We start from the raw sequence: 57,671 nt of genomic DNA, 5'->3' as shown, positions 1-57,671 counted from the left end.
GCAGGCACGCTTTGCCAGCGTAAAACTGAGCCTGCAACACTTTCAGCAACTCAGCAGCCTTGCAGGACAGCCCCATAACTGGCCACTGCCGGACTTCATCGACGATATAGAAGATGATTACCTTACCCTCTACAGCAACCGGTTTGGCAGCCGCTGGCAGCGCTCTCTTGTGCTCGCCACGGCAACACTCAATCAGGGTGCAATTCTGATAGAACGGCGCCTAAAATCCAGACCATTCTGTTTCAGCGGCCACCGCAACCAAAAAGCCGAGATATTAATGAATGTCTTTCAGAAGTATTACGCCGGCCAGCTTCAACCCTATCTGGCCAACATCCATCAACAAGGTGAAGTCTGGCTTGCAGCCCACGAAGCGATTCTGACACCACTACAGAACACTTTGCCCGACGCCATGCGCGAGTACCGCAAAGACTACCTCGACCGGTCCAACGAAAAAGGACAATGGCAACAATACCGCCAGGCGTTACGGCGTCACACCGCTGCCTGGCAGGATATTCTGGGCCAATGCGATATGATGCCGGACGGCACCCGCTGAATCCTAACATCCTCATTTTGGGTAAAACCGGCGGAACACTGGCCGTAACCCCAAGTCATAAAACTCTGTAAAACAATCAGTTAAATACTATTACCCATTATGCAGAGCATAACTGCTACACCTGATGATTAGCAGAAATGATTACTCTAAAATCAGTAGCTCAAATTAATGACCGTTACAGTCTCACACCCTAGTGGATCAGTCAGGGTGTCGTCAGGAGCAGGGATGACCGCACGACCCGTTGCAGCAAATAAACATCAGTCTGGCAAAATGACCAGCCCGGTTATTGCTGTCTATGCGCTGCTGCTAACGCTGACTCTGGCACTTACATCCATGGCTGCGGTTGAAATGGATGTGCGCATGAGCCAGGCTCAAATCGAAAAACTGGGACGCCAGTATGGCGAACAGGCCAAAAAACGCTTACTTGCCTGGCAAAGACTGATCGATGAAATCGGTACCGACCCCGAAGATATCAAACTGCGCAAAGTAAATAAGTTCTTCAACCAGGTTCGCTTTATTGATGATATTAAGCACTGGGGCAAAAAAGACTACTGGGCGACACCCGTTGAATTTCTGATTTCCAACGGTGGTGACTGTGAAGACTTCACCATTGCCAAATATTACACCCTCCGCCAGGTTGGCGTGCCGGTGGAAAAGCTGAGCCTCGCATATGTTAAAGCCCTGGAACTGAACCAGGCACATATGGTGCTCACCTACTATGAAAAACCTTCATCAACCCCGCTGATTCTTGATAACCTGATTTCACGGATTAAACCGGCAAACCGCCGGCCGGACCTGCTGCACGTATACAGTTTCAATGCCGACAATTTATGGCTGACAAAGAAAGGCCGCCGCAGCACACTTGTTGGAACATCAGATCAGCTGAAACCCTGGGTAAAACTGAAATCAAGAATTCAGAACCTGGATAAAGACATTAACGTACAATAAGCGGATGTAGAGAAAAGGAAGAGTCATGTCTATCGTAAACCAGTTAATGGCTGCAGTTTTAGCCGTCCTGCTAGGCCTGGTATCCGGATCTGTCTATCTGATGTCGGATAGCTCCAAAGCAATGTTACTCAACCAGCTTGAGTCCCATGGCCAGGACACCGCTACCCACCTGGGGCTTTACCTTGCGCCTTACATGCTGCAGGAAGACGAAGCCACCATTGAAACCACGGTCAACGCGATTTTTGACAGCGGCTTTTACCAGCAAATAAAGGTAGTTAACAACCAGGGACAGGAACTGTTTTCTAAAAGCACACCGCCACAGATAAGTGAACAGGTGCCACAATGGTTCGTGGACATTGTTAAAATTGATCCGCCGGAAATGACCCGTGAAGTCACCTCCGCCTGGAATAAAGCCGGCTCGATATTTGTGCAGAGCCGCGCAGGCTATGCTTATGAGCAGCTATGGCGCGGAACCAAACAAACCTTCCTTTGGTTTGTAGTGCTGTCACTGCTCAGCATTGTCTTTATCCATTTCTTACTGCGCTACATTCTAAATCCGTTAAAAGGTGTGGAAGATCAGGCCGTCGCCCTGTCTGAACGCCGCTACGTAGAACAGGAAAACATTCCGAAAAGCCGGGAATTACGCCGGGTAGTTATCGCCATGAACATGATGGTGCAGCGTGTAAAAGCGATGTTCGATGCTCAGGCAAAACAAATCGAAGAAATCCGCCGCACTGCATATCAGGACGAACTGACCGGGCTGGCGAACTATCGCTCTACACAATCACAACTGGTCGAAAGACTGGATTACCGTAAAGACTTCGGTAACGGCACGATGATCTACCTGCACATTGCCGACCTGCAGGGGTTAAACCAGAAACTTGGTGTCGAGAAATCAAACAATTTCATTAAAGCCACCGCCGGACAGATGGAAAAAGTTGCTGCCTGCTGCGAACAGTCCGTGATCGGACGTCTCACAGGCTCAGATTTTGTTCTGCTTGCAGACCTGACCAACCCTGATCACCTGCAGCGTGAACTCAATACCCTGATCAGCAGCCTGCATGACTATTACCGTCAGCTGCAACACGACAGCAGAGATGCACAGGCCCCAATCTATATCGGTACCACTCCATTCAGGGAAGACAGCAATGCCAGCCAGTTAATCGCTAACGCCCGGATTGCCAGCGAGCAGGCAGTTGCCGATAACAACCACGTTCACTGCATACAGGCAGAAGAACAGGAACAGCAGCAACAGAACAGCTGGCACCAGCATGTTTCTGACAAAGTCAGCCGCGGCGATATCTTCCTGCAGAGCCAGCCGGTATATGCCGTGGGCAATACAGAGAAGCACCTGCAGCAGGAACTGTTCGCACGGATACTTAACCAGGAAAACGAGCCCTGCATGGCCGGTGAATTTATCAGCGTCATCAAACAACTCGACCTGATGACAGAACTGGATAAAACCGTCATCAAAAAAGCAATCGAACGGTTACAGAAAGGCGACCAGAACACCTTCTGTATCAACCTCAGCAATGACTCATTACGGGAAGACAGCTTCTACAACTGGTTTGCTGACGCTGTACGCGGCCTGAATGTGCCACAACAACTTCAGATCGAAATCAACGAATCATCCGTGCTGAACAACATGGAACGGGTTGTGCGCTTCCGCCAGCAACTTAAGGATTCACGCATTGGCTTCGGTGTAGATAACTTTGGCGTACATCCTGCGGGCTTCGCTTACCTTTATAGCCTGCATCCTGATTATATTAAGATTGACGGCTCACTGATCCGTGAAATTGATAATAACGCTGAAGACCGCTTCTTCGTACGCAGCCTGTCAACCGTCGCTCACAGCCTGGATATTCAGGCATACGCTGAGCACGTAGAGCGTAACGAACAACTGAATGTTCTCGCCGAGCTGGAAATTAATGGTAGCCAGGGCTGGGTACATGGACGTCCGGTGGTATTAGACTAATCCGCCACACCTTTTCCCAGACACAAAAAAACGCCGCTGAAAAGCGGCGTTTTTTTAAAAGCGCAAACCTTAACGGTGCTTGGTAACCAGCTGTTCCAGCTTGTTGCTGATGCGGTCTTCACGGGCCTGGGCACGCTGCGCCTGCTGGTTTTGCTGACGACGCTTATTGGCTTCTTTCAACTGCCCTTTTGCATGCTCTGCTTCTGATGCAGTAACAGTACCCGCTGATTCACCGGACAGATCAATACGGTCGGCACCTTCCTGCAGACTGCGGAAGTAATGCGGCGAGCGAACATAGGACGCCAGCGCACGCTTGATCTTATTCTTAGCCAGTTTTTCATCAGCAATCAGATCTTCCTGAATACCAATTTTCAGAGGGCGAACATTTTTACGGTTAAACACCTGAGGGTACAACTCGCAAATTAATTGCAGAGCGGCCTGGTTCGCGGCACGGTTCTTGTTCTTAGACTTCGACGGTGCTGCAGATGTTGCTGCTGTATCAGTAGCTGTCACAATGAGTTCTCTCGTTACTTACCGGGCTGTTGCCGGACTAAAACTTGGTATTACCATACAGAGAGCTGATATTACGTACATCAGCGAAGCTGTACAGTTAAATTTTAAATAAAGTCGTTATTCGCCTTTGCGAATATAATAAAAAAATCGTTCGTCATCCGCGTCCTGCGCAATAAGCTCATGCCCCAGAAAGGTACAGAACTTAGGAATATCCCGCTGCGTCGAAGGATCTGTTGCCAGTACCTGCAACACCTCACCGGAGATCATCTCACGTACTTTATTGTGCAACAGCATCACGGGCTCCGGGCAATATAAGCCACAGGCATCCATGACGTGGTCTGCTTTCACTTCAACCATTCTATGTACAACCTCATATTAACAGGTCGCTATTGTCGCAAATAATTTGTTCCAGCAAAACCCATTCAGGTCACGGAAAATGTTACGCTTATAGTCAGGACTATAAAAAAGGAGCCTAACATGATCCGCGTTATCATCGAACGTCACATTGCCGATGACTTAGAAGAACATTATGAACAAGCAGCCCGTAGCACGCTGGCCCAGGCTATGCAGGCCCACGGCTTTGTCTCCGGCGAATCTCTGCGTAATGCATTTGATCACAATCACCGTATCGTACTGGCGAATTACCGCTCAGTGCAGGACTGGCAGCGCTGGTATTCCTCGTCTGAACGCCAGAGCATGATGGCAACCATCTCACCGATGCTTCAGCGGGAAGAGAAAATCACCGTCCTGGAACAGTAAATCCCTGCACACCGGGAAGAATTAAAGAATCCTGATGTGACAGGTAATTTCTTCCCGGTCATGATAAAGATGCTTGGCCGCCATACGATACTTAAAGCCAGCCTCCTCCAACGCCGTCTCAATCATTGCCAGACAGCTGCGCACCTCTGTATAACGCTGTTTCATCGGCAATTTAAGATTAAAAACGGTTTCCCGACACCAGCCATTCACCAGCCACCGGATCATCAGATCTGTCACGCGGGCGGGCTTATCCACAATATCGCACACCATCCAGTCCAAATTCTTAGCCGGCTGAAAGGTAAAAGCATCTTCAGGCTTATGGGTCACCTGACCACTTTCCATCAATGACTCAGCCATCGGACCATTATCCACAGCCGTCACAAACATATTTTGTTTAACCAACTGCCAGGTCCAGCCTCCCGGGGCAGCTCCTAAATCAGCCGCTTTCAGACCACCACTGATGTAATGCTGCCATTCATGGGGCGGTACAAACCAGTGCCAGGCTTCCTCTAACTTCAGAGTAGAACGGCTCGGTGCCGCATTCGGAAACTTAAGCCGCATGATCCCCATTGGCCAGGGGGCAGAATTTTCAACCGGGGCAACCCCCAGATAGAAACATGTGCCGGTCAGCGCAAAAATATGCAACCGATACGGGTTAGCATCCGCCAGTAACTTACTGCGGCGCAGTTTTTGACTGAACGCAGAACTGAAGCTGTTACAGAAACGCTGCATTTCACGTCCGTCAGTTGTATCTGCAGGCTCAACCATTACTGACTGACAAGGCGGCAGCTCTGCAACCTTTTCAAGCAACGGAGAGATACGGTCATCTGCAGAAATCTCATCAACCACAGGTAAACAGGCAACCCACTGACGGGCAAAAATCAGTTTGCTGAAATCAGCTTCATCAACCAGGCGCAGTGCGGCACCCGACTCGTGGGTGACATACAGTACATAACCACTGTTATCTTCCAGCTTACAATATCCGTAGATACCTTCTGCCTCAGCAACATCCCGTATTTCAGCCGCGCACTCTTTCTCAAAACCCGGGCGGCAATAAAGTAATAAATGATTCATAAAAGTCCTGACTGATTTCAGAGTGATGTTGAGAGGCAAATCTGCTGACACTGTGCAACCGCGTATTCGAGATGTTGCTGCTGGGTCAGACCACTGGCTTTACGGGGCTTGAGATCATGATCGCCGTCCTCCAGCCAATAGACGTTGATTCCGTCAGCCAGCGTGTAATCACTGACGACTTCCTGCTTGCCCATCGGATCACGGGTACCCTGAAAGATACTGACAGAGCCTGTTGTGGTCTCTAAATGTTCAGTCCTCAGCTTATCCTGCTTCCCGGGAGCATAAAACGGATAGCCAAAAACAAAGCAACCGGATACTTCCGGAAGATCTGCCAGCATCGTCGCCATTCGCCCGCCCATAGATTTACCGGCCAGATATAACGGGACGTTATCCTGTGAATACGTCGCGATCAGCTGCTGGAAATGCTCAAGCAATTTAGGCTGCCGGTCCGGCGGACGGCGTTTACCGTCTTCACGGCGCTTCTGCATATAGGGAAACTCAAAACGAATCACTTCAATATCATCGCTTGCCAGACGGTGGGCCACATCTGCCATAAAGTCGCTGTCCATCGGTGCCCCGGCACCATGGGCGAACAAAATACGCGCCCGCCCCGCTTTTCCATCAGTTAACATCAAACTGCCTGTCACAAAAAAGCGGCGATTATAGCCTGATTTCCCGTACCTATATAGCAATAGTCCGGTTACACGCGAGAAAGCACTGTAAGCATCTGAAAACTCGAACTATAGACTTTGGGCTAATACTTAATCTCATATGATGTACTTGATCTACATCAAGAAAGCCCCCGTTAAGTATAAAAGGTACCCCAGCAAGCCTATTGCCAATCCTGCAAACACACCAGTTCGCCCATCGCCCAAGACCAAAAAATATCATTTAAAATCAAACAGATAAAAAACAAAAAAGTTGTTTACCAAATGCTCAATCTAAGTAAAAGACGACATATTTAATGTGACAAACTGTCGCAACTAATCCTGTAAACGCATTGAAATACTAGGGCTATTTCATGATAATAGCCCCCGGAAATTTTACTTTCTAAACCTTATTAATAGCTTGTTGATGAGAGCCTGATATGAGCACTGCAGCTGAACACCCAACCTACAATTACAAGGTGGTGCGTCAATTCGCCATCATGACAGTGGTATGGGGCATTGTTGGAATGGCCGTGGGCGTCTTAATTGCCTCCCAGTTAGTATGGCCTGCATTAAACTTTGATACTGCTTGGTTAACCTATGGTCGTTTACGTCCATTGCATACCAATGCTGTTATCTTTGCATTTGGAGGCTGCGCGTTATTTGCCACCTCTTACTACGTGGTACAGCGTACCTGCCAGGTTCGTCTGATTTCAGACAAACTTGCCGCATTTACATTCTGGGGCTGGCAGTTAGTTATCGTTGCCGCTGCTATCACCTTACCTTTAGGTATTACGTCTTCTAAAGAATACGCTGAACTGGAATGGCCGATCGATATCCTGATCACCATTGTATGGGTTGCATATGCAATCGTATTCCTTGGAACTGTTAAGATCCGTAAGACCTCCCACATCTATGTGGGTAACTGGTTCTACATGGCCTTCATTATTACGGTTGCGGTATTACACATTGTAAACAGCGCTGCAGTACCGGTTTCACTGTCCGGCTTCAAATCTTACTCTGTTTACCCGGGTGCGATTGATGCGATGGTACAGTGGTGGTACGGCCATAACGCAGTAGGCTTCTTCCTGACTGCAGGCTTCCTGGGCATGATGTACTACTTCGTACCTAAGCAGGCTGAACGTCCGATCTACTCTTACCGTCTGTCTATCGTTCACTTCTGGGCTCTGATCGCTACTTACATGTGGGCCGGTGGTCACCACCTGCACTACACAGCGCTGCCTGACTGGACTCAGTCTGTAGCAATGGTTATGTCCCTGATCCTGCTGGCACCATCCTGGGGCGGTATGATCAACGGTATGATGACCCTGTCCGGCGCATGGCACAAGCTGCGCACCGATCCGGTACTGCGCTTCCTGGTTGTATCTCTGTCTTTCTACGGTATGTCTACCTTCGAAGGTCCGATGATGTCTATCAAGACAGTAAACGCGCTGTCTCACTACACTGACTGGACTGTAGGCCACGTACACGCCGGTGCACTGGGCTGGGTAGCAATGATCTCTATCGGTGCTGTTTATCACATGATTCCGCGCCTTTGGGGCAAGGCTCAGATGTACAGTGTTGGACTGATCAACACCCACTTCTGGCTGGCAACTATCGGTACTGTACTGTACATCTGCGCGATGTGGGTTAACGGTATCCTGCAGGGTCTGATGTGGCGTGCAGTTAACGAAGACGGCACTCTGACCTACAGCTTCGTTGAAGCACTGGAAGCAAGCCACCCTGGCTACTTCGTACGTGCACTTGGCGGTGCTTTCTTCCTGACCGGTATGTTCTTAATGGCATACAACGTCTGGCAGACAGTGCGTAAAGACAGCAAGGCGCCAGCCGCCGACGCGTCAGCACAAGCAGCGTAAGTTCAGGAGCAGATTGAAATGATCAAACACGAAACGATTGAAAAGAACATTGGCATAATGGTTCTGCTGATCATCCTGGTGATCAGCGGTGGTGGCCTTGCTGAAATCGTCCCCCTGTTCTTTAGTAAATCTACGACTAAGCCAATTGAAGGCTTACGCCCGTACACCGCTCTTGAAATGGAAGGCCGTGACATCTACATCCGTGAAGGCTGTAACACCTGTCACTCTCAGATGATTCGTCCTTTCCGTGCGGAAACTGAGCGCTACGGTCACTACTCAACAGCCAACGAAGGCGTTTGGGAGCACCCATTCCTGTGGGGTTCCAAGCGTACCGGTCCTGATCTGGCCCGTGTTGGCGGCCGTTACAGTGATGACTGGCACCGTGCTCACCTGTACAACCCGCGTGACGTAGTTCCTGAATCTAAAATGCCGTCCTACCCATGGTTGTTTGAAAACAAGCTGGATGGAAAAGACACTTCAGCCAAGCTGACAGTCTTTAAGAGTTTTGGCGTACCTTACACCGATGAGCAGATCGCTAATGCTGGTGAAGAAGTGAAAGGTAAGACTGAAATTGAAGCTGTTGTTGCTTATCTGCAGTCGCTAGGCAAGCTTCACTCCGTCTACAACAACAAGCGGTAATTACAGTGAGCTACGAAGTTTACGGCCCATTCATTCCGGTAATCATGCTGATTACCTTCATAGGCCTTTTTATCTGGGTATTACTGCCCGGCAACAAAAAAAGGTTTGATGATGCATCACAACTGCCCTTCGCCGATGAAGATAAAGCTGCAAGTGATGAGTCTGAAAGGGCCAGTAACGGGAGAAACAAATAATGAGTGATTTTTGGAGCATCTGGGTAAGTGTAATTACGCTGGGCGTAATTGGCGGTTGCGCTGCCCTGCTTTGGTCTACTCGCAAGAGTGAAGTCCACAAAGGGGCGACCGAAGAAACAACCGGTCATACATTCGATGGTATCGAAGAGTATGACAACCCAATGCCAGGCTGGTGGTTACAGATGTTTGTTGCCACTATCATCTTCGGTTTAGCTTACCTGCTGTTGTACCCGGGTCTGGGTAACTTCAAAGGCTTCTTCGGCTGGACACAGATTACCCAGTATGAAGAAGAAGTAGCTTACGCGGAAGAAACATACCGTCCGGTTTTCGCCAAGTATTCTGCAATGTCTGTTGAAGAACTGCAGTCTCAGCCTGAAGGTCTGAAAATGGGCCAGCGCATGTTCGCCAACAACTGTTCTCTGTGCCACGGCACAACAGGTTCCGGCGCACACGGCTTCCCTAACCTGACTGACGCTGACTGGCTGTACGGCGGCGACGCTGACACCATCAAGGCTACTATTGCTGCAGGCCGTACCGGTGCAATGCCTCCATGGGGCGAAGTACTGGGTGAAGAAGGTGTACGTGACATGACTAACTACGTAATGTCACTGAGCGGCAAGAACGCTGATGCTGAAGCCGCTGCACGTGGTGAACAGCAGTTCCAGGCTCTGTGTACAGCTTGTCACGGCCAGGATGCTAAAGGTGTTCAGGCACTGGGTGCACCTAACCTGACAGACGACGTATGGTTATACGGCGGTTCTTTCGAACAGATCAGCCACACTATCCGTGTTGGTCGCAGCGGCGTAATGCCAGCTCATAAAGACCTGCTGAGCGACGACAAGATCCACCTGATCACATCTTACGTGTACAGCCTGTCAAATAAATAAGACTGGCTTAGATCAATAAAAAGGCGATATGTTAAACTACATATCGCCTTTTTTTTTTGCCTGAGGTTTTCAGCCAGAGGAATGGGCGTATAATATTCGCGTTTGCTAATACACGGACTGTGAGCACAGCCTTTTCTGTTTTACCCCCGCTCACAAAAATGCCAAAACTCTTTATGCTCCAATGTGTTAGCCTGTATTCGACGACTAATGGTGAGGATTGGTATGAATCAAATACCAGTAAAAGATGTTACCCCAAAGAGCAAGAACAACGGCGCTCCAGAAACATATGACCTGTACGCCAAACGGGTCCATATCTATGTAAAGTACTACAAAGGTTTTTTTAAGAACTTCCGCACCATTTCCGGCTTCATCATGCTGGCTATGTTCTACGGTTTCTCATGGTTACAGTGGAATGGCCAGCAGGCTGTACTCTTTGATCTGCCAAACCGTCAGTTTCACGTATTTAACTTCACCTTCTGGCCCCAGGATTTCATCCTCCTGTCCTGGCTATTAATTATTCTCGCTTTCGTGCTCTTCTTCGTAACCGTGTTTGCAGGCCGGCTCTGGTGTGGCTACGCCTGCCCTCAATTCGTCTGGACCTGGTTCTTTATCTGGGCTGAGCGGATTACAGAAGGCGACCGCAACGTTCGGATGCGGCGTGACAAGCAGCCGATGGGCGCAGAAAAATTCTTCCGCAAAGCTGCCAAGCACAGCCTCTGGCTGATCATCGCTGCGGCAACAGGTATCGCCTTTGTTGGATATTTTTCGCCGATCCGTGAACTGATCCCTGACTTACTGGCCTTTAACCTTGGCCCATGGGAAACCTGGTGGATTGGTTTCTTCATCGTTGCCACTTACGCCAATGCCGGCTGGTTACGGGAACAGGTATGCATCTACATGTGCCCTTACGCCCGTTTCCAGAGTGTAATGTTCGATCAGGACACACTGGTTATATCCTACGATGAAGCCCGGGGTGAAAACCGCGGCAAACGTAAAAAGAACTTTGATTACAAAGCGGCAGGCATGGGAGACTGTATTGACTGCGGTAACTGCGTTCACGTCTGCCCTGTCGGCATCGATATCCGTGACGGCCTGCAATATGAATGTGTTGCCTGTGGCGCCTGCGTTGATGCCTGTGACGACATTATGGACCGCATGGGATATGACCGCGGCCTGATTCGCTACACAACTGAACACGCACTTGAAGGCGGAAAAACCCACATCCTCCGTCCTCGCCTGGTGGGATACTTTGTCGCCATGTGCGCAATGTTCATTGCCTTCGGCTATACCCTGTACGCCCGGGTTCCGCTGGAAGTCGATATCATCCGCGACCGGGGCCAGTTGTACATTGAAGCGTCCAACGGCACCATCGAAAACGCCTACATGCTGAAACTGGCTAACAAGTCACAGCAAGACCACCGCTACAGCATTGAAGTCACCGGTATCGACGGTCTGAAAATGATCAGTGACAGTGAAGTGAATATCCGTTCAGGGGAACTTCTTGATCACCCGGTCCGTCTACAAATCAAACCGGCCTACCTGGAGCGCCCTAACTACAACATTATGTTCCATGTTAAAGCGCTGGACGATGCCGATATCAGTGTTGATGAAGAGAATCGCTTTATCGGACCGACCAATCGACGCTAAAACGATGCTTAACAGCACCGAGTGAGTTAAAATAGCCGTTTCGCCCGAGACGGCTTTTATCTTTTTGAAGGAAGATCATGTCCCAACCTAATTCTGCCGCCCCATGGTATAAGCAGCCGTGGCTTTGGTTTATTCTTGCACCTCTGATTGCAACGTTTCTGTATTCCACAGTATATATTTCCGCCGCTATTTTTACCCGTGACACACTGGTACGGGATGACTACGTCAAACATGCGAAAGAAATTAAACAGGACAACTCCAAAATTCAGGCCGCAGCGGACCTGGGTGTTAAAGCAATCCTTAAGATTGATTCTCTGACGGGTGATATCAGCGTAGAACTCAGCAGCGACGGCGGCACCCAGAAACCAGAAAACATGACGCTGGATCTGGTACATGCAACCCTGGCTGACCGGGACATTGCCGTCAGTCTGCGCCGGGTCCGTGATGGCCTCTATCTGGGCAGTATCGACCACAAACCTCTGGGTAAACAATACGTCATCCTGCAGCCAGAAGACGGCAGCTGGCAGATTCGCCAGTCCATATTCCCTCCTTATGACGATACCCCATTCGAACTGATTCCGCTTAAGACCAATTAATGTCTGAAAGATCTTCTGCTAACCAGCCGCAGCTGTGTTTCCACTGCGGCCTGGACGTACCTGCCAACTCCGGATACGCCGCTGAAATAAACGGCAAGTTACAGCCTATGTGCTGCCCGGGTTGTCAGGCAGTTGCCGAAGCAATTGCTGCCGGCGGGCTTGAGAACTACTACAAGCACCGCACCAGTGATGCCCAGTCACCGAATACTGCTGACCGCAACCAATCCCAGCAACGCCTGGCGGAACTAAAGCTATATGATGAAGCTTCAGTCCAGCAAAGCTTCGTCAATACTCTAAGTGACGGCAGCAAACAGGCGGCACTGGTCATTGAGGGCATTACCTGCGCCGCCTGTGTATGGCTACTGGAACATCACCTTTCCGCACTGGAAGGGGTTACCCAGGCATCGGTCAACATGACCAACCACCGGGCTCAGATCAGCTGGAATCCTGATCAGATTGACCTGAGTAAAATTCTCGGCGCAATATACTCGATTGGCTATCAGGGTCACCCGTACCACCCCAATAAAGAAGAACAGCTGCTGGCAGCAGAAACCCGCCGCGCCACCCGGCGCCTGGGCGTTGCCGGCATCTTCACCATGCAAATCATGATGCTGGCCGCAGCCATTTATGCAGACAGCAGCAACCAGCTTGAACAACAATTTATCACCTTCATTCGCTGGGCAAGCTTTGTCCTTGCCACGCCAGTGGTGTTTTATGCCGCAAGACCTTTCTTTGATGCTGCATGGCGGGATCTGAAAACCCGCAGCCTAACCATGGATGTGCCGGTCTCTATAGCGATAGGCGGTGCTTACACTGCCAGTGTATGGGCAACAGCCACCGCCACCGGTGAAGTATATTTTGACTCGGTAAGCATGTTCACCTTCTTCCTGCTGGTTGGCCGCTACCTCGAAATGAAAGCCCGCCACCGCACCGGCCGTGCAGGCAACTCGTTGCTCAACCTGCTGCCGGCAAGCGCAACGGTCATCCGTAACGGACAGGAAATACTGATTCCCGCCACCGACCTTAAAACAGGTGACCGGGTCATCGTTAAACCGGGACATACAGTATCTGCCGACGGCATTATTATTGCCGGTAACAGCAGCATCGATGAATCAGCCCTCACCGGTGAATACCTGCCGCTGAACAAACAACCCGGTGATAAAGTTGTTGGCGGTACCATTAATGTTGAAAACCCACTGGAAATAGAAGTCACTGACGTCGGCGCAGAATCTAAGCTGTCTTCCGTGGTCCGGTTGCTGGATCGTGCCCACCAGGAAAAACCTGCCGTGGCAAAAACCGCTGACAAGATCGCCGGTTACTTTGTTGCTGCCGTATTAATTACGGCCATCACTGTAGCGCTGATCTGGTGGAACATTGCCCCGGAACACGCACTCTGGATCACCCTCTCAGTACTGGTTGTTACCTGCCCCTGTGCACTGTCACTGGCGACCCCTACTGCGCTGACAGCCGCCACCGGTGCCCTGCGGGAAAACGGTATCCTTATTACCCGGGGGCATGTTCTGGAAAGCCTCTCAAACGCTACCCATATAGTGTTTGATAAAACCGGCACGCTCACTGAAGGGAACCTGTCCCTGCAGCAAACCATCAGCCTGGGAGAGATGAATAACAGTGAATGTCTTGATATTGCTGCAGCACTGGAAGCTCACTCCGAGCATCCGATCGCTAAAGCCTTCCATGGTCACCTGGAAGAATTTCAGATCACTCCTGCCACTGACCTCCAGAACCATATTGGCGAAGGCCTTGAAGGTAATATCAACGGTGTAACTTACAGAATTGGTAAACCAGAATTTGCCAGTGCTCACTGCCCACAGGTGCTGAGTTATCAGGATGCACCGGATAATAATGGTCAGTGGCTCCTGCTCGTTACTGAACAGACACCGCTGGCATGGTTCTGTCTCAACGATCCGCTTCGCAAATATGCTGCGCAGTCTGTTGAGAAGCTACAACAGCAAGGCCTGACCGTTACCATGCTGACAGGTGACAATTCCGCGGCTGTCGGCGCCGTCTCCCAGCAACTGAATATCGACCAGGTCATCTCCGGTGTATCTCCGGAAGAAAAGTTACAGCACGTCCAGCAATTACAGGCTGACGGTGCCCGGGTCATCATGGTCGGTGACGGTATCAACGATATCCCGGTTCTGGCCGGCGCTCAGATTTCCATTGCCATGGGAGCAGCCACAGACCTTGCCAAGACCAACGCTGATGCGGTGCTGATTTCCAGTGACCTGCAACGCCTTCCACAGGCACTTAACCACGCGAAAAAAACACAGCGAATTATCCGCCAGAATTTGGCCTGGGCGCTGGTGTATAATATTATCGCCCTGCCGCTGGCTGCCAGCGGGCTAATTGCCCCTTACATGGCTGCTATTGGCATGTCTGCAAGCTCACTGGTGGTTGTAGGAAATGCCCTGCGGCTATCGCGCCTGAAACAGCCCCTTAAAGCTGCCAGGCAACCGGTTTCACCGCCAGATGTGACAGCAGTCAAATCACAAAGTTAATCAGGCTACGGATATCTAATGGACATCATCTACCTGCTAATCCCAATCGCGATGATCCTGGCGGGGCTGGGTATCTGGGGATTTTTCTGGTGCGTTAACAGCGGCCAGTATGACGATATGGAATCCCCAGCCCACAGTATCCTCTATGATGACGACGAGCATCTGATTCCCGACGACGCCAAACAGAAACCTGCTGATAAACAGGATGACTGAACTCAGTATCTTTTATGCCATGCTGCTGGGGCTGCTTGGCAGCGCTCACTGTCTCGGTATGTGCGGAGGCATTTCCAGCGCAATTGCGATGGGGATCAACCGGCAGAATAATCACCCTCTGTTACTCCTGTTCAGCTTCAATACTGGCCGAGTCCTGAGCTACGCACTTGCCGGTGGCATACTCGGCGGACTGGGATGGCTCATTGAATCCCCCACTACCGGCCTGATTATGCGTACTGTCGCAGGTCTGATGCTTATCCTGCTCGGCCTGTATATCGCCAGATGGTGGCAGGCAGTCACCTATATAGAACGCCTGGGCAAGCACCTCTGGAAACATATACAACCATTCAGCAAACAGTTGCTGCCGGTCAGTTCAGTGCCCAACGCCCTGTTGCTGGGCAGCTTGTGGGGCTGGCTTCCCTGCGGGCTTGTTTACTCAACCCTTATCTGGAGCGCCAGTGCCGCTGACTGGCAAACATCCGCCATGCTAATGGCAGGCTTTGGCATTGGAACGATCCCGGCCATGTTGGTCACCGGACTGCTGGCCCGGCAACTACAGGAATTCTTACAACATAAGCTCACTCAGGCGATGGCCGGCCTGTGCATTATCGGCTTTGGAATATACACCCTGCCAACTTCCGGTTTACTGCAATTCTTCAGCGCTTGACCAGGGTCAATGCGACTGCCCTATAGCACGCATAAAATATCCTCATACCAAAATAAGTCGGCACAGACCGGCCCCTATACAGTTTTAGCAAGAGACTTACGCAGTGACTCAACCAAATCTAATTGAATGGGATCTGGATCTGATCCGACGTTACGATCTGTCAGGCCCCCGTTACACTTCTTACCCTACCGCCATCCAGTTTGATCCTACTCTGCAGGCCAGCGACCTGGTTGACTGTGGGCAAAACACCGCGGATACCAGCACACCACTATCGCTTTACGTGCACATCCCGTTCTGTGCTCACGTGTGCTATTACTGCGCCTGTAACAAAGTTATCACCCGTAACCGCAAAAAAGCCCAGCCTTATCTCGACACCCTGTATCAGGAAATGGCACAGCTTTCTAAATGGTATTCCAAAGACCGGGTCGTTGAGCAACTGCACTGGGGCGGCGGTACCCCGACCTTCATCAGCAATGAACAAATGACCGAGCTGATGCAGGCACTGCGTGACAACTTTAATCTGCTGGATGATGACAGCGGCGATTACTCGATTGAAATTGACCCCCGCGAAGTGGATAACGAAACCCTTCAGGTACTACGTAACATCGGTTTTAACCGTATAAGCCTGGGTGTGCAGGACGTTGAACTGAAAGTTCAGGAAGCCGTTAACCGGGTACAACCGGTTGAAGAAGTGGCAGCAGTTCTGACCGAAGCACGCCGTCTTGGTTTCCGTTCCATCAATATGGACCTGATCTACGGGCTGCCTCATCAGACACTTGAGAGCTTCAAGAAAACCCTCTCAACAATCATTGAACTGAGTCCGGATCGCCTGAGCGTATTTAACTATGCGCATATGCCTGACCGTTTCCGTTCCCAGAAACACATTCATGCTGAAGACCTGCCAAGCCCGGAAACCAAACTGGCTATTCTTGAAACGACCATCGCCATACTGACCGACGCAGGCTACGTGTATATAGGTATGGATCATTTTGCCAAGCCCGATGACGAACTCGCCATCGCCCAGCGCAATAACCAGCTGCACCGTAACTTCCAGGGCTATACCACTCATAAAGAATGTGACCTGGTTGCAATGGGCGTTTCCTCAATCAGCCAGATCGGTGATGTTTATTATCAGAACCAGCACGACATGCGTCTCTATACAGATGCAGTCGAAAGCGATGTTCATGCGATTAACCGGGGCGTCACCCTGAGCCGTGATGACCGTATCCGCCGGGCAGTTATCACTCAGCTGATTTGTCACTTTGAACTGGACAAAGACCGCATTGAAGCAGACTTTGATATCGTCTTTGACGATTACTTTGCCGATGAACTCGAAGAAATTGGTCAGTTTGCTCAGGACGGTCTCGTCAGCGTCGAAAAACAGGGGCGGGAGCTTCTGGTAACCGGCACTGGCCGGCTGCTTATTCGCCGGATCTGCATGACATTTGATGCCTACATTCCAAAGCGAACGGCCACTCAGGGATTCTCCCGAATTATCTGACCGGTAACACTGTAAGTCCTGAGCAAATCACCGCTCAGGACAGCAGCAGCGAGCAACAGACTTAACAAAACAGTTACTTTTTGCGGCTTTGTGCGACAAAAGTAACGTGTTGCGGTCTAAATTGCTTCAACCCGTACTAAAATTACTTCATAATCGAATATCTACACCGATATATGAACTAATCACAGGACTTGATAATGAGTGACACAAAGGCAACCGACCGCAAAGTACACAGTATATCTCAGGTACATTGCAGCACCTGTAGCCTGAGTTCACTGTGCCTTCCGGTATCACTGAATCTGACAGAGATGGATCGTCTCGATAATATTATTGAGAAAAGCCGTCCTCTGAAAAAAGGTGAACACCTGTTCCATCAGGGCGATTCGTTTTCATCAATTTATGCAATCCGTGCCGGCAGCATTAAGAGCTACAGCCTGACAAACGAAGGCGAAGAACAGATTACCGGGTTTTATTTCCCGGGCGAGCTGGTCGGCTTCAGCGGCTTTGATGGCAATGAATACCCGATTTCTGCCAAAGTACTGGAAACAACCACTGTTTGTGAAATTCCGTTTCCACGACTGGACGAACTTTCCGGGCAGTTACCGGAACTGCGCCGGCAGGTACTGCGTACCCTGAGTAAAGAAGTACGTGAAGATCAGCAAATGATGCTGTTACTCAGCAAGAAAAATGCCGAGCAGCGTATTGCGACCTTCCTGTTCAAGCTGTCTTCCCGTTATAAAGCACGTGGTTACTCCGCTACCCAATTCCGTTTATCTATGTCCCGTAACGAGATCGGTAACTTCCTGGGTCTGGCTGTTGAAACCGTCAGCCGTATCTTTACCCGTTTCCAGAAAAACGGTCTGATTACAGTTGAAGGCAAAGAAATAGAACTGGTTCAGCTGGAAGAAATTCAGCGTCTGTCCGGTGACTGTGTTGGTGAAGACGACGATCGCATCAGCACCAGCCAGATGGACTAATTTCCCCGTCGGGAAATCAATATGTATCTGTACACTTTTTTAGAATTACCCCGTTGTAAGGACTCTTCATGTCTTTTGATGAATGTTATATAAAATCAGTTATGCGCACGATTCCGGACTGGCCGGAACCGGGTATTATGTTCCGCGACATCACTCCGCTGTTCAAAGATCCCAAAGCCCTGCGTATGATCAGCGACGCCTTCATTCAGCGTTATATTGATTCAGACATCACGCACATTGCCAGCATCGATGCCCGCGGCTTCCTGATCGGCTCCATCATGGCTTACCAGTTGAACATCCCACTGGTACTGGTACGTAAAAAAGGCAAGCTGCCTGGGGAAACCGTGTCACAGGAATACAAACTGGAATATGGCAGTGCCACTGTTGAAATGCAGTCCGATGCAGTAGCAGAAGGCGACAAAGTACTGATCTTTGATGACCTTATTGCCACCGGTGGTACCGTGCTGGCCGCCAGCACTATCGTTAAAGAACTCGGCGCCAGCGTTGCTGAAGTAGCCACGCTGATTAACCTGCCGGACCTGCAGGGCTCCCGCAAGATTCAGGAAGCAGGCATCCCTGTTTACAGCCTGATGTCTTACGAAGGCCTCTGAGCACTCTGCTTTAATCAACAGCCCTGTTTTTACAGGGCTGTTTTGTTTCTCCCCTAAAAAATGCCCACCGATAAAACAACAACTTAACCGCCCAAAAACCGTTACTCTCACCATTCTGCTCAGAAACGTAGCAAACTGTCTTAAAAATCGCTTACAATCGGTCAACGTCGTTGGTGCATTGACGGTACAAAACACAAAAATTTACTGTCAGCCTGCACCTGAATCCGCCATGCGAGAGACCACTGCATGGACAAAACAGCCTTGAGTTAATAATAAAAATGAAACTGAGACTGCTACCCCTTATTACCCTGTTGACGGGCACCATGATCAGCCTTCTTAGCTGGGCACAGCCTGCCCAGAAACTGGCCCTGTCTCCAATCGGCCAGTCCACTGAAGCAACAGCAACAGCCGAAAATGCACTGCCGGAACTTCTTAACCTGCAGCAGGATGCGCAGATCGCCGGTGACCGCTTCGCACTCATTCTGGTCAGCCAGCCTGACTGCCAGTACTGCGAACTCATCACCCGTGAAATTCTTCAGCCTATGCAACTGAGCGGCAAATATGACAAAAAGCTGCTGTTCCGCAAACTGACTATTTTTGACGGCAGCAAGACCATTATCGACTTTAACGGCGATCCGGTTGATGCGACAGCTTTTGCTAGCCGTTACAACTCAGCATTTACACCTACCCTGTTGTTTGTTGACCCTAATGACGGTAAGGTGCTGACCGACAAGATGGTTGGCATCAACACCGTTGACCTGTATGGATTCTATGTAGACAGAGCCGTCAACAAGGCACGTAAAGCATTACGCTATAAGTTACTGGCATCCAATTAATCCCGGCAAGCCACCCGCCGGTAATGTCCGACTTCATCAGCCCCCTTTACCTGACAAACGGGTAAAGGGGGCTTTTTATCGATTTACAGTTTCAGAAATCAAGGCAAGTTATGTGGTTTAAAAACGCAATCTTTTACCGTTTCTCTCAACCTTTCGAACACACCGTAGAAACACTGGAAGCCAAGCTGGAAGACAAAGCCTTTACCCCTTGCAGCAGCCAGGAACTGAGCCGCTTTGGCTGGATCAGCCCCAGCCATGGCTTGTCGGACATGTTAGTCCATGCCGGCCAGGGCTTTATGCTGATTGCAGCCCAGAAGGAAGAAAAAATCCTGCCTTCCTCTGTTATTAAGCAGAAGCTGGAAGCCAAAGTTAAGCAGATTGAACACGAGCAGGCCCGCAAGGTTTACCGTAAAGAACGCGATCAGCTAAAAGATGAAATCGTCATTGATCTGCTGCCCCGGGCTTTCAGTAAATTTCAAACTACCCACGCACTGATTGCACCGCAGCAAGGATTGCTCATCGTTGATGCCAGCAGCCACAAGCGTGCAGAAGAACTTCTTAGTCACCTGCGAACTGAATTGGGCTCACTGCCTGTGGTACTGCCGGATGTGAACCACTCACCGTCAGCCATTATGTCTCAGTGGCTGGAAAGTGCTGATACCCGTCCGCAGGACTTCGTTATTCTTGATGAATGTGAACTGCGTGACACCAGTGTTGAAAATGGCGTGATTCGCTGTAAAGGTCAGGATCTGGAAAGCGATGAAATCCGCCAGCATCTTGAAGCAGGCAAACGCATCGCCAAACTGGCGGTCGACTGGCAGGAAAGCCTCAACTTTATCATTCAGGAAGACCTGTGTCTGAAACGCCTGAAGCTGTCAGACTCACTGAAAGAAAAACTCGATCAGGACAGCCCTGAAGAGGCAATGGAACGGTTCGATTCAGAATTTATCGCAATGTCACTGGAACTGACCCGCCTGATCCCGATGCTGCTGGAAGCATTTGGCGGCGAAGCGGTCCGTCCATAGTAAAAAAATAGCAAAACGATAGCAAAACATCGGCAGCAGACCTGTTCTGGGTCTGCTGCCCCCCCCCCCCATCCCCCGCTTCACTTAACTGTCATTTCACTTTCACATCGTTGTCACGCTTTCTTTCAACAATGCACATATTGAATCACTCAAGTGAGACGATCATATGCTGCAACAACTTCAGCTCTTAGATACCCGGCTCTATTTCTGGATTTTTAACTGTTATGAACAGCCTCATATTGCCTGGCTCAGCCGCTGGACATCCCGGCTGGGAGACGGTGTGGCCTACCTGCTCGCAGGCTTACTGTTATTCTGGCTCGAACCGGTCAGTGGCCCGGATTTCCTTCAGGCCGGCCTGATCACTTTTGCTATCGAAGTCCCCCTTTTTCTGTCTCTAAAGCAACTGATCAAACGTAACCGGCCCTGTGATTACCTCAGTGATATTACCCCTGCCATTCAGCCTGCAGATCGCTTCAGCTTCCCTTCCGGTCATGCGGCAGCAGCCTTTGCGTTTGCTTCGGTGCTGAGTATTTATTACCCGGGCTTGTCAGAGGCGGCCTTCGCTGTCGCCGGGCTGATAGGCCTGTCCCGGGTATTACTGGGGGTTCATTACCCAACAGACATTCTCGCCGGTGCACTACTCGGCATTACCAGTGCAATGCTTGGCTACAACCTTTATCTGATGTGACGCAAACATTTACTGACACACCACCAGCAGGTGACAGCATGAAAATACTCTACGGTGTTCAGGCAACCGGCAACGGGCATATAACCCGGGCCCGGGTAATGGCCAGCAAACTGCAACAACACGGTATTAAGGTCGACTATCTATTCTCTGGACGACCGGCAGACAAACTCTTCGACATGCAGCCTTTCGGAGAATACAAAGTCAGACAAGGGCTGACATTCATCGTCGAACAGGGACAGGTCAGAAAACTGAAAACCTGCCTCAGTAACAACCTTACTCGCTTTTACCGGGACATCAGAAATCTGGATCTGAGTGGCTACGACCTCATCATCAGCGATTTTGAACCCGTGACAGCCTGGGCGGCCCGGCTACAGGGTAAAACCTCTGTCGGAATCGCCCATCAGTATGCCTTCGAATACAACCTTCCGGGGCCTGATATTAAGTACGCAATGCTACCCGGCACCCGCCTGTTCGCACCGGTCAGTCAGGCTATAGGCTTACACTGGCACCACTTTGATGCACCTATACTGCCACCGCTGATCAGTCCTCCGCCACCGAACCAGCCTGTCGAGCAGGATAAGATCCTGGTGTATCTTCCGTTTGAGCCATTAGAGCAAATACTGCAGTGGTTACAGCCTCTGAAAAATCACCGCTTCTATGTTTACTGTGATACACCGCAGGTACAGCAACGTGAACATATCCGGCTATGCCCCTTTTCCCGGGATCACTTCCCTCTGGATATGCAAAGCAGCTCGGGAGTTATCGCCAACAGTGGATTTGGGCTGGCCAGTGAAGTCTTACAGACCGGCAAGAAACTGCTGACAAAACCGCTGAACGGTCAACCTGAACAACGCTCCAACGCCGCTATTCTGGAGCATCTTCAACTGGCAGACAGTTTTGAAACCTTCTCAGCGGATATATTTGATTCATGGCTGGATAAACCTGCGCCTACAGCCCAGAAATATCCCGACGTTGCTGGCGCACTAGCCTGCTGGATTGCCGATAACTGCCAGAGACCGGTGACATCTCTTAGCAAGCAGTTATGGTCTGAAATGGACGTTACTGTAAGTGGGTCTGGCCTGCAGCTTTAATCTGCGCATTGAGCCAGCGCCGGGCATCATCTGCATTACTGAACGCCTGAAAAACATCTCCGGCGGCGGTATAGACCTCCTGCAGATGCTGGGTCACCAGCCCGGGCACTGAGCATTCCCCCAACACCAGCGCAGTAGCCAGACGCCCTTTAACACGGTCATCGCGAACCACCTCTATGAGCCTGGCTTCCGCATCCGGCACCAGAATAGAATCCCCTTCAACCAGCACCAGCGCTCCCCAGGGGGCACCATACAGCGCACGCAAATCATCTCCGATAGAATCAACACTCAGATCAATGGATTCCAGATTCCATGGTCCCTGACCTTCAATGGTTAATATTCGGCCTTCGACACTTAAACGTATGGTTCCGTGTACTGTATGCATGATCGCTAATCCCTGTTCTGCCCCAAGCTGTATAACGGAGAAATCACCTTTATTATTGATGATTTCTCCGTACCCTGCCTGAACAGAGATCAGCTAACAGCGGTTTCGGCCAGAATCTTGGCCGCCGGATAATCCGTTTTACCGCTTCCCAGCACCGGCACTTCGTCAACCGTAAAGATCTTAGCGGGCAACATCAGCGGCTGTAGTCCACTTTCAACCAGCAGGTTACGCAACAGATCCGGTGTCAGGTTGGCCAGAGCTTCAATCAGCAAGACAACCTTTTCTCCTTTCTTTTCATCCGGCAGATTAACCGCCACCAGCCGGACATCATCATGGGCTTCATCCCGCTGTATGATCTGACGAATCTCCGTTTCAACCGCTCCCAGGCTGACCATCTCGCCCCCCAGCTTGGCAAAACGTGAATAGCGATCGACAATGGTCAGGAAGCCATCTTCATCCACCCGCCCCTTATCGCCACTCTTGTACCAACGTAAGCCATCCATCTCGACTACTACATCAGCGGTTTTTTCCGGATTATTCAGGTAGCCCTGCATTATCTGGGTACCTCCGATCAGAATCAGCCCTTCCTCACCGGTCGGCAACTCCTCGAGGCTTACCGGATCGACGATACGGAATGTAGAGCCCGGTAACGCCAGCCCTACGGTACCGGCGCGGGTACCTTCCTGAACAAACCAACCTTCAGGCGACAGATGATCAGGCAGGTTTACCCCGGCAACCGGCGTGGTTTCAGTACAGCCATAACCTTCCACAATCGGCACTTTAAAGCGCTGTTCAAAATCCTGCTGGATTTTAGGGTCCAGCCGTTCAGCACCGGCAACTGCAATTCGCAGGCTGCTGAACATCAGCGGATGCAGGCGTTTATTGCGGGTATACAGGCGCAGGAACGTAGAAGTGGCGCACATCATTGTGGCTTTATACCGGGCGACACCTTTACCGATATTCTGCGCATCTGTCGGATCCGGATGACAAACAACAGGAATGCCCTCCAGCAGTGGCATAAAGCAGGTCACGGTTAAACCAAACGCATGGAACAGCGGCAAGGTTGCCATGATGCAGTCTTCATCCCTGACATTCAGCACGTCTGCTATCTGCTTAAGGTTTGCCAGAATATTCCGGTGGCTCAGCATGACCCCCTTCGGAGCACCTTCACTGCCGGACGAGAACAGAATAGCTGCCGTATCATGCAAACGGCTGTGGCGACCGTACCAGCGGCTTAAAATACCCGCAGGCAACACACTGACCATCAGCATCGTCAGCAAGCCTTCTGCTTTCGACACACCGGCCTTTACATCTTCCATGTATATAACGTCTTTTCCGGCTAACAGCGGTGCGGTATCAATTCCCCGGGCATTCAGCTTGGTAATGAATTTGTGGGCAGTCAGAATAGTTTTCACTTCTGCCTGCTCCATCGCAGACAGCAATGCCTGTTCAGATGCAGTGAAGTTCAGGTTCACCAGGGTTTTACCGGCAAACAGCGCCGCCATATTCGCAATAGCGCCAGCACTGGAAGTCGGCATCAGAATCCCCAGACGCTGCCCTTCAGCCCGGTTAAGCCGACGGCTGAAAATCGTACAGGCGGTTAGCAACCGGCGGTAGCTGAGCGGATCCCCCTGCACATCAGCAATCGCCATATCAGACATACCCTGCTTAGCAGTACGGATAAAACTCTGTGGCAGTGCTTCCAGGCCATTGGTGTGCTCATCCCAGGCATGAATAGACAGCTCAGTGACCTTCTTTTTCACTGTAATAGCCGTGCTGTTAATCGGCAATGGCTTACCGTAAGCCACAATCACGTCACGTTTCAGACCACTGCGACGCAAGCTCTTCATCTTATCGGTCGAGCGGGAAAAACGGCTGCCCCACAGGCCACGCAGGTAGAACGGCAGGATCACGCCATTTGCATCTTCACAGGCCCGTTCAAAACCACGCTTAAACTCACCGATCTGCCCGGTATGGCTGATAGCACCCTCAGGGAACAGGCACACCACCTGACCATCATTCAGCAAATCCCGTACCTTGTTCAGCGCCGTGCGGTTACTGCCAGCAGAAATCGGCACAACCTTATACAGTGACAGGAACCACTTAAGGTACCAGCGCTCATAAATCGTTTTTTCCATCACAAAATGAATATGGCGCGGACAAGCCATCTGAATCATTGCCCAGTCCAGCCAACTGATATGGTTACCCAGCATCAGTACACCGGTGCCTGCACGGGGCATGTTCTCGAAGCCCAATACCTGCAAATTGTATTTACGGCGCATAAGAATCGCCGCCAACACCCGAATCAGCGCTTCCGGCAAAGTAGTAATCGCAAACACCGCACCGGCAAATGCCAGAATCACCAGGAACCACATCAGCCAGATAGCATCCAGGCTCAGGTATGCAAATACCGCCGTCAGGGCCAGAAAGCTCAGCATCATCAGATTTTGGATGAAATTATTGCCCGCCAGCACCTTACCGGTATCTTCCATCCGGGCATGAAACTGCACCAGCGCGTTCAGAGGCACATTCAGTAAAGAACCACACACACCGATCAGGAAGAAGGCCATGGCCTGAGCCGTCATCGTATCCAGCTGAGGTAACAGAAACAGCCCTAATGTCACACCGGCGGCGCCCAGAGGGATCAGACCGGTGTTGATGTAATGACTGGACAAACGGCCCGCCAGCATTGCACCGACCATAATACCGATACCGGACATTGCCATGGTGCCCTGAATGACAAAGGTATTAGTCTGCCCCAGACGGTCTTCCGCAAAGGCTGGAAACACAGCCAGCATCATCTGACAGATAGACCAGAAAATACCGATGCCGATGATCGACAGCCAGATTGTCCGGCTGCGGTAAATCAGGCCAAGATTCGACATCAGGGTTTTGCCGGTACGGTAAGCCTTCCAGTCAAACTGGGCATTCTCATCCAGTTTTCGGGTTTCAGGCAAACGCATCGCCAGTATAAGTTCAATCACCGATCCGGCCACCAGTAACCATCCCAGCGGCGCGACAGATGTCAGGCTCAGCTCAGGTGTGATCGCTACCAGCTCCGCTACCCGGGTTTCATACAGCAGTGAAAACACCACAATGCCGGACAGAATAGCGATCATGGTTACCGCCTGAATCCAGCCGTTACCTTCGCTGATGTTATCAACCCCTACCAGCTCCTTGATATAGCCGTACTTTGAGGGTGAATAAAATGCACTCTGCAGCGCAAGTACAAAGGTCAGGGCAAATGCGGTAATAAACCAGCCCTGATAGTAACTCAGAGTAATCAGCAGAGTGATTGCCACAGCCGCCACCGCCGAGAGCTGCATCACCCGGTGCTTGGGAAACTTATCCGACACAAAACCGGACGGCGTAAACAACATAATAAACGGCAGCAGAATCAGACCGTTAATCACAGCGGTCAGAATGATCTGTAAATCACCGTCATAACTTTTGAACAGGGTATTCTGAATGATGATTTTATGGCCCAGATCGACGAAAGCATTAATAAATGCCACGCTGATAAACGCCAGAAAGCCACGGATACTGAGTAACGCTTTCATACCATTATCTCCTGCTGCCAGCCGTTCAGATAGCGGCTGATCACTTCATTCAACATTTGCTGTTCCAGTGCCGGTTGGTTAAGAAACAGCTTATCCAGCGATGCCAGAACCGCAATGCCGTGTACTGACGCCCACAAAGTCCGCGCTGAACGTTGCAAACTGTCAGCGTCAGACTGTGGGAATAACTGCGCCAGCGCCGCTTCCAGATACTCAAACATGCCGGCTATCTTGCCCTGCAACGCATCAGGAATTTCACTGGCCTGGCTTTTATGCTCGAACAGTAAATGCCAGCGGTGTGGCCAGCGGTGAGCAAATTCAAGATATGCCTGCCCATAGCCAAGAATGATCTCCCGGGGCTGCTGCGCTGAAATTGCATTCAGCTCAGCCTGAAACTGATCCAGCGTGCGGGCATTCAGTTGCCAGCACAGATCATCGAGATTTTTGAAAAGCTGATACAGGCTGCCTACTGAATAGCCGATTGCTGCTGCAACCTTGCGGGTACTCAGTGCAGCAACTCCCTCCTCATCCAGCAGCGCCTGTGCCGCACTCAGCGCCATTTCGTGAAGCTCCTCTCGGGAGTGATCATTACGTCGGGCCATGATGATTTCCTAATTATATTAAACACTGTTTAATTAATTTTTCAGGAGTTTAGTAAACACTGTTTAATTACGCAAGTGTGACGTTAAAAATAATTATCAGACAGGCACAAAAAATGCCGCTATCAGCGGCATTTTTCAGAACAGATACAACATCAGATGCGGGTCAGATACACGCCGCATTCTAAGTGATGGGTATACGGGAACTGATCAAAGATTGCGAAGCGATCAATACGGTGTGTTTTCGTCAGTTCATGCAGATTATCCACCAGGGTATCCGGGTTACAGGAGACGTAGACAATATTATCGTAAGCCGTTACCTGTTTAACGGTTTCATCATCCAGGCCACTGCGCGGCGGATCCACCAGCACTGTACTGAAATCAAAGCTGCTCAGGTCAATATTCTTTTCCTTCAGGCGACGGAACTCACGTACCCCCTGCAACGCCTGAGAAAACTCTTCGCTGGACATCCGCAGTACCTGAACATTATCAATATTATTCACATCAATATTATATTCAGCAGCCCGCACCGATACCTTGGCAATCTCAGTTGCCACCACCGAACAGAAATTCTGCGCCAGCGCCAGCGTGAAGTTGCCGTTACCGCAGTACAGCTCCACCAGATCACCACCGGCGTCTTTGGTGATATCGATTGCCCACTCCAGCATGTGCTGACACACCCCGCCGTTTGGCTGGGTAAAGCTGTTTTCTACCTGTTTATAAAGCAGCTCACGGTCATTAACCTGCATCTTTTCGATAACAAAATCATCGCCCAGCACCAGCTTGGTTTTGCGGCTGCGGCCAATCAGGTTAATGTTGAACTTCTCCCGCAGGAACGCGGCTTCTTCCAGCCAGCTTTCATCCAGCGCTTTGTGGTACAGCATACTGACCACCAGCTCGCCGCTAAGGGTGCTGAGAAAATCCACCTGGAATAAACGCCGGCGCAATAACTCGTTAGGACGAATAGCTTCCAGCAATTCAAACATGACTGCCTGAATACGCTCAGACACCATCGGGCAACTGGTCAGTCGCTGATGCTCATGTTTGCTCCCCGGCGTGAACATCACATAGTAAAGATCATCACCCTCATGCCAGACACGAAACTCAGCCCGCTGACGGTATGCCGTACGTGCCGACTCGAACACCTCAATTTCAGGCAGGGTAAATTCGGCAAACTGCTGCGCAATCTGCGCCTGCTTTTCGCTTAACTGGGCGTCGTAAATTGATGGATCGACATTTGGCAGCGCCATGATTACCTCGGCAACGGGAAGTACAGATAGATATGAATGAGGCGCGCATTCTACCAGCAGATCAGGCCAGTGACCATCTGCGGAAGCGCCGGATTAACGATCCTCATGACCACTCACCGCACAGGATCTGATCATTCCCTCTTCACAGCCTTCAGAATTCCCGCAGAAAATGCCCCGCTAAGCAGAATTCCCTTTAAATCAGGCTGCATTAACCTGCCTTTAAAGGTAAAATTGCCGGCTTATTTGCCAACTTTGAATCAGTTGAGAGCCATGACCGAAAAACAACGCAAAATTCTTGTGACCAGCGCTTTGCCTTATGCGAACGGTCCGATCCACCTTGGCCATCTGGTGGAATATATTCAAACCGATATCTGGGTCCGTTTTCAGAACCAGCGCGGCAACAACTGTACTTACGTCTGCGCCGACGATGCACACGGCACCCCGATCATGCTCAAGGCAGACCAGATGGGCATCAGCCCACAACAGCTGATTGATCAGGTAAGCGAAGAACATCAGCGTGATTTCGCCGGTTTCATGGTTGGCTTCGACAACTACTACTCCACCCACTCAGAAGAAAACAAAGCGTTTTCCTCACTAGTGTACACCCGTCTGCGTGATGCCGGCCACATTGCCCGCAAAACCATCACTCAGGCATATGACCCAGAAAAAGAAATGTTCCTGCCGGACCGTTTCGTAAAAGGCGACTGCCCGAAATGTAACGAACCAGATCAGTACGGCGACTCCTGTGAAAAATGCGGTGCCACCTACAGCCCGGTAGAAATGAAAAATGCCTACTCTGCTGTATCCGGTGCCAAGCCGATTGAAAAAGAGTCAGAGCACTACTTCTTCAAGCTGGGTGATTTTGAAAACTTCCTGCGCAACTGGGTAGACAACCACGTTCAGGAACAGATGATTCACAAGCTGAACGAATGGTTTGAGTCAGGTCTGCAAAACTGGGATATCTCCCGTGATGCACCGTACTGGGGCTTTGAAATTCCCGATGCGCCGGGCAAATACTTCTACGTATGGCTAGATGCACCTATCGGTTACATGGCCAGCTTCAAAAACTGGGCTGACAAGAACGGCGTAGACTTCGACGAGTACTGGAAAGCCGATTCCGATGCTGAGTTATATCACTTCATCGGTAAAGACATCGCTTACTTCCACACCTTGTTCTGGCCGGCCATGCTGGAAGGCGCAGGTTTCCGTAAGCCAAACGGCGTATTCTGTCACGGCTTCCTGACGGTGAACGGCCAGAAGATGTCCAAATCCCGCGGCACCTTCATCATGGCAGATACTTACCTGAAGCACCTGCGCCCGGAATACCTGCGCTATTACTTCGCTGCCAAACTGGGCTCCGGCATTGATGATATCGATCTGAACATGGACGATTTCCGCATGCGGGTAAATGCCGATCTGGTGAACAAGGTCATCAACATCGCGTCCCGCTGTGCCGGCTTCATTAAGAAGAAGTTTGACGGTCAGTTAGGCAGCCAGTTGGTGGAAGCTGAACTGTATAACACTGCTGTAGCAGCCGGCGAAACTGTCGCTGCAGCCTACGAAGCTCGTGAATACGGCAAAGCGATGCGTGAAATTATGGCGCTGGCTGACAAAGCCAACCAGTACATCGACGCCGCTGAGCCATGGGTACTGGCTAAGCAGGAAGGTAAAGAACAGGACGTGCAGGACTGCTGCACCATGGGTATTAACCTGTTCCGCGCCATCATTACCTATCTGGCACCGGTACTGCCTCAGGTCGCGGAAGAAGCTGCTAAATTCCTGAATCTGGACTCTCTGGCGTGGGATTCCGTTAAAACCCCACTGCTGGATCATAAGATCAACAAATTCAAACCGCTGATGCAGCGGGTTGAAGAAGATCAGGTGACAGCGATGCTGGAAGACAGCAAGCAAACACTGGCCGCTGCCGCCGCTGCACAGCCTGCTGCGGTAAAAGCAGAAAAGACACCGCTGTCCGAAACGCCAATTGCCGATGAAATCACCTTTGATGATTTTGCCAAAGTGGATCTGCGTGTAGCGCTGATCGCCAAGGCAGAACACGTCAAAGGTGCTGACAAGCTGTTGCAACTGACACTGGATCTGGGCGGCGAAACCCGTAACGTGTTTGCCGGCATCAAGTCTGCCTACGCTCCGGAAGATCTGGAAGGTAAACTGACGGTGATGGTTGCTAACCTCGCACCGCGTAAGATGAAGTTCGGCATGTCTGAAGGCATGGTGCTGGCAGCAGGCCCGGGCGGTAAGGATCTGTGGATTCTGGAACCCCATGAAGGCGCACAGCCTGGCATGCGGATTATGTAATCCGGCCTGAATGGTTAACACTGATAAGGGCACCTCTTACGGGAGTTGCCCTTTTTTGTCTTTACAGACCAGCACAGGAAATAAAATGGCACAGGAAATAGAACGTAAATTTCTGATCGACCTCAACAGCCTCGGCCCGTTACCTCAGGGCATCCGTATCCTGCAGGGCTATATTCCTACTCAGGGAAAAACAGCCGTGCGCATCCGCCTTAAGGGGGAGCAGGCTTTTCTGACCATTAAAGGTGAGAACCGTGGTGCCGTACGCAGCGAATTTGAATATCCGATTCCGGTTGATGATGCCGACGCCATGCTGGCAGAACTCTGTAATGGGCAGTCAGTGGATAAAGTCCGTTATCTGATTGACCACGCAGGCCATACCTGGGAAGTGGATATTTTCAGCGGCAACAATCAGGGACTGGTCGTTGCGGAAGTTGAACTGAACAGCGAAGACGAAAGCGTTGTTCTGCCGGACTGGATCCGGGAAGAAGTCACGGGAGATCCCCGTTACTACAACTCAAGCCTGATCAGCCACCCCTATTCCAATTGGTAACCCTGGAACGCTGCCTGTCTGTACTGTGAGAAATATTTATGAGTAAGTGCCAATGAGCAATACACATCCGTTCGAAACCCTGACCCCCAGCTTCATTATGGATGCGGTGGAAAGCCTGGGCTACCTGTGTGATGGTCGTAACCTCGCCCTGAACAGTTATGAAAACCGGGTGTATCAGGTAGGCATCGAAGACCAGCAACCGCTTATCGTCAAGTTCTACCGCCCGGAGCGCTGGAGCCGTGAGCAGATACTGGAAGAACACAGCTACAGCTATGAACTGGCTGAACATGAACTGCCGGTGGTAGCCCCCACCCGCAACGACAACGGTGACAGCCTGTTCGAGTATGGCCCGTTCATGATGTCAGTATTTGAACGTAAAGGCGGACGGGGCCCGGAGCTGGACGATCTGGACAACCTATTCACCATGGGCCGGCTGCTGGGCCGTATGCATCTGATTGGTGCCAGCAAACCTTATCAGCACCGCCCATCAATTAACCCACAGACATTTGGCCACGACAGCGTTGAACTGATCAGCAACCACTTCATTCCGGCGGAACTGAAACCGGCCTACGACAGCCTCACCGCTGATCTGTTACCCCTCATCGACAAAGCCTTCGCCAATGCCGGAGACATTACCCCGATCCGGGTACACGGCGACTGTCACGGCGGTAACCTGCTATGGCGGGATGATGCACCGCATTTCGTTGATTTCGACGACTCCCGCATGGCACCCGCCATTCAGGATATCTGGATGCTGCTCTCCGGTGACACCGACAGACAGCGCCGGCAGCTCTCTGAAATTGTCGACGGCTATAACGAATTCTATGACTTTCATCCGCGGGAACTGGCGTTAATTGAACCACTGCGTACCCTGCGGATGATGTACTACAGCGCCTGGCTTGCCCGCCGTTGGGAAGACCCAGCGTTTCCTCACAGCTTCCCGTGGTTTAACACGGTACGTTACTGGAGCGATCACATTCTGGAACTGCGGGAACAGCTGGCAGCCCTGCAGGCCCCGGCCATCGAACTGTTCTGAGTAAACATACATAATTCAGCCCGCAGATAACCGGTGTTATCCCCGGGCCAACAAGACATACAGCATGAAAATTAATACCAAGATTTACAAAGCCGTTTACAGCCTGTCTGAGCAACTGATGGAAGCAGCCAACCATGACGACAGAGACACCTTCGAAGCACTCTACGCAGAGCTGAAAGCCATCTGCACCGACAACGAGGGCACCGATAAAGACCACCCGGAGCAGTGGGAAACCCTGGCTGATTTCACCGAAGAACTGGAAGATGCTATCGCCGGCTACGAAAAAGCCCTGCAAAAAGCCATCGCCATCGATTCCAAAGACCATATGTCTTCCATTGCCTTCTCTATGGCACGCATGCAGGCTGAACTGGGCCAGACTGACGCGGCCATTAAAAACCTGCAGGACGCCAAAATCAGCTCAAAGAAAATTGAAGACAAAGAGTTGAAAGCTGAAATACACGACCTTTTGGTCAGCCTGCAAGATCAATCGGAAAACTGATCTATCCCGTTCAGAGGGGAGGATGACAGGTCCTCTCCTTTACCCGACCCATCAGGAATATAATCGGCTCACCAATACTTTTTTACGATTACAAATGCCCTTGATGCGCATCAGCTTTTCAGCGGTTATCACACCTCTCACACATAATTTGTGGCAGACTGCTCAGGTAATTCTGAACAACAGTGACAAAACCTGAATACGATGAACACTGAAGCAAACAGCGACGAAAAAATCTGTGGAAATTGCCAGACCCGGGTAAAGAGTGACGTAAAAATGTGCCCTAAATGCACATCCCCTATCCGCCCAGCGAAAAGAAAATGGAAAGGCATCAGCTTTCCGGCTTTCTTTATAGGACTCGTCATTTTTTGTGCAGCAATGATACTGGTGCTGCCAAGATAAAAACTGCCAGCGGCCAGCTGGCAGGTCAGTCTGAATTCATTTCCCTGAAAACTTATTCCTGAAAATTAATCTTTAAAAGATTAGCCCTAAAAGCTTAGCCCCGAACGAAACGTGCAATCCGCTTACCGTCCTTTAATAAATCGGCCTGGTTCTGATCACCATCTTCAGCAACCACAAGCTCAAATCGAATCCTGGCATCGGTATCACCGCGGCACTCCAGGTCCGCAGCATTTGCTGATTTTGCCTGCCACACACAACGCAATCCCGTGCTGTTTTCCTGCCCGGCAACAGCTGTGTTCGGAAATAAACTCCCCGTCCCGTCGAACTCTAATTTAGCCGAACTGAAAACAGATTCGTTTACGGATGCGCTTTCACTTACCCAGCTACCGGAGCTGGGGTGAGGTCCACAACCGCTGAGCAACAGACTGACAGCTACAGCAGACGATGCTGCTAACACGCGGATACATTTATTCATGACTGCTAACTTCCTTAGAATTACTCTGAACAATGATGCTGCCTGTCATCTTAGGGTGCGGCCCGCAGATATAATTGAAGGTACCTGCATCAGGAAAGGTACGTTGGTAGGTTTCATCAGGAAAAAAGATATCCGGCTCTTCACTGACTAAATCCTGAAACCAGACATTGTGATACTGACGCTTCTCCCTGTTAGTCCAGACAACGGTATCACCAGCGTTGATTGTTAACTGCTGCGGAGAAAACTTAAATTTTACGATATCAACCTGAACGGTTTCAGCCATCACCAGCTGCAGGTTCAGCGCCAACACACACAGAGGTAGGAGTAATCTTTTCATACGCCTATTATTCACGCGCGGATAAAACGTTGCCTTGACCAAAAACAAGAAAGGCACTCAAAACTGAGTGCCTTAAAAATGAATCTAAATCCGATTAAGCAGAATAAAAATGCCTTAAGAACTTAGTTAACAAAACTAGCACGCAATTTCTTACCCAGGTACCAACAGTTTTGAATTAAAGTGAAAAGCAAACCCAGCAACAGCATTGACTTACTATGCTGTAATACTGAACTCATCAGAATTTCAATAGTATGCGTCTCTGTACCAATACTTCCCATGATATTTTCCATAGAGCTAAACTCCGTCTCTTTTGGAAAAATCACATCATAGGTTTGTTTTAGCAAATGTATTGACGCCAAAATATTTCCTATTAAAAAATAATAAAAAAAGAAATTTGAGAATCTGTAGTCAACACGCTTCGACAGGCAATGCAAAGAGAACCAGCAAGCTCCTGTTGTCGCTAACACAGAAAAAAAAGAGATTACTATATGTGTTAAACCCGTAATTTCTATGTAATTCCCATACGGAAGATACATAAATACAGGAAACACAAAGGCAACGGCAAAAGCCAGATTTACTTTCACAGCAGCAGAAGAGAACATCATGTTTGATAACATCGATAACATTCCTTTGATCTAATTTAGCAGCAAGAGATCTCTCCCTCACTGACAACTCCCATCAAACAGTCAGTAGTTTGCAAGCTCACAAATATAGCTAACCTGCTTTCAAAAAGTCCCTAAGCTGAACTGCATGCCGGCACTGTCCACCATCAGGTGTTGCTGGCCGTTAATCTCAACTTCATAAGCCAGCTCAGCCAATTGATAGAAAACATTTCGGTTTATACGGGCTTCCATTCCGTAACGCACCATGATGTAAGGGGACGGTTCTTCGGTTTCCGGATCGGTTTCCACCCTGAGAAGGTGATCAACACCGGCGGTAATTACATCTTCTGTGCTGCTTATAAACTGTAATACCTGCAAGCCGTTCTCTTCTTCCACCTGCAGTTCAGTCACAAACAGGGGAGCGTCTTCAACCTGAATGCGTACTTTTTCCACCGGGGTAACCAGAAAGTATTCGTCATTCTCGTGCCAGAGAATACTGGCAAACATGGTGACCATCGCCGGACGTTTAATCTGTCCGCCTTCGTGCCACCAGGTACCGTCTGCACGGATCTGCATATCAATATCGCCACTGAAATCCGGCTTCCACAGATGCACCGGCGGGAGTGAGCGTGTTTTTTTATGTGCTTCTAACTGACCGGCGACTTCTGCCAGATCTAACTTCTTCTTAGCCACGGGTATTTCCTGAAACAACCCTGCGCTCAGGCAGGCATATTAAGTTTTCGCCAAGTTACATTAACGCCATTCACTTTTAATCAAAATAATTTCAAGCGTTTTTCCGATTACATGAATTGAGTTCATTGTTAAACTTGTCCGCAGTTAAATAAAGCATAGCGGAAACTATCATGTTCGAATCATCTCTTAAGACAAAATTCAGCGATCCAGGCCGTGGAGTTTACTTCATCGGCACCACGCCACCCAAGCGTACGGTTGCGATGTCAGAGATGCAGACCATTGCCGCTAAGCTGGTTAAGCGCCTGGAAAACATCGAGTATGACGGTCTGGTGGTCTATGACATTCAGGATGAGACATCCCGTAATCCTGAGCCCCGACCATTTCCTTTCTGCCGCACCCATGATTCCCGGGAATATTCAGCTCTGCTGCGTACGACGTCAGGCCTGCCGGTCATCACGTATAAAAGCGCTGCTGAAGAAAATCGCCTGGAGTTTGATCAGTGGCTGGATAAGGCATGGAGCCCGAACGGCGTGCGGGATTTAGTACTCGTCGGTAGCCCGGCAACCAGTCAGAGCAGTAACTTCCCCCTGCCGGCAGCCTATGATGCTTTAAAACAACACCCACTGGATTTTCACCTTGGTGGCGTGGCGATCGCGGAACGGCACGCCAACAAAGCCAATGAACATTTACGGCTGATTGAAAAGACCCGCCAGGGCTGTGACTATTTCATCACTCAAGCGGTGTACAACCCTGAAGCGACAATTCAGCTGTGTAAGGATTATGCCGCGGAATGCCGCCGCCAGAATTTACAGCCTAAGCGCCTGATTCTGACCTTCAGCCCCTGCGGCAGTGAAAAGACCCTGGACTTTATGCAGTGGCTGGGCATTTCCGTGCCTGAGGCAACCCGCAACAGGATTCTCGGGGCAACTAACCCGCTGGCCGAATCCATCCGGGTATGCCGGAATAACCTGCAACAGATTATTGATGCCTGTGCAGAACTGGAGATTCCCTTAGGGCTGAACATTGAAAGCCTGACAAACCGTAAAGAAGAAATCGACGGTACCATCCGTTTATTCAAGTTACTAAAGGCAACTCTGGAACTGAACCTGGCTGAACAGCACTTGCAGGATTTTGATGCACCACCACTGGCTAACATTGCCTGAGGCATCATGAAATACAGCCTGAAAACAAAACGCCCTGCAATTGCAGGGCGTTTTTTTTATAACAACATGAAAACCGGAAGATCATCCCCAAAACTGATAAACGCCGTTCAGCAGAAAAACACCCACACACGCCAGAAACACCAGCATGAAGCGCAACATCAGGCAGGTTGTACAAATACGTTTAGATTTCTTCATGCTCTATCCTTCCCCGGTTAAAAGCTCAGCCGCCTGCCAGCTTGACGGTATAGCCCTGTTTTTCCAGCGCCAGCTTTAAGGTGCCCCGGTGATCTCCCTGAATTTCAATAACACCTTCTTTTACCGAACCACCGGTACCGCATTGCTGCTTTAACTTTTTCGCCAGTTGCTTCAGCGGTTTTTCCGCCAGCGGTACGCCGGTCACCGTGGTAACGCCCTTACCTTTACGGCCGGCTGTTTCACGGCGAATTCGCACAATGCCGTCCAGCTGTTCAAGGCGCTGTTCTTCAGCCAGGGCATCACAGGCACACTCATCCAGCGCCTGCTGACAGCCCGGACACATCTGCCCTTTCTCAGTTGAAAATACCAAGCCACTTAACTGATCACGCATGGACACTGTTCAATACTCCAGAATTATAAAACTCAGCCCGGACGGGAATTGACCATTCCACCAATTTGCCGGGCCAGATAGGCGGCGTAATTATCAGTCATCCCGCCGATGAAATCGAGTACCCGCATATAGGATGGGTACAAATCCCATTCCGGCTGAGGACTGTGAATGCCCATCAGACTGATGATTTTCTGACTGCGATAGCTGAGGTTTTCGTGTCCTCCGCAGTGCAATTCATAGGCCGCCGCACAAAATGCATCCAGCAAAGTACCCAGTGTACTGTAAGCACCGACTTCCAGCTCAGCTTTACGGTTATCCGGAAATACCCGGTTACGGGCCATAGCTTTTGCTTTCTGCAATCCGTCACGAACATCGGTACTGCCGTCACTGAGTAATTCACCCCGGTACTCACCGTTCATAATCAGCGGCAGATTTTCCATATACGCCTTAACGGTTGATTCCACCATGTTCTCCATGGCTTTACCCCGCAGTGCAGAGATTTTACGGCGGGCAGATGCCTGGGTCGCAAAAATTGCATCATCATATTCAAGGTCGCCACACAGCTGGAGCAGGATCGGTTTGATATCGTCGAAGCCCAGTATATTCAGCTCTATGGCATCTTCCAGATCGAGTATGGCGTAACAGATATCATCCGCTGCTTCCATCAGATACGTCAGGGGGTGCCGGCACCAATGATTATCACCTAACTGCACCAGACCGAGCTCTTTGCTCAGACTGGTCATAATTTCCAGCTCGGTCAGAAAACAGCTGAATTTACCCTTAGGGCTGGCGTTTTCAACGGTCCATGGATATTTGAGCAAGGTGCCAAGCGTAGGAAATGTCAGACGCAGGCCACCGTTAAAGAGATGGTTCTCAATACGGGTTACCACCCGAAAACCCTGCGCGTTACCTTCAAAGGTTTCCAGATCTTTGCGCTGTAACTCAGTTACGCCCTCCAACAACTGAGCACCGGCTTTATGTTTGAACCAGTCCCGAATCGCATATTCACCGGCATGGCCAAACGGCGGATTACCGATATCATGGGCCAGACAGGCTGACTGTACGATGGTCCCCAGGTCATATGCAGAAACCCAGTGCGGCAACTGATCCTGTAACAGCTCACCGACACGGATTCCCAGGCTGCGGCCAACACTGCCCACTTCTATGCTGTGAGTAAGGCGGGTATGGATATGATCATTCAGGGCCAGAGGATGCACCTGGGTTTTTCGCCCCAGCCGGCGGAATGCACTGGAGAAAATGATACGGTCATGGTCCTTATGAAAGTGACTTCTGCCTATCTCTTCCGGGGTAACCTGTTCGTGGCCGTACCGTTTCGTTGTCAGTAACCGATCCCATTGCATAACCATGTATGATTTCCTTGTGTACAGGTGTGCTGATGTCTTTCTGACGGTAGCCAAGTCACCTGCCAAATGCAACTGTGGCAACCTTGCGACAATCTGCCACATAGCTATCTGACAGATTTATAAGGATAATACAGGCATATTCTGAATATTAGATGTAATCCCATGACCAGTAATACCCTGTCTCACGGCAAGAAATCCCTGTTGTCTTTACTCAGCATATTACTGCTGATCGCAGCGCTGACTGTTTTATGGCTGTTTGCCGAACGGTTTAACCTGCTGGAACCGGCAGAAATTGAACTTAGCGCAGCCAATTGTGATGTTGCTCAGACCGCCTGTACCGCACAGGGCGACGGCTTCAGCATTACACTGGAACCGGTATCCGGCCAAGTCTCTTCCCTGCAACCCACCGACTGGCAGGTTAAGGTAGAAGGTATAGAATCCAGTAATGTCCTGCTGGATTTACAGGGTGTTGATATGTTTATGGGGCCGAACCAGACATTGTTTTCACCGGCTGAAAACCAGTCAGGCCTGTTCCGTGGCCAGGCAATACTCGGTGCCTGTACCACCGGAGAGATGTTATGGGAGGCGACCGTTCTGATGGATACGCCTAAAGGTAAAGTAACGACACGGTTCGGATTTAAGGCAAAATAATGACGTCATTTTCTACCCTGCGAAACCTGCTAATTCTGACGCTGTGTCTGCTGACCGGACTGGCTGTCGCGCTATATATGTCACCCAAAAAGTCCGGCAATAACGGCCTGAATCAGTTGGGTGGCGACTTTACCTTGCAGTCTGCAGCCGGTCCTGTGTCGCTGTCTGATTACCGCGGCAAAGTGGTGGCCATGTACATTGGTTACGCATCCTGCCCGGATGTATGCCCTACCTCTTTAGCCATTATGTCCCAGGCCCTTAAAAATCTGAATCCGGAAGAAGCTGCCGGTGTACAGCCAGTATTTATCAGTGTCGATCCTGAACGGGATACCCCGGAGAAACTGGCCCAGTACAGTAACTTTTTCTTTCCGACCATGGTCGGCCTGACTGGCGAACGCAGCGCCATCGACGACATCGTAAAACGCTATGGTGCCTTCTATAAGATTGTCGATATGGGAGATTCTGCCATGGGCTACGCCGTGGATCATTCATCCCGTACCTATTTGATTGACCAGCAGGGCCAGTTCAGTAAAGCCCTGCCCCACGGCACACCGCCGGACGGGGTCGTAGCCGCCATTCGCGAGTTACTGGCTAACGGCTGACATTTAATTATTTACCGCACATAAACCGCATCAGTACACACTGCATAAAAGGAACCCGTATGCGCCAGCTATTTCCACAGTCATTAAAGCGTCTGTTAACTACCGGATTACTGTTAGGCGGGCTGACCGTCAGCGGTTCAGTACTTGCCGAAATTGAAGTTGACCATCCGTATGCCCGTGCAGTCCCACCGGGGCAGATGAACAGTGCTGCATTCATGGAGCTGAACAATACTGGTAAAAAACAGGTAGCGCTGATCAGAGCGGACAGCTCTGTTGCTGAAACAGTGGAAATGCATACCCATAAGCACGGGGAAAACGGTGAAATGCAGATGCGCCAGATCCCGCAAATCACAATGTTTGCTAAAGAACGGGTCGTACTGAAGCCTGGTGGCCATCACATCATGCTGATTGGCCTGAAAAAAGCACTGGCCGAGGGTGACACCATTGACCTGACACTGGAATTTGATGATGGCAGCAAACAGGAACTGACGGTACCGGTTAAAACGGTGATGTCTGCGATGGGTAAAAAACACACCCACTGATTTAAAAAGAACCGCTGAAGGCTGATCAGTTAATCCGGATCGGCCTTTTTTAGGCCAGTGAGAAATCTGCTGGCTGAGGCAATTCACTGCCAAACTCTTTGCGCAATGTATCCATCAACATTGCAGGCCGTGACGGCAGGCCTTGCTGCAAAAACGTTTGAATCTGTGCAACCACATTGTTTTTAAAGGTTTCACTGGCGCCGATATCACTGGCCAGATTATCTGCACTGAAATGAAACTTACGACCGGCCGCATGGCTGAACAACCATTCGTATGCCTGCGGTTTCACTTCAACCCGTTCGAACTCCGCCTGCTCTTCTGCACTGCGGCCATCCGGTTTATACCAGTAACCAAAATCTTCCAGCAACCAGCGCTGAGGGCCTGCAACACACCAGTGACTGATTTCATGTAATGCACTGGCAAAAAAACCATGGGCAAAAATAATCCGGTGATATTCACATGTTTCATCTGCCGGGAGATAGACCGGTTCGTCGTCGCCGCTCACCAGTATCGTATTATGACTGACGGCAAAGCAGCGATTGAAAACATCTACCAGGCGCTCTACGTCATCATCCAGAGGAACTGACGGTGCATGCAGTTGCTGCAACACTGAAAGATCTGTCGCAGCGGGCATTTGTACATTCATATCTGACATTATTCGTACGACACCCACTGCTGGTCATTCAGCCACCAGGTATCACCGGTGTTATTATCAATCCGTGCGGCCACATAGCCTTTTGCATCTGCAGCGGCACTGGAGATCTGAATCTCATATTCGGAAATAGGTAATTCATAATCATCCCCCAAAGGCACCCAACTGCCACCTTCGGAAATCCAGCTTTCACCGGTTAAACGGTTATAACGCACCAGAATCCATTGCCGCTTGGCCGTGTACGTGGTGGCCAGACGAAACGCATTTCCGCCCCCCAGAGCCGGTGACAACTGCTCCAGCTCCATCAGCTGCTGGTCCAGACGACGAATCAGCTGATCAGTTCCGGGAGCAGGCTGTGCCTGTTGTTCCGCTGAAATTCCGCTCTGACCACGGTTATTCATCTTCACGTCCTGCGCCAGCACCTGAAACTGTGTCAGCAGCAACTGACTGCGTTCAGCCAGCGCACCGTTCTGAACTTTAAGCTGCAACACCTGTTCCTGTAGCAGAGTTATGCGGCTGTTAATATTTTCCAGCGCTTCCATCTGGACAGGTGAAACTCTCGCAGGAGAAACAGGCTGCGGAGCCTGCGCTGTTCCGGCCAGGGATTCAGTACCAGCAGGCGCCCCCTCCTGCCCGGTTGCACCCGGCTGGACATTCGCACCGTTACAGCCAGTCAGTATCATGGCAAAAGCCAGACCGCTTAAAAGACGCTGATACTTCATAAAAGATAAAGCCTCCGGAAAATAAAAAAATGCTGTAACGCCGGATCATTCTAAACAACTCGACTGCCGCCGCCAACCGCTGTCCGGGAACAAACAGGCCGGCAATAAGCCGGCCTGATTTATATCAGCTTCAGCCGTGACTAGCCGTAATCTGTAATACCCGGATTACCTTTAACATTGAGCAACTTAGGCGTATTCAGCTTCGTGACACGGGCAGTCTGATGGTCCCGCAAATAATCAGCGACCACATCCCAGATATCAGCCCCTTCAGAACGCGCTCCCACCGTTGCCCAGCCGGCCACTTTATACGTTTTACCGGCTTCGATCAGAGTACCGTCATCCAATGTCATCTGTGATACACGGTTACCAATTGATGCCAACGGATCACAAACGTAATCAAACCCGCCTACTCTGACCATGTCTCCGCCGGATTGCAGATACGGATCCGGGTTAAACAGGTTATCTGCCACATCTTCCAGAATCAGCTTCAGTTCTTCACCGGTCATGTCCCGAACATAGGTTTCCGGATAGGTCAGACAGGTCTGATCGAGTACGTGCTCCATCGTCACCATCTGTCCCTGCAGGACAGTCGTTCCCCAGCGGAATCCGGGAGAAAGGGATATCTGGGCATCCTGCCGCTCCCGTAGCGCATCACAGATCAACTGATCAAAGGTGCCATTAAAGTTACCGCGCCGGAACATCAGTTCGTCAGCGACCGCCAGTTCTTCCTGCAACCAGTCAATATGCGGTGCCCGGATATCTGTAATCAGTTGCTGCATTTCAGCATCAGCGGGTAGCAGCTCAGAAAACACCGGTAACAGACGGTAGCGGTAATCCTGAACTTTACCGTTACGGATATCCAGATCCATCACACCGATGAATTTTCCGTTAGAACCGACATTACAGACCAGCGTTGTACCGCCACTGTTCTTCACCAGTGAGGGAGCCGGCATACCGTCATGGGTATGACCGCCCAGAATGACATCAATGCCACTGACCCGCCGGGCCAGTTCCAGATCAACATCCATGCCGTTATGGGAGAGCAGAATGACAGCGTCTACAGATTCTGTCTGACGAACCTCTTCGACCAGCGCCTGCAGATTTTCATCGTAGATATCAAAGGTCCAGTCAGGAATAAACCGGGCCGGATTGGCTATCTTAGTGCGCGGAAAACACTGACCGATCACCGCTATACGGGCACCGCCCATTTCACGGATCGTATAGGGCTTGAATACACGGCCACTGTCTTCATCAAAGACATATTCGTCAGCCCCTTCAAACAGCGCATCTTCTGTAATAAAGACATTCTGCGCCAGAAACTCACCGTTGAAAGCAGCTATATTTTGCAGTATTTCCTGCTGATGGTAGGTGAATTCCCAGTGACCGGTCATCACATCCACCCCAAGCAAATTCGCGGCTTTCACCATATCCATGCCGCGGGTTTTATATGCCGTACCCGATCCTTGCCAGGTATCACCGCCATCCAGCAGCAGCGTATGCTCACTGCCATAGCTTTGCCGTAAACGTTCCACCAGAGTACGGATATGCGCAAATCCACCGACCTTCCCGTAACGGCCGGCATCCTTCTGGAAGTTCAGACAGCTGAATGCATGGGCTTCCATGGTGCCCGGACGTACTGAGAAATGCTCCAGTAAATGATTCCCCACCAGATGCGGTGCTTTACCCCAGGCGTTCCCGACGCCCAAATTTACATTCGGCTCGCGGAAATACACCGGCTGTAACTGGGCATGGCAATCCGTCATATGCAGCAGCCGGACATTACCAAAGTTAGCCAGTTCATACATATCTGCAGGCTGCTTCTTTGCTGCAAATCCCTGTAACGGCAGTAATCCTGCGGCGCCGGCCAGCCCCAGTAACTGCGCGAATTCCCGTCGCGTCATCGACATGCTTGTATCTCTCTGAAATAAAAACGCCCAACTGATTTGGGCGTTTATAAAGTGTATTTAAATGCTGTTACTGCGGCACAGCCTTATACCAGTTCGCTTCGGCATATTCATACTGTGCCAGCCCGATACGGGCGTGGTATTTCGCCTGAGCAGCCAGATCCAGCGCTTTACGGTAGTCCCCGGCCTCAATCGCCTGGGCTGACTTTTTCAGCAAGCCACCGGTCAGTTTCCACTCAAACCCTACATCAGCAACTTTCTTGTTGGCGGCGATCGCTTTATCCAGCAAGGCTTTGGCATTAGCTTCAGTCGCATCAACATCGGCTTCAATTTCTTCTTCGTGCAGTGTTTTATAGGTTTTACCCTGCCACTGAAACTCATGCCCTTTACCGTACATCGCACGGGCTTTATTGAAAGCCTCCTGGTATGTTTCAGCAGCTACCGCCTGACTGAATAAGACTGCGGCGCATAAGATCATTACTTTTTTCATGTTTATCTCCTGCAGCCTTTACTTACGGGCACCGGGGCCATTGACCACTAAACCGTTACTCATATAGGTTTGGAAGTATTCCAGATTACGGAACCCTTCAGCCTGCGGCTTTAATGGCTTGGAACGGGAATCACGGTGACAACCGGCATATCGGCGATGCAGAGTACCCAGGTTACCCCACTTGGAACGGAACACTGGCCAGTGAGTGACCTGCCCAAGCATCGGCCCCGGCAGATCCGCACGGATACGGATATTTGAGCCCTGCAAATGGCAGTTCGCACAGGAAAGATTCAGCTGACCACGCTTGGTATAAAAGAACTTTTTACCATCCAGATACGCCTGTAAAGCCCGGCTGTCATCTTCAGGAATCTGAATGTCGAAAACGTTATCTCTGGAGGTCCAGGCCATATATGCGGAGATACGGGCGATGTCACCCTTGCCCCATTTCAGCGGCTTTTCACCGTTATCCTCACGGCATTCATTAATGGCAAATTCCAGCGTTTTAACGGTTCCGTCTTCTTTATCCCAGTAAGGGAAATTCTGGCGGATACCAACACCTCCGTTTTCAAAGCAGTCGGCATAGCTTTTACCATTGGCGAATGGGGTATTAAATAATTCCTCGCCTTCCTCAATGGAAAACTCATAAGGTGGAAATTCTTCAATTTCCTCCCACTGCTCTCTGGATTCAGCATCCAGTGCATAAATGCCGTTAACGTAATCGTCGATTGCTACCCCGGGATAGCGTTTCTGATAAAACGCCTGTAATGCCAGCCGATCTGCTTCGGGATTAACAGTTTCAAGGTTAAACCCGCTATCGGCAGCCTGCAGCGGCAATCCCAGTGACAGCATTCCGGCGGTAACTAAGCCTGTTATTATTCTCATAATCCTTCTCCGCAATATGCGCTTATCCGCAACACCAGACCTACTTAATTTTGGCTGTCTCAGTTGCAGATGTACCGGTATTCTCTATCCAGCTGATAGACAGCTCTTCACCTTTGGCACCGCCGGCGAAGGTAAAAGAAAAATACGGGTTTTTAGACACAGCAGTCCCTAACTGTCCGGAAAAAACTGTGTTGCCCCCGTGCTGCACGGTAATTTCCTGAATAAACTTGGCCGGAATCACTTCTCCGGTTTTCTTATCTTTACGCTGACCGGTTTCCATTACATGCTTTGCCAGCATCTTTACCTTGGTCATACCGTCTTTAGCTTTTGCTTTAACTTTAAAAATACCCGCCATGGGAAAACTCTCCGTTATATTCGTTTAACCGCCGCAGCCACCGATGGTGACTTTGGTTTCACGGGCAGTGCTGAATAACTTGCCGTCGGCTTTAACAACGGCTGTTATGGTTGAGGTTTTGCCCATCCGGATACGTGTCGCAACACTGGCCTGAGTGCCGGCAGGAATCATGAATTCTGCGACCAGAGGGGTCGGATTATCCGCAACAAAAATGCTGATGCTTTCTACATTGGCCATTTCCGTGCTGACGGTCACCGGCACAACCGCGCCATTCTCCGCAATACTCGGGGCTTTAAGCACGATATCGGTGCTGTTAGCCGGTTCAGCATCAAACAATGCCTGCATTGCCTTTGCCTGATCATCTGAACTGAAAGCGTCCTTATTTCGGGCAGCAAAAGCTGCGCCGGGAATTACCGCACCTAAACCCACTAAAGCACTGCAGGCAAGCATAGCTTTAACCACAGTACGACGATGCATTGTCATAATTCTGTCCTCAAATACGTCTTAAAACGTCACTTAAAACTGATAAATATACTCAACCACGGCATCAATCTGATCCTCTGAGAGAATCCAGTGCTTGCCCAGCGGTGGCATGATAGTTAAAGGATTGTTAACCGTCGCGTCCCAGATCTGGGCACGCAGCTTGCGCTTATCCGGAAAGCGCTGTGCCATTGCAATCATAGGTGGCCCCTGATTACCGGCTAGTTTGGCATCCGGATCATTGATCTGGTGGCAGGAAATGCAGTTACCCTTGGATTTGTTCAGGAAAACATCCCGCCCCTGCTCTATCAGCGCATCTGAAGCTGCTGCCTGCACACTTCCAGCCAGGGATAACACGGCACCTGCCACAAACATTGAGATGTATTGCTTATGCATCGAAATCCCTCCGTCGTGCATATTAATAGCCCGACGGGGTACTCTGATCCGCCAGACCTGCATACTGTTTTTATTGTTTTACATTCACGAAACAGGGCAAAAGATGAGGCTTTTAGCGGTCGTGATCTGAAAACTTATAGCTGATAAGAATAAAATATAACCAAAAAGAATATATAAACAATTTTTAGCTATAAAATTTCATAAGGCTAAATGTACCAGACCCGTTGACCGGCTAACAAGCATGTAGACCGTAATTTTTGTGCTGATTTAGCGGTGTGACCAGTTTGGATGACGTTTATGGATAAAAGCATCAATGCCTTCCGCACAGTCATCCAGTTGCATATTGTCAGTCATTAACTGGCTGCAATGGTTATATGCGTCGGGTAAGGCCTGGTTAATCTGATGATAAAAACCTTTCTTTCCTAACCTGACTGCGGCTCTGGAATGTGCTGCTATTTTGCCGGCAACTTCAAACGTAAAGTTTTCCAGCTCAGATTCTTCAACATGCCAGTTAATCAGGCCAATCTCTGCTGCCCGCTGTGCACTGATCATCTCCCCCAGCAATAGCATTTCCATTGCATGTTTAGGCTGGACTGCCCGGCTAAGCGCGACCATGGGCGTTGAGCAGAATAAACCAATGTTTACCCCCGGCGTAGCAAACCTTGCAGTTTTCGCTGCAACAGCAAGATCACAACTGGCAACAAGCTGACAACCGGCTGCGGTCGCAATACCGTGTACCTGTGCAATCACTGGTATGGGTAAAGCAACTATCTGTTGCATTACCGCTGAACAGGTCGCAAAGATTCGCTGGTGTAAATGTCTGTCGTCAGCACTGCTCATTTCTTTAAGATCATGGCCTGAACAGAAACCCCGGCCATTTCCGGCAATGATGAGAACGCCAATTTCATCATCGTCAGCAACTGTCGTCAGCGCTTGTTGCATTGCTTCCAGCAATTCTAATGAAAGGGAGTTATACGCCTGCGGGCGGTTAAGACGTAACACCGCCAAAGCATCCTGACGCTCAAGAGTAACCAGTGACTGTTCCATAGCTTCCTCACGTATCTGTAATAGAAGCTATGAAACTAGCAAATCAATACCGGTCGGGCAGTAAAAATCGAAGGAATACACCTAAAGATGTATATGGGAATTTAACGCTTACGAAGCAGTTTTGTGAGCAAACGGTCCAGTTGATTGGCGAATTGCTGCCGCTCCTGCTGGCCAAGTTTTGGCGGGCCACCACTGACCATACCTGCGTCTCGCAGTTCAGCCATGAAGTCCCGCATATTAAGACGCTGGCGGATGTTTTCAGCAGTATAAAGCTCCCCACGGGGATTAATCGCAAGCACACCTTTTTCGACAACTTCAGCAGCCAGCGGAATGTCTGCAGTGATGACCAGATCATCCCCCTGACAATGTGCAGCAATATAGTTATCTGCCACATCAAAACCAGACGCTACCTGTACTGAACGGATATAGGCAGATTGCGGCACACGCAGAAACTGATTAGCCACAAGCACCGTGGGTATCTGCTTACGGTCCGCCGCACGGAATAATATTTCTTTAATCACGTTTGGGCATGCATCTGCATCAACCCAGACAGTCAAAGGTGCTATTGGCTGTTCAGTCATCAGAGCGCCAGGATATCGATCATTTCCGGCATAGCTGCAGGCGTTGCCTGTTTCAGACCTTTACCTTCCGGATACGCAATACCGTGGGCGTAACCATGCTGCAGACCTTTAAAGTCAAACAATTCAATATCTGCCAGATGAGAAGGCACGACATTTTGCAGTGAACGGAACATGGTTTCTATACGCCCGGGATGTTCTTTATCCCAGGTTTGCAGCATGTCTTTTACAACCTGGCGTTGTAAGCCATCCTGCGAACCACAGAGATTACATGGAATAATCGGGAACTCACGCAACTGTGCATATGCTTCGATATCCTTCTCACGGGCATAAGCCAATGGCCGAATAACCATATTTTTTCCGTCATCGCTGACCAGTTTCGGTGGCATAGATTTAAGCTTACCGCCGTAGAACATATTCAGGAAAAAGGTTTCCAGAATATCATCACGGTGATGGCCCAGTGCGATCTTGTTAGCACCCACTTCTTCTGCAAAACCATACAGCGTACCGCGGCGTAACCGCGAACACAGTGAACAGGTAGTTTTCCCTTCAGGAACTACTTCTTTCACTACGGAATAGGTGTCACGCTCGATAATATGAAATGGTACGCCCACCTCAGACAGGTATTCAGGCAATACATGTTCAGGGAAACCAGGCTGTTTCTGATCAAGGTTAACCGCCAGAATTTCAAACTGAATCGGCGCACTTTTTTGCAGATTCATTAAGATGTCCAGCATGGCAAATGAGTCTTTACCACCAGACAAACACACCATGACCTTATCGCCATCTTCAATCATATTGAAATCTTCAATGGCACGCCCCATTTCCCGCCGCAGGCGTTTCTGCAGCTTATTCAAACGGGTTTTATTTGCCTTTTCCAGCGCTTCGCTCATGGTGTTACTTTCACGTTGATTTTAAAAAGCGGCGATTATAGCCCAATTCCCTGTGGTTAGCAGTACTTCTGCCAGACAGAGTTTGCAACTGGGCAGACACAGATCAGTTATTTTTAAGACAATAAAAAAGCACCTGATCCGCTAGGAAAAGGTGCTTGATATGATATATCAGAAATCAGTTCAGTGACTGGATTTCTTCAACTTCTTCAGCAGACAGTACACTTGAACGATCAATGTTCAGCACTGCTAACAGCTCACCCATCGCATTCAGTACACGATACTTTGCCAATGTCAGATCACGTTCTGCGGCTAACAGCTGACGGCGGGATTCGAATAATTCGTTTTCCGCATCCAGCAAGTCAACCAGCGTACGGCGGCTCAGCTCAAACTGCTGTTCATAGGCCACCAGGGTTTTATCGCTTTCTTCGACATACTGGGCCAGAAAGCTCATCTGCTTATCGAGTAGCTGATAGGCGTTCCACGCAAGGCTGAGGCCTTCAGCAACCTGACGCTGTGCCCGTTCTTCGATTCCGGTCGCTTCCATCAACTGATAGTAAGCCTGCTTCTCACGGTATGTATCCGCATTACCATTGAACAGGTTATAACGCATACGGATCATGGCGGTACGGTCATTATTATGACCTTCGGTACCATCCAGATCGTCATTCCAGGTACCGCCCAGTTCTAATCGGACATCTGGACGGAATGCTGCATCCTGAACCCGTAACTGAGCTTCCGCAGCATCGACATCGAAACGGGCTGCCTGCAGCGTCGGGTGAACCTTACCAGCATGCTGAAGCGCTTCTTCATATGAAACCGGCATGTTGTCATCAACTGAGTTTACTGCCTGTAAATCCTCAGCTTCCAGACCGACAATTTTGAAATACCGCGCTTTGGCGTCCAGCAAATTATTTTCTGTAGACAGGTAATTAGCATGCGCCCGGCTCAGACGGCCTTTAACCTGCGAAAGATCTGATGCGGAGCTCAGACCGGATTCGGAACGCTCACGAATGCCTTCCAGAATTTCAATGTGGTCATTTAGATTTTGCTCAGCCAGACCCAGTTCATTCTGAGCAAAAACAACATTCAGATAAGCATCAGCCACATCAAGCGTGATATTTTCCGCTGCAGACCATAACTGATAACGGTGAGCGGTCGCTTCAGAGGTTACCCGGTCTACTTCATTGTTGGTACGGCTACCATCATATAACAGCTGAGAAAGCGTTAATGAGGCTTCTTTACGGGTCAGTTCAACATCTTCATGGCCATTTGCCGGCGTACGTGTGCTTGGACTGTCGGTCCATTCCTGGCCGTAGCCTAACGCCAGATCAACCGTCGGCAGATAGCCTGCCTTTGATATACCGATTTGTTTAGTCCTGCTCAGATACTGGCTCTTGATAATGCCAACATCCGGTGAACTCTCAATCGTATAAGCAGCGGCTTCCATCAGAGTCTGTGCCTGAGCAGCACCTCCGCAGGCTAACATCACTGCCAGGCCATACCTAGATAGTTTTAACATATTCCCCTTTTCCCCCCGAACTGTGGTCCCTGTTAGTTTCATCGTTCCGTCAGCGCTCGTTGTTGAGCTTTAAAAATCGGTTTTAGTAAATAATCTAAAACGCTCTTTTTTCCCGTCATTATATCGACTGTTGCCATCATTCCGGGAATGATTGGCAAGTCATCTTTACCCTTAGCTAAGCTGCTGTTATCAGTACGAATTCTGATGAGATAGTAAATGTTACCTTTTTCATCCTCAATACTGTCAGCACTGATGTGTTCCAGCTTACCTTCAAGCCCGCCATAAATGGCAAAATCATAGGCTGTCAGCCTGACAATGGCTTTCAGTCCTGGCCGAAGGAATGCAATATCCTTCGGTGCAATTTTCGCTTCGATCAACAGCTGGTCTTCTGTCGGTACAATTTCGACGAGATCCATACCCGGCTGAATAACCCCACCAAGCGTATTGACCAACAACGTTTTAATCGTTCCCTGAACAGGTGAAACGACTGTGGTTCGCTCAACTCTGTCCTTCAGGCCAACCTGCGCTTCTTTGGTCTGATTCAGTTTGGCCAGCATTTCATTCAGCTTACCCAAGCTTTCGGAGCGGGCGGCATATGCTACTTCACGTCGCTTATCAACAGCTTCCTGAATGCCTGATTTAATCTTTGGCGCTTCAAGCCTGGCACCTTCCAGTTCCTGCTTAAATCCATTCAGTTCCCGCTCAAGCTTTAAAACTTCGATTCTGGGGATTACTCCCTGTTCAGCCAGCGGCTTGGTAATTTTCAGCTCTTCAAGACTCAGACTGTAAGACCTTTCAAGGTGACTGATGCGCGATTGTAATTCCCGCTGCTCCTGTACCTTCTGATCTATCTGCCGTCCGATAATACTTAACTGGTTACGTAAATTACGCTGATATTCAGCCAGCTGTGCCTGCTCACGGCCTACCATCAACGGAAACTGTTCCTGAATCTCGTCTTCTATTTCAAGCGGAGACGCTATGACCTTTACATTGTCCTGCCAGTCATCCGGTGCAGCATCATCGTTAATATCAACACTTTTCAGTTCTGCACGTAACCGGGAGACCGATACTTTCAGGAATGCAGCTTCCTGTTCACGTTCCCTGAAGTCTGACAGAAAACGGGTATCATCCACCCTAACCAAAGGCTGTCCCGGCGATACTTCCTGACCTTCTTTTACAAAAATCTCTTCAACTATTCCGCCTTCAAGATACTGCACAACCTGAAGTTGCTGCGAAGGTATAACACTGCCTTCGCCACGGGTAATTTCATCCAGTTCCGCATAATACGCCCAGACAACAATCACCATCAGAAACGCAAAAACCGCCCACAGTAACACACGGGAACTGCGTGGCGTATCCAACAGCACAGCTTCAGCTGCACTATCGATAAACTCATGCAGTTCCGGATCTACGCTGACATTATCTTTTTTGGCTATCTTCGATGCCTGAGACATTTCAGACAACACCTGCTTCGCACTTGCCGGTGCTTTGCTTTCGGAGCCTTCCGGCTTTTCATTCATGCTGTTAACTGCTTCATTTTTATTAACTTCAGCATCTGCATCACGAATACCGGCCACATCTTTATCAAGTGACGACTGTACGTTTGCTGAATAGTCCTGTTGCTTTGTCATCAACCCTTATCCTCTCTGCTGCGCCTGGCCGCTTCGGGGGCCGCCTTCACGCAGCCAGTTGATCACTTCCAGCTTCGGTCCGTCGGCAATCAGACGGCCTTTTTCCAGCACGATAATACGGTCTACAACATCCAGCATGCTTGATTTATGCGTACTGAGGAAAATTGTTTTACTCTCATCCAGTTTCTTCAGCTGTTCCAGTAGCCGCTGTTCCGAACGTCTGTCCAGCTGGCTGGTCGGTTCATCGAGGACAAAAATCGGCGGATCCATGATCATCGCCCTTGCCGCTGCAACAGCCTGACGCTGGCCACCTGACAACTGACGGCCGCCTTCACCAACCTGCCGCTCGAGTCCGTCAGGATCATGATTGGTAAATTCAGTTACACCGCCCCACTCAGCAGCCCGTAACAACGCCTGGTCAGTCGCAAACGGCGTACCCAGCACGATATTATCCCGGATACTGCCAAAGAAAAGCTGAGTATCCTGAGTGATGCAGCCGATATTACGGCGTAATTCTGCAGGATGCAGTTGCTGGATATTAACACCATCAATCCGGATATCCCCTTCCGTCGGCACATACAGTCCCAGAATCAGTTTTTCCAGAGTACTTTTACCTGCGCCAATACTGCCGATCAGCGCAACCCGTTCACCGGGATTAATTGTAAAGCTGATATTGTTAAGTGCAGTGGATTCAAAGCCCGGATAGGAAAAGCTCACGTTATCAAATTCAATCTTGCCGTCCAGCTTGGAATGACTGACGTACTTACGTCCTTCCTCCTGTTCAAGCGGCATTTCCATTACCTGATTAATCAGGGTCATAGAAGACTTTGCCTGATTATATCGGGTAGCCAGTAATGAAACCTGTGCCATTGGTCCAACGGCCCGGCCACCAAGCATCACCGCGGCAATAATACCACCCATCGTTAATTCACCGGCTGCCACCAGATAGACACCCAGAATAATCACTGCCACTGTCATCATTTGCTGTAAGAAACTGGACAGACTTGAGGCACTGTTTGTTAACCGGCGGGTTTTAATATCATGCTTACCCATTTCACTGATCGACTGCTCCCAAAGCACCTGATACTTACTTTGGGAATCAGTAATCTTAATGGCTTCAATACCATATAAGCCCTCAATCAGGGTGGCCTGCTTTTGCGAAGACAGCTTGGATGTCAACTCAATCTGCTGCGCCAGAGGCTTCTGCAAGTACATGCTATAGCCCAACAGAATGACAATCACAACGATAGGAATAACAACCAGAGGTCCGCCTACCGCCCAGATAACCAGTAAGAAAATAATCGTAAAGGGTAAATCCACAAGCGCACTGATCGTCGCCGATGTAATGAATTCCCTGATCGCTTCAAAAGACTGCAGGTTATTCGCAAACGCCCCGACAGACAGCGGCCTGGCTTCCAGGCGAATACCCATAACCCGGGAAAAGATTTTCGCCGATAGCTGCAGATCCAGTTTTTTACTGGCAACATCGATAAAGTAATAGCGGAGTTTTCGTAACAGAAAATCAAACAGAAATACCAGTGAAACCCCGACTGCCAGCACCCATAATGAATCAAAAGCCAGATTGGGAACAATCCGGTCATAAACGTTCATTACAAACAGAGGTGATGCTACAGCGAAACAGTTAATCAGCAATGAAGCAACCAATACATCCCGGTAAATCGGCATGACCTGCATGACCGTTCCCCAGAACCAGTGTTGTTTTTTATCACCCAGTACTTCCGGGCTGCGCTGATCGAACTGATATTTCTTCTTAACGTAAAATACATTGCCGGTAAAACTGTCTGCCAACTCATCTATTGGCAGGATCATCTCACCATCACCCACTTCAGGCTGAAGGATATGCGCTTCGCCTTTCTCGTGATCCACTTTAAGAAGAATACAACAGCGCCTTCCCTTGAGCAGTAGGACACAGGGTAATAACAGGTTATGTATCTGAGAAAGATTTTGTCGGGCAAGACGTGCAGCAAGACCGGCACGTTCTGCAGCTCTAGGAAAGAGTTCCACATCTAACTGGCCGTCAACAAGAGGCAAACCACTGGTCAGAGAATCGGCGGAAGCCGGCATACCGTAATATCTGGATAAAGATACTAGCGCATCAAGCAAAGGGTCGACAAAATGCTCCTGCTGTGAACCAACTGCCCAGTCAGCGTCTAACTGCGTCACTTTATAAAGACTCCATCGAAACTTTGATCCATGTAAAATCCCCGCTGCTTCATTCAAACAAAACAGCGGGGCTTATCTCCTTCGTGTATTAAACTATTAAAGTAGTATCGTTCACAAGTTTATTGAGCAATTCTGTCTCATTTGCAGTGCCTGTTGCGCTTTGCAAATCACTCAGACTCTGACCATCAAAACGGATTTGTTGCTGAACTTCATTGGACGAATTGGAAACATTCAGTACCACACCGTCAACCGAATCCTGGAAATCCAGATAGGTTGATAAGTCAGTACCGTCAGTAATGCCCATATCGTCCAGCATGTCAGACAAATCAATCTTATCGTTGGCAACATCGAAGTCAGTAATACGGTCAAACGCAGGCGCTGCTGTTGTACCCTGATCACCGGCATTCCAGTCGAAGATATCATCATCAGCACCGCCGGTCAGAATATCATTGCCAGCTCCACCAATAATGACATCATTACCTGCCTGACCATTAATAGTATCTGCTCCTGAAGTGCCTACAATACGGTCACTGAATGCAGTTTCATTGCCTGGTGTAACATGGTCGATAATACCGTCATTGTTATTATCTTTACCCCGGCCAATCTGCAGGTCAAAGTTACCCGTTGTCTGATCACCATCATCATCAGATAAGGTATACCCAAACTTCTCTGTAACCTCTGTATTCAGGGCAAGGTTGCTACTTGGTGTATAAACATATTCACCTGTCGCAAAATTCACCAGGAACGAACCGTTAAGATCAGTCGTGATAATCAGCTCAGCCGGATTGGAGGTTGTCGTCGCCATTCCCGGCGGGAAAGTCAGTGAACCGCTGCCACCATTGCCGTCCGGATCATACGAATATGTCTGTCCGTCAACGGTTATGCTTTGCAGATAACCACCATCAGCACCGAACTTATCATTATTCAGGCTACCCGGAAGATTACCTGTTACCGGTTCGCTCAAGGTACTGATCAGCTCATTTGCCAACTGATCAGGATCGGTAACAACAATACCGCCACGGTCTGGCTGAACTTCGTTGAGTGTATTGTTTACAGGGGAGTTGTTCTCCGCTGCATACTCACCGTCATAAGCCAGTGGATCCAGGAACTGAGGGTCAATATTCGATGCAAAACCAACTGCATGAGAATCAATTTCGTTATCCTTCAGGAAATTCCGCCAGGTACTGATCTCATTACCGTTAATACGGTTATCATTACCACCGTTAGGCTCACCATCTGATAAGAAGTAAGAAACGTTCTTAACCTCTACACCCGGCTCATCAACCAGTGCACCATCAACACCCGGTGTACCGGACTGAGTAAAGCCGTTCGCACCACGGGCAGCATTATATGCATCCTGATAGTCTGTACCGCCGCCTGGTGTGAAGATATTACTACGGCTGCCGCTACTGCCATCACCAATCAACGCCAGTGCTTCCGAAGCGGTCATCCAGGTCTGTGTAGTCGCAGAGCTGGAGAAGGTGACAAACTTAACCATCACATCACCCGCTGCCTGCTGGGCTTCAATTACTGCTTTGATGGATTTCAGCAACACTTCCATACGTTCAGGGTTCGATGCTGAAATGGCCTGGTTAGGATTATTAGCTCCCCACCCCATACTGCCTGACTTATCAATGATAAACATCAGGTTAGTATTCTGCTGATCAATCACCAGATTCTGAGTGAAGTCACCGGCAACCGGCATATCATCTTCTACTGCTACAGAGAATGTTCCGGCAGAGGATGTCACACCGCCTTCTGTTACAGTGAAACCAAAGTCCAGACTCTGAACATCTTCAACGCTCTGGGAGTCATGATCAATCGGCGCCAACAAAGTAACTGTATAGTCCGCCTGATGATTATTACCAGTACTGCTGACATCACCAACTACAAGAGTTGCTACATCGAATGCCGGATCGCCGCCGGAAGCAGCAACAGATCCCGTCAGAGTTTTGCTGGCTGCATCCCAGGTCCATACAACAGGCTTACCGTCAGACTCGATGCCGGAAGGTCCGGATAAAGTAAATGTAAACGGCTGATTACCTGGCTGAGCAGTTGCATTCACATCAGTGAAAGTAAGCTGGCCTGTCGCTGAGACATCGTTGGTTGTATCAGTTGCGCCCGGCGCCTGTGAAGTATCACCGTTGACAACGGTATCACTGATACCGCCTGCCAGACCTTCTTCAGAGACGGTTGCAGTAGTACCCGTCAGATTTGTAGATGCCTGATTAGGATTAACGGTTATTTGCAGAGTTGAATTAACAGTACCTGTACCGTCAGTGACAGCATAAGTAATCGTCGGTAAGGTACCGTTGTAACCACTGACAGGCGTAAACGTATACTCACCATCAGACTCAACAGAAATTGTACCGATACTGTTCCCCAGATTCACAACGTTGCCATTAGCAACATGTGTAGTTGAACTACCAGCCACGGTGAAACTGACAACACTGGCAGAAGACTGCTGACCATCATCCGTTGTTACATTGTCCAGCAGGTTACCGGTTGCAGCTTGATTAGACTCTACAGTAACAACCTCAGCCGCATCAGCCAGATCACTGACAGGATAAACTGTCAGGAATACAGTCGCAGTGTCTGTACCACCATTACCATCGGAAATAGTGTAATCAAACTGCGCAGGTCCGAAGTAATCAGCATCAGGTGTAAACGTGATACCGGTGATATTACCGTTGCCATCCGTTGTCGTCTGAAGCGTACCGTTCTGAGGATTGGATACACCGGTTATCACCAGAGTATCGTTTTCAGGATCAGTATCATTCGCCAGCAATGTTGCAGCCGTAAAATCTATCGGCTGATCTTCTGGTGTGCCAAATCCATTACTCAACTGGAACGTATTCAGTTGCTGGTATGTAGAACCGCCATCACTGCTTAACTCAGGTTCAAAGACATACTGCCCGCCCTGATCCCAGTAAATGATCTCAATGGTATGCGAACCGCTCTCCGTAATGGTAAACGATGGATGTACATCGCTACTTGGCGCCTGAATCTGATCAACAATCGCTACAATTTCACCGTCAATCTTTATCTGGTAACCATCATCCGCGTTCACTCTGAAGTTATAGGTACCAGCAGCCAGCTGAATATTACCCTGCATCTTAATGATGGCATCGGACGTTGTAGCCGGATCAGCAGACAAAGTGGCCGCATCAGAACCGAGGAAATTCTGCAGGTTAGTCCCGTTGCCCAGATTACCGTTACCCGCTGAGTAATAAACCTGCTTCGCAAGGAAGGTTGCATCCGGATTATTGGCATCAATAAACGTTTGAATCTGAGCGATACGGGTCAGGTTAGGGCCGTCAGGACCCTGCGCGTAACCGTAGTACTCACTCTGCAAACCAACCAGATCACCCGGACCATAGTCATCTATAGCATCAGGTTCGGTTATCGTACCGATTCCCTGAACAGGTGAAGCGTTCTGGGCAGTTTCTGCTGACAGAGTTAACGTTTCCTGCCCTTCAGCATCATCCGCATCATCAACCGTCGGAACCCGTATAGTAAAGTCGGTATCGCCAGCCGGCACATTGATCACTGCATTGCCTGAACCATCAAGGGTTACAGGCGTAAAATCAGTACCGTTGAAGCTGATAAGTACCGGAGTATCAGTATCCGTACCTAATGTGGCTGTTACACCAGACAGGTTGATGGTTACTGCAGTGGCTGTCGTGCTCTCATTACTTAATGTAACACTGAAGTCTAGAGCATCACCTTCCTGTGCAGTCGGACTACTTACTAAACTAACAGTAGTAACGTCATCATCAATGACCAGTGTTGTTACCTGATTATCAGCATGCTCTTCCACGTTCTCAAACGCGCCGCTGTCTGTGATAGAGGTAATATCTACAATGATATTTTCATTCGGCTCTGATACAGCATC

57 protein-coding genes (1 of these 57 running past the window's edge) are annotated in these 57,671 nt (G+C 49.8%); 28 read left to right on the top strand and 29 right to left on the bottom strand.

The window, feature by feature from the left end; translation table 11 throughout:
* The 3 genes from JYB63_RS21795 to JYB63_RS21785 all read left to right on the top strand — a co-directional run.
* Positions 1-553, top strand: the 3' portion of a protein-coding gene (locus JYB63_RS21795; RefSeq protein WP_205660045.1) for a DUF3080 family protein. It extends 470 nt beyond the left edge of the window; only the last 553 of its 1,023 coding nucleotides appear in the window; its start codon lies off the left edge, out of view; the stop codon is at positions 551-553.
* Between the two features lie 225 nt (positions 554-778).
* Positions 779-1,501, top strand: coding sequence for a transglutaminase-like cysteine peptidase (locus JYB63_RS21790; RefSeq protein ID WP_243432118.1), 723 nt, complete (start codon positions 779-781; stop codon positions 1,499-1,501).
* 25 nt (positions 1,502-1,526) lie between these two features.
* Positions 1,527-3,476 (top strand): bifunctional diguanylate cyclase/phosphodiesterase, encoded by a 1,950-nt coding sequence (locus tag JYB63_RS21785; protein ID WP_205660044.1) that lies wholly within the window; start codon positions 1,527-1,529, stop codon positions 3,474-3,476.
* Positions 3,477-3,545: 69 nt separating this feature from the next.
* On the opposite strand, the gene JYB63_RS21780 is transcribed toward JYB63_RS21785, so the two are convergent.
* On the bottom strand, positions 3,546-3,989 hold the full coding sequence (locus JYB63_RS21780; protein ID WP_205660043.1) for a ProQ/FINO family protein: 444 nt from the start codon (positions 3,987-3,989) through the stop codon (positions 3,546-3,548).
* A gap of 117 nt (positions 3,990-4,106) precedes the next feature.
* A complete protein-coding gene (gene tusA, locus JYB63_RS21775) occupies positions 4,107-4,346 on the bottom strand; it encodes a sulfurtransferase TusA (protein ID WP_205660042.1) in 240 nt (79 codons plus the stop codon).
* A 120-nt stretch (positions 4,347-4,466) separates the two neighbouring features.
* On the opposite strand from tusA, the gene JYB63_RS21770 reads away from it, so the two are divergent.
* Positions 4,467-4,748, top strand: coding sequence for an antibiotic biosynthesis monooxygenase family protein (locus JYB63_RS21770; protein ID WP_205660041.1), 282 nt, complete (start codon positions 4,467-4,469; stop codon positions 4,746-4,748).
* Positions 4,749-4,769: 21 nt separating this feature from the next.
* Here the strand turns inward: JYB63_RS21770 and rlmM are convergent, their stop codons facing one another.
* Both rlmM and JYB63_RS21760 read right to left on the bottom strand, forming a co-directional pair.
* Complete coding sequence (rlmM, locus tag JYB63_RS21765; RefSeq protein WP_205660040.1) at positions 4,770-5,822, bottom strand: 23S rRNA (cytidine(2498)-2'-O)-methyltransferase RlmM; 1,053 nt, start codon at positions 5,820-5,822, stop codon at positions 4,770-4,772.
* 17 nt (positions 5,823-5,839) lie between these two features.
* A complete protein-coding gene (locus JYB63_RS21760) occupies positions 5,840-6,454 on the bottom strand; it encodes an alpha/beta family hydrolase (RefSeq protein WP_205660039.1) in 615 nt (204 codons plus the stop codon).
* A 455-nt stretch (positions 6,455-6,909) separates the two neighbouring features.
* Here JYB63_RS21760 and ccoN point away from each other — a divergent pair, with 455 nt between their 5' ends.
* The 16 genes from ccoN (at position 6,910) to JYB63_RS21680 (ending at position 22,437) form a co-directional block, all read left to right on the top strand.
* Positions 6,910-8,346: a cytochrome-c oxidase, cbb3-type subunit I gene (gene ccoN / locus JYB63_RS21755; protein ID WP_205660038.1), complete on the top strand. Its 1,437-nt coding sequence runs from the start codon at positions 6,910-6,912 to the stop codon at positions 8,344-8,346.
* Between the two features lie 18 nt (positions 8,347-8,364).
* Positions 8,365-8,985 (top strand): cytochrome-c oxidase, cbb3-type subunit II, encoded by a 621-nt coding sequence (gene ccoO, locus JYB63_RS21750; protein ID WP_207758438.1) that lies wholly within the window; start codon positions 8,365-8,367, stop codon positions 8,983-8,985.
* 44 nt (positions 8,986-9,029) lie between these two features.
* Positions 9,030-9,179 (top strand): cbb3-type cytochrome oxidase subunit 3, encoded by a 150-nt coding sequence (locus JYB63_RS21745; protein WP_207758440.1) that lies wholly within the window; start codon positions 9,030-9,032, stop codon positions 9,177-9,179.
* Entirely contained in the window at positions 9,179-10,066 is an 888-nt protein-coding gene (ccoP, locus tag JYB63_RS21740) for a cytochrome-c oxidase, cbb3-type subunit III (RefSeq protein ID WP_205660036.1), read from the top strand. Before JYB63_RS21745 ends, ccoP begins: the two co-directional genes overlap by 1 nt.
* 222 nt (positions 10,067-10,288) lie before the next feature.
* On the top strand, positions 10,289-11,713 hold the full coding sequence (gene ccoG, locus JYB63_RS21735; protein WP_205660035.1) for a cytochrome c oxidase accessory protein CcoG: 1,425 nt from the start codon (positions 10,289-10,291) through the stop codon (positions 11,711-11,713).
* 77 nt (positions 11,714-11,790) lie between these two features.
* Entirely contained in the window at positions 11,791-12,309 is a 519-nt protein-coding gene (locus JYB63_RS21730) for a FixH family protein (RefSeq protein WP_205660034.1), read from the top strand.
* On the top strand, positions 12,309-14,828 hold the full coding sequence (locus JYB63_RS21725; protein WP_205660033.1) for a heavy metal translocating P-type ATPase: 2,520 nt from the start codon (positions 12,309-12,311) through the stop codon (positions 14,826-14,828). The genes JYB63_RS21730 and JYB63_RS21725 overlap by 1 nt, the downstream gene beginning before the upstream one ends.
* 18 nt (positions 14,829-14,846) lie before the next feature.
* On the top strand, positions 14,847-15,041 hold the full coding sequence (gene ccoS, locus JYB63_RS21720; RefSeq protein ID WP_205660032.1) for a cbb3-type cytochrome oxidase assembly protein CcoS: 195 nt from the start codon (positions 14,847-14,849) through the stop codon (positions 15,039-15,041).
* Complete coding sequence (locus tag JYB63_RS21715; RefSeq protein WP_205660031.1) at positions 15,034-15,708, top strand: sulfite exporter TauE/SafE family protein; 675 nt, start codon at positions 15,034-15,036, stop codon at positions 15,706-15,708. Before ccoS ends, JYB63_RS21715 begins: the two co-directional genes overlap by 8 nt.
* Positions 15,709-15,811: 103 nt before the next feature.
* The gene (hemN, locus tag JYB63_RS21710) at positions 15,812-17,209 is read left to right on the top strand and encodes an oxygen-independent coproporphyrinogen III oxidase (RefSeq protein WP_205660030.1); all 1,398 of its coding nucleotides are present in this window, start codon (positions 15,812-15,814) and stop codon (positions 17,207-17,209) included.
* A gap of 197 nt (positions 17,210-17,406) precedes the next feature.
* Positions 17,407-18,186: a fumarate/nitrate reduction transcriptional regulator Fnr gene (gene fnr / locus JYB63_RS21705; RefSeq protein WP_205660029.1), complete on the top strand. Its 780-nt coding sequence runs from the start codon at positions 17,407-17,409 to the stop codon at positions 18,184-18,186.
* Positions 18,187-18,254: 68 nt separating this feature from the next.
* Positions 18,255-18,797: an adenine phosphoribosyltransferase gene (locus JYB63_RS21700; RefSeq protein WP_205660028.1), complete on the top strand. Its 543-nt coding sequence runs from the start codon at positions 18,255-18,257 to the stop codon at positions 18,795-18,797.
* Positions 18,798-19,075: 278 nt separating this feature from the next.
* A complete protein-coding gene (locus tag JYB63_RS21695) occupies positions 19,076-19,633 on the top strand; it encodes a thioredoxin family protein (protein WP_205660027.1) in 558 nt (185 codons plus the stop codon).
* Between the two features lie 110 nt (positions 19,634-19,743).
* Positions 19,744-20,658 carry a recombination-associated protein RdgC gene (rdgC, locus tag JYB63_RS21690; protein ID WP_205660026.1) on the top strand — a complete coding sequence of 305 codons (915 nt, stop codon included), beginning with the start codon at positions 19,744-19,746 and terminating at the stop codon, positions 20,656-20,658.
* Between the two features lie 166 nt (positions 20,659-20,824).
* Positions 20,825-21,346 carry a phosphatase PAP2 family protein gene (locus JYB63_RS21685; RefSeq protein WP_205660025.1) on the top strand — a complete coding sequence of 174 codons (522 nt, stop codon included), beginning with the start codon at positions 20,825-20,827 and terminating at the stop codon, positions 21,344-21,346.
* Positions 21,347-21,384: 38 nt separating this feature from the next.
* Positions 21,385-22,437, top strand: a complete 1,053-nt coding sequence (locus JYB63_RS21680; RefSeq protein WP_205660024.1) for an MJ1255/VC2487 family glycosyltransferase — start codon at positions 21,385-21,387, stop codon at positions 22,435-22,437.
* On the opposite strand, the gene JYB63_RS21675 is transcribed toward JYB63_RS21680, so the two are convergent.
* The 4 genes from JYB63_RS21675 to trmA form a co-directional block, all read right to left on the bottom strand.
* Positions 22,406-22,822 carry a hypothetical protein gene (locus JYB63_RS21675; RefSeq protein ID WP_205660023.1) on the bottom strand — a complete coding sequence of 139 codons (417 nt, stop codon included), beginning with the start codon at positions 22,820-22,822 and terminating at the stop codon, positions 22,406-22,408. The two genes, JYB63_RS21680 and JYB63_RS21675, sit on opposite strands and share 32 nt — an antisense overlap.
* Positions 22,823-22,911: 89 nt before the next feature.
* Positions 22,912-26,382 (bottom strand): acyl-[ACP]--phospholipid O-acyltransferase, encoded by a 3,471-nt coding sequence (locus JYB63_RS21670; RefSeq protein WP_205660022.1) that lies wholly within the window; start codon positions 26,380-26,382, stop codon positions 22,912-22,914.
* Complete coding sequence (locus JYB63_RS21665; RefSeq protein WP_205660021.1) at positions 26,379-26,981, bottom strand: TetR/AcrR family transcriptional regulator; 603 nt, start codon at positions 26,979-26,981, stop codon at positions 26,379-26,381. The genes JYB63_RS21670 and JYB63_RS21665 overlap by 4 nt, the downstream gene beginning before the upstream one ends.
* A gap of 152 nt (positions 26,982-27,133) precedes the next feature.
* The gene (gene trmA, locus JYB63_RS21660; protein ID WP_205660020.1) at positions 27,134-28,228 is read right to left on the bottom strand and encodes a tRNA (uridine(54)-C5)-methyltransferase TrmA; all 1,095 of its coding nucleotides are present in this window, start codon (positions 28,226-28,228) and stop codon (positions 27,134-27,136) included.
* Between the two features lie 270 nt (positions 28,229-28,498).
* On the opposite strand from trmA, the gene metG reads away from it, so the two are divergent.
* From metG to JYB63_RS21640, 4 genes are all read left to right on the top strand, one after another.
* Positions 28,499-30,544 carry a methionine--tRNA ligase gene (metG, locus tag JYB63_RS21655; protein WP_205660019.1) on the top strand — a complete coding sequence of 682 codons (2,046 nt, stop codon included), beginning with the start codon at positions 28,499-28,501 and terminating at the stop codon, positions 30,542-30,544.
* Positions 30,545-30,629: 85 nt separating this feature from the next.
* The gene (locus JYB63_RS21650; RefSeq protein ID WP_205660018.1) at positions 30,630-31,094 is read left to right on the top strand and encodes a CYTH domain-containing protein; all 465 of its coding nucleotides are present in this window, start codon (positions 30,630-30,632) and stop codon (positions 31,092-31,094) included.
* 52 nt (positions 31,095-31,146) lie between these two features.
* The gene (locus tag JYB63_RS21645) at positions 31,147-32,130 is read left to right on the top strand and encodes a serine/threonine protein kinase (protein ID WP_205660017.1); all 984 of its coding nucleotides are present in this window, start codon (positions 31,147-31,149) and stop codon (positions 32,128-32,130) included.
* A gap of 64 nt (positions 32,131-32,194) precedes the next feature.
* Positions 32,195-32,629 (top strand): tetratricopeptide repeat protein, encoded by a 435-nt coding sequence (locus JYB63_RS21640; RefSeq protein WP_205660016.1) that lies wholly within the window; start codon positions 32,195-32,197, stop codon positions 32,627-32,629.
* A 493-nt stretch (positions 32,630-33,122) separates the two neighbouring features.
* On the opposite strand, the gene JYB63_RS21635 is transcribed toward JYB63_RS21640, so the two are convergent.
* The 4 genes from JYB63_RS21635 to JYB63_RS21620 all read right to left on the bottom strand — a co-directional run bounded on the left by JYB63_RS21635 (position 33,123) and on the right by JYB63_RS21620 (position 35,135).
* On the bottom strand, positions 33,123-33,503 hold the full coding sequence (locus tag JYB63_RS21635) for a hypothetical protein (protein WP_205660015.1): 381 nt from the start codon (positions 33,501-33,503) through the stop codon (positions 33,123-33,125).
* Positions 33,496-33,840 carry a plastocyanin/azurin family copper-binding protein gene (locus JYB63_RS21630; protein ID WP_205660014.1) on the bottom strand — a complete coding sequence of 115 codons (345 nt, stop codon included), beginning with the start codon at positions 33,838-33,840 and terminating at the stop codon, positions 33,496-33,498. The genes JYB63_RS21635 and JYB63_RS21630 overlap by 8 nt, the downstream gene beginning before the upstream one ends.
* 122 nt (positions 33,841-33,962) lie before the next feature.
* On the bottom strand, positions 33,963-34,457 hold the full coding sequence (locus JYB63_RS21625; RefSeq protein WP_205660013.1) for a hypothetical protein: 495 nt from the start codon (positions 34,455-34,457) through the stop codon (positions 33,963-33,965).
* 108 nt (positions 34,458-34,565) lie between these two features.
* Positions 34,566-35,135 (bottom strand): DUF1285 domain-containing protein, encoded by a 570-nt coding sequence (locus JYB63_RS21620; protein ID WP_336510918.1) that lies wholly within the window; start codon positions 35,133-35,135, stop codon positions 34,566-34,568.
* 170 nt (positions 35,136-35,305) lie between these two features.
* Between JYB63_RS21620 and JYB63_RS21615 the strand changes: the two genes are divergently transcribed.
* Positions 35,306-36,298, top strand: a complete 993-nt coding sequence (locus JYB63_RS21615) for a methylenetetrahydrofolate reductase (protein WP_205660012.1) — start codon at positions 35,306-35,308, stop codon at positions 36,296-36,298.
* 220 nt (positions 36,299-36,518) lie between these two features.
* Here the strand turns inward: JYB63_RS21615 and JYB63_RS21610 are convergent, their stop codons facing one another.
* A complete protein-coding gene (locus JYB63_RS21610) occupies positions 36,519-36,884 on the bottom strand; it encodes a translation initiation factor Sui1 (protein WP_205660053.1) in 366 nt (121 codons plus the stop codon).
* Between the two features lie 32 nt (positions 36,885-36,916).
* Positions 36,917-38,251 carry a deoxyguanosinetriphosphate triphosphohydrolase gene (locus JYB63_RS21605; protein ID WP_205660011.1) on the bottom strand — a complete coding sequence of 445 codons (1,335 nt, stop codon included), beginning with the start codon at positions 38,249-38,251 and terminating at the stop codon, positions 36,917-36,919.
* Positions 38,252-38,410: 159 nt separating this feature from the next.
* On the opposite strand from JYB63_RS21605, the gene JYB63_RS21600 reads away from it, so the two are divergent.
* The 3 genes from JYB63_RS21600 to JYB63_RS21590 are packed head-to-tail and all read left to right on the top strand — an operon-like array spanning position 38,411 to position 40,043.
* The gene (locus JYB63_RS21600) at positions 38,411-38,899 is read left to right on the top strand and encodes a hypothetical protein (protein WP_205660010.1); all 489 of its coding nucleotides are present in this window, start codon (positions 38,411-38,413) and stop codon (positions 38,897-38,899) included.
* A complete protein-coding gene (locus tag JYB63_RS21595; RefSeq protein ID WP_205660009.1) occupies positions 38,899-39,501 on the top strand; it encodes an SCO family protein in 603 nt (200 codons plus the stop codon). Before JYB63_RS21600 ends, JYB63_RS21595 begins: the two co-directional genes overlap by 1 nt.
* A 59-nt stretch (positions 39,502-39,560) precedes the next feature.
* Complete coding sequence (locus tag JYB63_RS21590) at positions 39,561-40,043, top strand: copper chaperone PCu(A)C (protein ID WP_205660008.1); 483 nt, start codon at positions 39,561-39,563, stop codon at positions 40,041-40,043.
* Between the two features lie 49 nt (positions 40,044-40,092).
* Here JYB63_RS21590 and JYB63_RS21585 read toward each other — a convergent pair whose 3' ends face one another.
* The 15 genes from JYB63_RS21585 to JYB63_RS21515 all read right to left on the bottom strand — a co-directional run.
* Positions 40,093-40,689 carry an elongation factor P hydroxylase gene (locus JYB63_RS21585; RefSeq protein ID WP_243432117.1) on the bottom strand — a complete coding sequence of 199 codons (597 nt, stop codon included), beginning with the start codon at positions 40,687-40,689 and terminating at the stop codon, positions 40,093-40,095.
* Positions 40,690-40,697: 8 nt separating this feature from the next.
* Complete coding sequence (locus JYB63_RS21580; protein WP_205660007.1) at positions 40,698-41,417, bottom strand: hypothetical protein; 720 nt, start codon at positions 41,415-41,417, stop codon at positions 40,698-40,700.
* A 140-nt stretch (positions 41,418-41,557) separates the two neighbouring features.
* The gene (soxB, locus tag JYB63_RS21575; RefSeq protein ID WP_205660006.1) at positions 41,558-43,324 is read right to left on the bottom strand and encodes a thiosulfohydrolase SoxB; all 1,767 of its coding nucleotides are present in this window, start codon (positions 43,322-43,324) and stop codon (positions 41,558-41,560) included.
* Between the two features lie 67 nt (positions 43,325-43,391).
* On the bottom strand, positions 43,392-43,811 hold the full coding sequence (locus JYB63_RS21570; protein WP_205660005.1) for a SoxAX-binding protein: 420 nt from the start codon (positions 43,809-43,811) through the stop codon (positions 43,392-43,394).
* Positions 43,812-43,829: 18 nt separating this feature from the next.
* Positions 43,830-44,693, bottom strand: coding sequence for a sulfur oxidation c-type cytochrome SoxA (gene soxA / locus JYB63_RS21565; protein WP_205660004.1), 864 nt, complete (start codon positions 44,691-44,693; stop codon positions 43,830-43,832).
* A gap of 40 nt (positions 44,694-44,733) precedes the next feature.
* Positions 44,734-45,048, bottom strand: a complete 315-nt coding sequence (soxZ, locus tag JYB63_RS21560; protein ID WP_205660003.1) for a thiosulfate oxidation carrier complex protein SoxZ — start codon at positions 45,046-45,048, stop codon at positions 44,734-44,736.
* Positions 45,049-45,072: 24 nt separating this feature from the next.
* Positions 45,073-45,531 carry a thiosulfate oxidation carrier protein SoxY gene (soxY, locus tag JYB63_RS21555; RefSeq protein WP_205660002.1) on the bottom strand — a complete coding sequence of 153 codons (459 nt, stop codon included), beginning with the start codon at positions 45,529-45,531 and terminating at the stop codon, positions 45,073-45,075.
* 33 nt (positions 45,532-45,564) lie between these two features.
* Entirely contained in the window at positions 45,565-45,924 is a 360-nt protein-coding gene (gene soxX / locus JYB63_RS21550; protein ID WP_205660001.1) for a sulfur oxidation c-type cytochrome SoxX, read from the bottom strand.
* 267 nt (positions 45,925-46,191) lie between these two features.
* On the bottom strand, positions 46,192-46,971 hold the full coding sequence (locus tag JYB63_RS21545; RefSeq protein ID WP_205660000.1) for an enoyl-CoA hydratase: 780 nt from the start codon (positions 46,969-46,971) through the stop codon (positions 46,192-46,194).
* Positions 46,972-47,072: 101 nt separating this feature from the next.
* On the bottom strand, positions 47,073-47,528 hold the full coding sequence (locus JYB63_RS21540) for a YaiI/YqxD family protein (RefSeq protein WP_205660051.1): 456 nt from the start codon (positions 47,526-47,528) through the stop codon (positions 47,073-47,075).
* Between the two features lie 23 nt (positions 47,529-47,551).
* Positions 47,552-48,442, bottom strand: a complete 891-nt coding sequence (gene ttcA, locus JYB63_RS21535; RefSeq protein ID WP_205659999.1) for a tRNA 2-thiocytidine(32) synthetase TtcA — start codon at positions 48,440-48,442, stop codon at positions 47,552-47,554.
* Between the two features lie 175 nt (positions 48,443-48,617).
* Complete coding sequence (locus JYB63_RS21530; RefSeq protein ID WP_205659998.1) at positions 48,618-49,961, bottom strand: TolC family outer membrane protein; 1,344 nt, start codon at positions 49,959-49,961, stop codon at positions 48,618-48,620.
* 38 nt (positions 49,962-49,999) lie between these two features.
* The gene (locus JYB63_RS21525) at positions 50,000-51,592 is read right to left on the bottom strand and encodes an HlyD family type I secretion periplasmic adaptor subunit (protein ID WP_243432116.1); all 1,593 of its coding nucleotides are present in this window, start codon (positions 51,590-51,592) and stop codon (positions 50,000-50,002) included.
* Between the two features lie 6 nt (positions 51,593-51,598).
* Positions 51,599-53,776 carry a type I secretion system permease/ATPase gene (locus JYB63_RS21520; RefSeq protein ID WP_205659997.1) on the bottom strand — a complete coding sequence of 726 codons (2,178 nt, stop codon included), beginning with the start codon at positions 53,774-53,776 and terminating at the stop codon, positions 51,599-51,601.
* Between the two features lie 88 nt (positions 53,777-53,864).
* On the bottom strand, positions 53,865-57,671 hold a 3,807-nt coding region (locus JYB63_RS21515), incomplete at its 5' end, for a cadherin-like domain-containing protein (protein ID WP_205659996.1).

It is taken from the genome of Aliamphritea spongicola, from assembly GCF_017051665.1.
GTDB lineage: Bacteria > Pseudomonadota > Gammaproteobacteria > Pseudomonadales > Balneatricaceae > Amphritea > Amphritea spongicola.
Note: the sequence above shows the minus strand (reverse complement) of the source record. Positions and strands in the feature narration are given on the sequence as shown.

Bases quoted from the DNA above. Each gene is read 5' to 3' on its own strand.
- JYB63_RS21790 (WP_243432118.1), top strand. From the start codon at position 779: ATGACCGCACGACCCGTTGCAGCAAATAAACATCAGTCTGGCAAAATG.
- JYB63_RS21785 (WP_205660044.1), top strand. From the start codon at position 1,527: ATGTCTATCGTAAACCAGTTAATGGCTGCAGTTTTAGCCGTCCTGCTA.
- tusA (WP_205660042.1), bottom strand. From the start codon at position 4,346: ATGGTTGAAGTGAAAGCAGACCACGTCATGGATGCCTGTGGCTTATAT.
- JYB63_RS21770 (WP_205660041.1), top strand. From the start codon at position 4,467: ATGATCCGCGTTATCATCGAACGTCACATTGCCGATGACTTAGAAGAA.
- rlmM (WP_205660040.1), bottom strand. From the start codon at position 5,822: ATGAATCATTTATTACTTTATTGCCGCCCGGGTTTTGAGAAAGAGTGC.
- JYB63_RS21760 (WP_205660039.1), bottom strand. From the start codon at position 6,454: ATGTTAACTGATGGAAAAGCGGGGCGGGCGCGTATTTTGTTCGCCCAT.
- ccoN (WP_205660038.1), top strand. From the start codon at position 6,910: ATGAGCACTGCAGCTGAACACCCAACCTACAATTACAAGGTGGTGCGT.
- ccoO (WP_207758438.1), top strand. From the start codon at position 8,365: ATGATCAAACACGAAACGATTGAAAAGAACATTGGCATAATGGTTCTG.
- JYB63_RS21745 (WP_207758440.1), top strand. From the start codon at position 9,030: ATGCTGATTACCTTCATAGGCCTTTTTATCTGGGTATTACTGCCCGGC.
- ccoP (WP_205660036.1), top strand. From the start codon at position 9,179: ATGAGTGATTTTTGGAGCATCTGGGTAAGTGTAATTACGCTGGGCGTA.
- ccoG (WP_205660035.1), top strand. From the start codon at position 10,289: ATGAATCAAATACCAGTAAAAGATGTTACCCCAAAGAGCAAGAACAAC.
- JYB63_RS21730 (WP_205660034.1), top strand. From the start codon at position 11,791: ATGTCCCAACCTAATTCTGCCGCCCCATGGTATAAGCAGCCGTGGCTT.
- JYB63_RS21725 (WP_205660033.1), top strand. From the start codon at position 12,309: ATGTCTGAAAGATCTTCTGCTAACCAGCCGCAGCTGTGTTTCCACTGC.
- ccoS (WP_205660032.1), top strand. From the start codon at position 14,847: ATGGACATCATCTACCTGCTAATCCCAATCGCGATGATCCTGGCGGGG.
- JYB63_RS21715 (WP_205660031.1), top strand. From the start codon at position 15,034: ATGACTGAACTCAGTATCTTTTATGCCATGCTGCTGGGGCTGCTTGGC.
- fnr (WP_205660029.1), top strand. From the start codon at position 17,407: ATGAGTGACACAAAGGCAACCGACCGCAAAGTACACAGTATATCTCAG.
- JYB63_RS21700 (WP_205660028.1), top strand. From the start codon at position 18,255: ATGTCTTTTGATGAATGTTATATAAAATCAGTTATGCGCACGATTCCG.
- JYB63_RS21695 (WP_205660027.1), top strand. From the start codon at position 19,076: ATGAAACTGAGACTGCTACCCCTTATTACCCTGTTGACGGGCACCATG.
- rdgC (WP_205660026.1), top strand. From the start codon at position 19,744: ATGTGGTTTAAAAACGCAATCTTTTACCGTTTCTCTCAACCTTTCGAA.
- JYB63_RS21685 (WP_205660025.1), top strand. From the start codon at position 20,825: ATGCTGCAACAACTTCAGCTCTTAGATACCCGGCTCTATTTCTGGATT.
- JYB63_RS21680 (WP_205660024.1), top strand. From the start codon at position 21,385: ATGAAAATACTCTACGGTGTTCAGGCAACCGGCAACGGGCATATAACC.
- JYB63_RS21675 (WP_205660023.1), bottom strand. From the start codon at position 22,822: ATGCATACAGTACACGGAACCATACGTTTAAGTGTCGAAGGCCGAATA.
- JYB63_RS21670 (WP_205660022.1), bottom strand. From the start codon at position 26,382: ATGAAAGCGTTACTCAGTATCCGTGGCTTTCTGGCGTTTATCAGCGTG.
- JYB63_RS21665 (WP_205660021.1), bottom strand. From the start codon at position 26,981: ATGGCCCGACGTAATGATCACTCCCGAGAGGAGCTTCACGAAATGGCG.
- trmA (WP_205660020.1), bottom strand. From the start codon at position 28,228: ATGGCGCTGCCAAATGTCGATCCATCAATTTACGACGCCCAGTTAAGC.
- metG (WP_205660019.1), top strand. From the start codon at position 28,499: ATGACCGAAAAACAACGCAAAATTCTTGTGACCAGCGCTTTGCCTTAT.
- JYB63_RS21650 (WP_205660018.1), top strand. From the start codon at position 30,630: ATGGCACAGGAAATAGAACGTAAATTTCTGATCGACCTCAACAGCCTC.
- JYB63_RS21645 (WP_205660017.1), top strand. From the start codon at position 31,147: ATGAGCAATACACATCCGTTCGAAACCCTGACCCCCAGCTTCATTATG.
- JYB63_RS21640 (WP_205660016.1), top strand. From the start codon at position 32,195: ATGAAAATTAATACCAAGATTTACAAAGCCGTTTACAGCCTGTCTGAG.
- JYB63_RS21635 (WP_205660015.1), bottom strand. From the start codon at position 33,503: ATGAATAAATGTATCCGCGTGTTAGCAGCATCGTCTGCTGTAGCTGTC.
- JYB63_RS21630 (WP_205660014.1), bottom strand. From the start codon at position 33,840: ATGAAAAGATTACTCCTACCTCTGTGTGTGTTGGCGCTGAACCTGCAG.
- JYB63_RS21625 (WP_205660013.1), bottom strand. From the start codon at position 34,457: ATGTTATCAAACATGATGTTCTCTTCTGCTGCTGTGAAAGTAAATCTG.
- JYB63_RS21615 (WP_205660012.1), top strand. From the start codon at position 35,306: ATGTTCGAATCATCTCTTAAGACAAAATTCAGCGATCCAGGCCGTGGA.
- JYB63_RS21610 (WP_205660053.1), bottom strand. From the start codon at position 36,884: ATGCGTGATCAGTTAAGTGGCTTGGTATTTTCAACTGAGAAAGGGCAG.
- JYB63_RS21605 (WP_205660011.1), bottom strand. From the start codon at position 38,251: ATGGTTATGCAATGGGATCGGTTACTGACAACGAAACGGTACGGCCAC.
- JYB63_RS21600 (WP_205660010.1), top strand. From the start codon at position 38,411: ATGACCAGTAATACCCTGTCTCACGGCAAGAAATCCCTGTTGTCTTTA.
- JYB63_RS21595 (WP_205660009.1), top strand. From the start codon at position 38,899: ATGACGTCATTTTCTACCCTGCGAAACCTGCTAATTCTGACGCTGTGT.
- JYB63_RS21590 (WP_205660008.1), top strand. From the start codon at position 39,561: ATGCGCCAGCTATTTCCACAGTCATTAAAGCGTCTGTTAACTACCGGA.
- JYB63_RS21585 (WP_243432117.1), bottom strand. From the start codon at position 40,689: ATGAATGTACAAATGCCCGCTGCGACAGATCTTTCAGTGTTGCAGCAA.
- JYB63_RS21580 (WP_205660007.1), bottom strand. From the start codon at position 41,417: ATGAAGTATCAGCGTCTTTTAAGCGGTCTGGCTTTTGCCATGATACTG.
- soxB (WP_205660006.1), bottom strand. From the start codon at position 43,324: ATGTCGATGACGCGACGGGAATTCGCGCAGTTACTGGGGCTGGCCGGC.
- JYB63_RS21570 (WP_205660005.1), bottom strand. From the start codon at position 43,811: ATGAAAAAAGTAATGATCTTATGCGCCGCAGTCTTATTCAGTCAGGCG.
- soxA (WP_205660004.1), bottom strand. From the start codon at position 44,693: ATGAGAATAATAACAGGCTTAGTTACCGCCGGAATGCTGTCACTGGGA.
- soxZ (WP_205660003.1), bottom strand. From the start codon at position 45,048: ATGGCGGGTATTTTTAAAGTTAAAGCAAAAGCTAAAGACGGTATGACC.
- soxY (WP_205660002.1), bottom strand. From the start codon at position 45,531: ATGACAATGCATCGTCGTACTGTGGTTAAAGCTATGCTTGCCTGCAGT.
- soxX (WP_205660001.1), bottom strand. From the start codon at position 45,924: ATGCATAAGCAATACATCTCAATGTTTGTGGCAGGTGCCGTGTTATCC.
- JYB63_RS21545 (WP_205660000.1), bottom strand. From the start codon at position 46,971: ATGGAACAGTCACTGGTTACTCTTGAGCGTCAGGATGCTTTGGCGGTG.
- ttcA (WP_205659999.1), bottom strand. From the start codon at position 48,442: ATGAGCGAAGCGCTGGAAAAGGCAAATAAAACCCGTTTGAATAAGCTG.
- JYB63_RS21530 (WP_205659998.1), bottom strand. From the start codon at position 49,961: ATGTTAAAACTATCTAGGTATGGCCTGGCAGTGATGTTAGCCTGCGGA.
- JYB63_RS21525 (WP_243432116.1), bottom strand. From the start codon at position 51,592: ATGACAAAGCAACAGGACTATTCAGCAAACGTACAGTCGTCACTTGAT.